Origin of the sequence: Methylorubrum populi (genome assembly GCA_036946625.1) — a bacterium.
Classification (GTDB): Bacteria; Pseudomonadota; Alphaproteobacteria; order Rhizobiales; family Beijerinckiaceae; genus Methylobacterium; species Methylobacterium populi_C.
Window position 1 is genome coordinate 678,715 of record JAQIIU010000003.1, and the last position, 57,051, is coordinate 735,765.

The 57,051-nt window shown below is 67.6% G+C and carries 53 protein-coding genes, 1 tRNA gene and 1 pseudogene (2 of these 55 cut by a window edge); 19 read left to right on the top strand and 36 right to left on the bottom strand.

Going from position 1 to position 57,051, the window contains the following annotated elements; all coding sequences use genetic code 11:
* The 16 genes from nuoN to PGN25_14620 all read right to left on the bottom strand — a co-directional run.
* A protein-coding gene (nuoN, locus tag PGN25_14545; GenBank protein MEH3118769.1) for an NADH-quinone oxidoreductase subunit NuoN crosses the window boundary here: on the bottom strand, window positions 1-1,186 show its 5' portion. Its footprint begins 254 nt before the window's first position; only the first 1,186 of its 1,440 coding nucleotides appear in the window; its start codon is at window positions 1,184-1,186; its stop codon lies beyond the left edge, outside the window.
* Entirely contained in the window at window positions 1,183-2,766 is a 1,584-nt protein-coding gene (locus PGN25_14550; GenBank protein ID MEH3118770.1) for an NADH-quinone oxidoreductase subunit M, read from the bottom strand. Before PGN25_14550 ends, nuoN begins: the two co-directional genes overlap by 4 nt.
* Window positions 2,766-4,862 (bottom strand): NADH-quinone oxidoreductase subunit L, encoded by a 2,097-nt coding sequence (gene nuoL / locus PGN25_14555; GenBank protein MEH3118771.1) that lies wholly within the window; start codon window positions 4,860-4,862, stop codon window positions 2,766-2,768. The genes PGN25_14550 and nuoL overlap by 1 nt, the downstream gene beginning before the upstream one ends.
* 60 nt (window positions 4,863-4,922) lie before the next feature.
* The gene (nuoK, locus tag PGN25_14560; protein ID MEH3118772.1) at window positions 4,923-5,228 is read right to left on the bottom strand and encodes an NADH-quinone oxidoreductase subunit NuoK; all 306 of its coding nucleotides are present in this window, start codon (window positions 5,226-5,228) and stop codon (window positions 4,923-4,925) included.
* 5 nt (window positions 5,229-5,233) lie between these two features.
* Window positions 5,234-5,854: an NADH-quinone oxidoreductase subunit J gene (locus PGN25_14565; protein MEH3118773.1), complete on the bottom strand. Its 621-nt coding sequence runs from the start codon at window positions 5,852-5,854 to the stop codon at window positions 5,234-5,236.
* Between the two features lie 215 nt (window positions 5,855-6,069).
* Window positions 6,070-6,558, bottom strand: coding sequence for an NADH-quinone oxidoreductase subunit NuoI (gene nuoI / locus PGN25_14570; protein MEH3118774.1), 489 nt, complete (start codon window positions 6,556-6,558; stop codon window positions 6,070-6,072).
* A gap of 125 nt (window positions 6,559-6,683) precedes the next feature.
* The gene (gene nuoH / locus PGN25_14575) at window positions 6,684-7,706 is read right to left on the bottom strand and encodes an NADH-quinone oxidoreductase subunit NuoH (GenBank protein MEH3118775.1); all 1,023 of its coding nucleotides are present in this window, start codon (window positions 7,704-7,706) and stop codon (window positions 6,684-6,686) included.
* Window positions 7,707-7,718: 12 nt separating this feature from the next.
* Window positions 7,719-9,785, bottom strand: coding sequence for an NADH-quinone oxidoreductase subunit NuoG (gene nuoG, locus PGN25_14580; GenBank protein ID MEH3118776.1), 2,067 nt, complete (start codon window positions 9,783-9,785; stop codon window positions 7,719-7,721).
* A gap of 9 nt (window positions 9,786-9,794) precedes the next feature.
* On the bottom strand, window positions 9,795-10,004 hold the full coding sequence (locus PGN25_14585) for a hypothetical protein (GenBank protein MEH3118777.1): 210 nt from the start codon (window positions 10,002-10,004) through the stop codon (window positions 9,795-9,797).
* 5 nt (window positions 10,005-10,009) lie between these two features.
* On the bottom strand, window positions 10,010-11,311 hold the full coding sequence (gene nuoF, locus PGN25_14590) for an NADH-quinone oxidoreductase subunit NuoF (GenBank protein MEH3118778.1): 1,302 nt from the start codon (window positions 11,309-11,311) through the stop codon (window positions 10,010-10,012).
* A gap of 10 nt (window positions 11,312-11,321) precedes the next feature.
* Window positions 11,322-12,560 carry an NADH-quinone oxidoreductase subunit NuoE gene (gene nuoE, locus PGN25_14595; protein MEH3118779.1) on the bottom strand — a complete coding sequence of 413 codons (1,239 nt, stop codon included), beginning with the start codon at window positions 12,558-12,560 and terminating at the stop codon, window positions 11,322-11,324.
* Between the two features lie 19 nt (window positions 12,561-12,579).
* Window positions 12,580-13,770, bottom strand: coding sequence for an NADH-quinone oxidoreductase subunit D (locus tag PGN25_14600; protein ID MEH3118780.1), 1,191 nt, complete (start codon window positions 13,768-13,770; stop codon window positions 12,580-12,582).
* Window positions 13,771-13,849: 79 nt separating this feature from the next.
* Complete coding sequence (locus PGN25_14605) at window positions 13,850-14,269, bottom strand: four helix bundle protein (protein ID MEH3118781.1); 420 nt, start codon at window positions 14,267-14,269, stop codon at window positions 13,850-13,852.
* Window positions 14,270-14,281: 12 nt separating this feature from the next.
* The gene (locus tag PGN25_14610) at window positions 14,282-14,950 is read right to left on the bottom strand and encodes an NADH-quinone oxidoreductase subunit C (GenBank protein MEH3118782.1); all 669 of its coding nucleotides are present in this window, start codon (window positions 14,948-14,950) and stop codon (window positions 14,282-14,284) included.
* An 11-nt stretch (window positions 14,951-14,961) separates the two neighbouring features.
* A complete protein-coding gene (locus PGN25_14615; protein MEH3118783.1) occupies window positions 14,962-15,549 on the bottom strand; it encodes an NADH-quinone oxidoreductase subunit B in 588 nt (195 codons plus the stop codon).
* A gap of 52 nt (window positions 15,550-15,601) precedes the next feature.
* A complete protein-coding gene (locus PGN25_14620; GenBank protein MEH3118784.1) occupies window positions 15,602-15,967 on the bottom strand; it encodes an NADH-quinone oxidoreductase subunit A in 366 nt (121 codons plus the stop codon).
* A 624-nt stretch (window positions 15,968-16,591) separates the two neighbouring features.
* On the opposite strand from PGN25_14620, the gene PGN25_14625 reads away from it, so the two are divergent.
* Both PGN25_14625 and PGN25_14630 read left to right on the top strand, forming a co-directional pair.
* Window positions 16,592-16,668, top strand: a tRNA-Asp gene (locus PGN25_14625).
* A 172-nt stretch (window positions 16,669-16,840) separates the two neighbouring features.
* The gene (locus PGN25_14630; protein MEH3118785.1) at window positions 16,841-17,329 is read left to right on the top strand and encodes a CAP domain-containing protein; all 489 of its coding nucleotides are present in this window, start codon (window positions 16,841-16,843) and stop codon (window positions 17,327-17,329) included.
* A 35-nt stretch (window positions 17,330-17,364) separates the two neighbouring features.
* On the opposite strand, the gene PGN25_14635 is transcribed toward PGN25_14630, so the two are convergent.
* On the bottom strand, window positions 17,365-17,796 hold the full coding sequence (locus tag PGN25_14635; GenBank protein ID MEH3118786.1) for a pseudoazurin: 432 nt from the start codon (window positions 17,794-17,796) through the stop codon (window positions 17,365-17,367).
* A 299-nt stretch (window positions 17,797-18,095) separates the two neighbouring features.
* Here PGN25_14635 and carB point away from each other — a divergent pair, with 299 nt between their 5' ends.
* The 10 genes from carB (at window position 18,096) to aat (ending at window position 29,833) form a co-directional block, all read left to right on the top strand.
* Complete coding sequence (gene carB / locus PGN25_14640) at window positions 18,096-21,584, top strand: carbamoyl-phosphate synthase large subunit (protein MEH3118787.1); 3,489 nt, start codon at window positions 18,096-18,098, stop codon at window positions 21,582-21,584.
* 135 nt (window positions 21,585-21,719) lie between these two features.
* Entirely contained in the window at window positions 21,720-22,196 is a 477-nt protein-coding gene (gene greA / locus PGN25_14645) for a transcription elongation factor GreA (GenBank protein ID MEH3118788.1), read from the top strand.
* Window positions 22,197-22,200: 4 nt separating this feature from the next.
* A complete protein-coding gene (locus PGN25_14650) occupies window positions 22,201-22,695 on the top strand; it encodes a hypothetical protein (GenBank protein ID MEH3118789.1) in 495 nt (164 codons plus the stop codon).
* 116 nt (window positions 22,696-22,811) lie between these two features.
* Entirely contained in the window at window positions 22,812-23,936 is a 1,125-nt protein-coding gene (locus PGN25_14655; protein MEH3118790.1) for a mitochondrial fission ELM1 family protein, read from the top strand.
* Window positions 23,937-24,091: 155 nt separating this feature from the next.
* Window positions 24,092-25,066 (top strand): thioredoxin-disulfide reductase, encoded by a 975-nt coding sequence (trxB, locus tag PGN25_14660; GenBank protein ID MEH3118791.1) that lies wholly within the window; start codon window positions 24,092-24,094, stop codon window positions 25,064-25,066.
* A gap of 619 nt (window positions 25,067-25,685) precedes the next feature.
* Window positions 25,686-26,576, top strand: coding sequence for a LysR family transcriptional regulator (locus PGN25_14665; protein ID MEH3118792.1), 891 nt, complete (start codon window positions 25,686-25,688; stop codon window positions 26,574-26,576).
* A 116-nt stretch (window positions 26,577-26,692) separates the two neighbouring features.
* Window positions 26,693-27,148, top strand: coding sequence for a type II 3-dehydroquinate dehydratase (aroQ, locus tag PGN25_14670; protein ID MEH3118793.1), 456 nt, complete (start codon window positions 26,693-26,695; stop codon window positions 27,146-27,148).
* A 19-nt stretch (window positions 27,149-27,167) separates the two neighbouring features.
* The gene (gene accB / locus PGN25_14675; GenBank protein MEH3118794.1) at window positions 27,168-27,644 is read left to right on the top strand and encodes an acetyl-CoA carboxylase biotin carboxyl carrier protein; all 477 of its coding nucleotides are present in this window, start codon (window positions 27,168-27,170) and stop codon (window positions 27,642-27,644) included.
* 10 nt (window positions 27,645-27,654) lie between these two features.
* Window positions 27,655-29,022 (top strand): acetyl-CoA carboxylase biotin carboxylase subunit, encoded by a 1,368-nt coding sequence (gene accC / locus PGN25_14680; protein MEH3118795.1) that lies wholly within the window; start codon window positions 27,655-27,657, stop codon window positions 29,020-29,022.
* A gap of 136 nt (window positions 29,023-29,158) precedes the next feature.
* Entirely contained in the window at window positions 29,159-29,833 is a 675-nt protein-coding gene (aat, locus tag PGN25_14685) for a leucyl/phenylalanyl-tRNA--protein transferase (GenBank protein MEH3118796.1), read from the top strand.
* 197 nt (window positions 29,834-30,030) lie between these two features.
* Here aat and PGN25_14690 read toward each other — a convergent pair whose 3' ends face one another.
* Together PGN25_14690 and PGN25_14695 are read right to left on the bottom strand one after the other, a co-directional pair.
* Window positions 30,031-30,687, bottom strand: coding sequence for a DUF2155 domain-containing protein (locus PGN25_14690; protein MEH3118797.1), 657 nt, complete (start codon window positions 30,685-30,687; stop codon window positions 30,031-30,033).
* 205 nt (window positions 30,688-30,892) lie between these two features.
* Entirely contained in the window at window positions 30,893-31,309 is a 417-nt protein-coding gene (locus tag PGN25_14695; protein MEH3118798.1) for an NADH:ubiquinone oxidoreductase subunit NDUFA12, read from the bottom strand.
* A gap of 522 nt (window positions 31,310-31,831) precedes the next feature.
* Between PGN25_14695 and PGN25_14700 the strand changes: the two genes are divergently transcribed.
* A complete protein-coding gene (locus PGN25_14700) occupies window positions 31,832-35,563 on the top strand; it encodes a vitamin B12-dependent ribonucleotide reductase (GenBank protein MEH3118799.1) in 3,732 nt (1,243 codons plus the stop codon).
* A gap of 347 nt (window positions 35,564-35,910) precedes the next feature.
* On the opposite strand, the gene PGN25_14705 is transcribed toward PGN25_14700, so the two are convergent.
* From PGN25_14705 to PGN25_14715, 3 genes are all read right to left on the bottom strand, one after another.
* A complete protein-coding gene (locus PGN25_14705; protein ID MEH3118800.1) occupies window positions 35,911-36,426 on the bottom strand; it encodes a hypothetical protein in 516 nt (171 codons plus the stop codon).
* Window positions 36,427-36,439: 13 nt separating this feature from the next.
* Complete coding sequence (locus tag PGN25_14710) at window positions 36,440-37,237, bottom strand: hypothetical protein (GenBank protein ID MEH3118801.1); 798 nt, start codon at window positions 37,235-37,237, stop codon at window positions 36,440-36,442.
* Between the two features lie 125 nt (window positions 37,238-37,362).
* Window positions 37,363-38,226 (bottom strand): flagellin, encoded by an 864-nt coding sequence (locus PGN25_14715; protein MEH3118802.1) that lies wholly within the window; start codon window positions 38,224-38,226, stop codon window positions 37,363-37,365.
* Between the two features lie 27 nt (window positions 38,227-38,253).
* On the opposite strand from PGN25_14715, the gene PGN25_14720 reads away from it, so the two are divergent.
* Together PGN25_14720 and PGN25_14725 are read left to right on the top strand one after the other, a co-directional pair.
* Window positions 38,254-39,300, top strand: coding sequence for an ADP-ribosylglycohydrolase family protein (locus PGN25_14720; protein ID MEH3118803.1), 1,047 nt, complete (start codon window positions 38,254-38,256; stop codon window positions 39,298-39,300).
* Window positions 39,301-39,354: 54 nt separating this feature from the next.
* The gene (locus PGN25_14725; GenBank protein ID MEH3118804.1) at window positions 39,355-40,062 is read left to right on the top strand and encodes a hypothetical protein; all 708 of its coding nucleotides are present in this window, start codon (window positions 39,355-39,357) and stop codon (window positions 40,060-40,062) included.
* On the opposite strand, the gene PGN25_14730 is transcribed toward PGN25_14725, so the two are convergent.
* Window positions 40,059-41,369 carry an IS4 family transposase gene (locus PGN25_14730; GenBank protein MEH3118805.1) on the bottom strand — a complete coding sequence of 437 codons (1,311 nt, stop codon included), beginning with the start codon at window positions 41,367-41,369 and terminating at the stop codon, window positions 40,059-40,061. The two genes, PGN25_14725 and PGN25_14730, sit on opposite strands and share 4 nt — an antisense overlap.
* Window positions 41,370-41,520: 151 nt before the next feature.
* Window positions 41,521-42,069: a transposase gene (locus tag PGN25_14735; protein MEH3118806.1), complete on the bottom strand. Its 549-nt coding sequence runs from the start codon at window positions 42,067-42,069 to the stop codon at window positions 41,521-41,523.
* A gap of 77 nt (window positions 42,070-42,146) precedes the next feature.
* Between PGN25_14735 and PGN25_14740 the strand changes: the two genes are divergently transcribed.
* Together PGN25_14740 and PGN25_14745 are read left to right on the top strand one after the other, a co-directional pair.
* Window positions 42,147-42,635 carry a type IV secretory system conjugative DNA transfer family protein gene (locus PGN25_14740; protein ID MEH3118807.1) on the top strand — a complete coding sequence of 163 codons (489 nt, stop codon included), beginning with the start codon at window positions 42,147-42,149 and terminating at the stop codon, window positions 42,633-42,635.
* An 82-nt stretch (window positions 42,636-42,717) separates the two neighbouring features.
* Window positions 42,718-42,879 (top strand): hypothetical protein, encoded by a 162-nt coding sequence (locus PGN25_14745; GenBank protein MEH3118808.1) that lies wholly within the window; start codon window positions 42,718-42,720, stop codon window positions 42,877-42,879.
* A gap of 110 nt (window positions 42,880-42,989) precedes the next feature.
* On the opposite strand, the gene PGN25_14750 is transcribed toward PGN25_14745, so the two are convergent.
* From PGN25_14750 to PGN25_14805, 12 genes and pseudogenes are all read right to left on the bottom strand, one after another.
* Window positions 42,990-44,027 carry a hypothetical protein gene (locus PGN25_14750; GenBank protein MEH3118809.1) on the bottom strand — a complete coding sequence of 346 codons (1,038 nt, stop codon included), beginning with the start codon at window positions 44,025-44,027 and terminating at the stop codon, window positions 42,990-42,992.
* A 9-nt stretch (window positions 44,028-44,036) separates the two neighbouring features.
* Window positions 44,037-44,818, bottom strand: a protein-coding gene (locus PGN25_14755; protein ID MEH3118810.1) for an IS5 family transposase whose coding sequence is annotated in 2 segments (ribosomal slippage) — window positions 44,037-44,521 and window positions 44,521-44,818 — 783 coding nt in all. Because the reading frame shifts where the segments join, the coding sequence is not laid out codon by codon here.
* Window positions 44,819-44,856: 38 nt separating this feature from the next.
* Window positions 44,857-46,076: pseudogene (locus tag PGN25_14760) on the bottom strand (IS256 family transposase).
* A gap of 114 nt (window positions 46,077-46,190) precedes the next feature.
* Complete coding sequence (locus PGN25_14765; protein MEH3118811.1) at window positions 46,191-46,703, bottom strand: hypothetical protein; 513 nt, start codon at window positions 46,701-46,703, stop codon at window positions 46,191-46,193.
* 25 nt (window positions 46,704-46,728) lie between these two features.
* On the bottom strand, window positions 46,729-46,971 hold the full coding sequence (locus PGN25_14770; protein ID MEH3118812.1) for an ABC transporter ATP-binding protein: 243 nt from the start codon (window positions 46,969-46,971) through the stop codon (window positions 46,729-46,731).
* 94 nt (window positions 46,972-47,065) lie between these two features.
* On the bottom strand, window positions 47,066-48,571 hold the full coding sequence (locus PGN25_14775; GenBank protein ID MEH3118813.1) for an IS66 family transposase: 1,506 nt from the start codon (window positions 48,569-48,571) through the stop codon (window positions 47,066-47,068).
* Window positions 48,572-48,673: 102 nt separating this feature from the next.
* Window positions 48,674-49,021: an IS66 family insertion sequence element accessory protein TnpB gene (tnpB, locus tag PGN25_14780; protein MEH3118814.1), complete on the bottom strand. Its 348-nt coding sequence runs from the start codon at window positions 49,019-49,021 to the stop codon at window positions 48,674-48,676.
* Window positions 49,018-49,407, bottom strand: a complete 390-nt coding sequence (locus tag PGN25_14785; protein ID MEH3118815.1) for a transposase — start codon at window positions 49,405-49,407, stop codon at window positions 49,018-49,020. Before PGN25_14785 ends, tnpB begins: the two co-directional genes overlap by 4 nt.
* A gap of 2 nt (window positions 49,408-49,409) precedes the next feature.
* On the bottom strand, window positions 49,410-49,994 hold the full coding sequence (locus PGN25_14790) for an ABC transporter ATP-binding protein (GenBank protein MEH3118816.1): 585 nt from the start codon (window positions 49,992-49,994) through the stop codon (window positions 49,410-49,412).
* Window positions 49,995-50,168: 174 nt separating this feature from the next.
* Entirely contained in the window at window positions 50,169-50,654 is a 486-nt protein-coding gene (locus PGN25_14795) for a peroxiredoxin (protein ID MEH3118817.1), read from the bottom strand.
* Between the two features lie 64 nt (window positions 50,655-50,718).
* Window positions 50,719-52,770 (bottom strand): TonB-dependent siderophore receptor, encoded by a 2,052-nt coding sequence (locus PGN25_14800; GenBank protein MEH3118818.1) that lies wholly within the window; start codon window positions 52,768-52,770, stop codon window positions 50,719-50,721.
* Window positions 52,771-53,046: 276 nt separating this feature from the next.
* The gene (locus PGN25_14805; GenBank protein MEH3118819.1) at window positions 53,047-53,952 is read right to left on the bottom strand and encodes a transporter; all 906 of its coding nucleotides are present in this window, start codon (window positions 53,950-53,952) and stop codon (window positions 53,047-53,049) included.
* A gap of 598 nt (window positions 53,953-54,550) precedes the next feature.
* On the opposite strand from PGN25_14805, the gene PGN25_14810 reads away from it, so the two are divergent.
* Entirely contained in the window at window positions 54,551-55,930 is a 1,380-nt protein-coding gene (locus PGN25_14810; GenBank protein ID MEH3118820.1) for an amidase, read from the top strand.
* Between the two features lie 275 nt (window positions 55,931-56,205).
* Window positions 56,206-57,051, top strand: partial view of an isovaleryl-CoA dehydrogenase gene (locus PGN25_14815; protein ID MEH3118821.1) — the 5' portion only. Its footprint extends 324 nt past the window's final position; the window shows 846 of its 1,170 coding nt (coding positions 1-846); the start codon lies at window positions 56,206-56,208; the stop codon falls past the right edge of the window.

Sequence of the window (57,051 nt, forward strand, 5' to 3'; positions counted from 1 at the left end):
CGTAGAACTTGGCGAAGAACCCGGCGAGCGGCGGGATGCCGGCGAGCGAGAACATCATCGCGGCGAGGCAGAAGGCCAGCCACGGATGGGTGCGCGACAGGCCCGAGAGATCGTCGATCGTCTCGAACATCTTGTCCTTGCGCCGAAGCGACAGCAGCACCGCGAAGGCGCCGAGCGTCATCGCGAGGTAGATGATCATGTAGATCACCACGCCGCGCACGCCCTCCTCCGAGCCCGCCGCGAGGCCGATCAGCGCGTAGCCGACATTGCCGATCGAGGAATAGGCCATCAGGCGCTTGATGTTGCGCTGGCCGATCGCGGCGAAGGAGCCGAGCGCCATCGAGGCGATCGAGACGAACACGATGATCTGCTGCCAGACCGCCGTGACGTCGGGGAAGGCGCCGATGAAGACGCGCACCGTCATCGCCATGGCGGCGACCTTGGGTGCGGAGCCGAAGAAGGCGGTCACCGGCGTCGGCGAGCCCTCGTAGACGTCCGGCGTCCACATGTGGAACGGCACGGCGGCGAGCTTGAAGGCGACGCCGGCGGCCACGAACACGATGCCCAGCACGATGCCGAAGCTCGCCGGACCGTCGAGCGCGGTGACGATGCCGGGGAAGGAGACCGTGCCGGTGAAGCCGTAGACCAGCGAGGCGCCGTAGAGCAGCATGCCGGACGAGAGCGCGCCCAGCACGAAGTACTTCAGGCCGGCTTCCGTGGACTTCACGTCGTCGCGATGGAAGGCGGCGATGACGTAGGCGGCGAGCGATTGCAGCTCCAGGCCGAGATAGAGCGCGATCAGGTCGTTGGCCGAGGCCATCACCATCATGCCGATGGTGCAGAGCACGATCAGGATCGGGTACTCGAACCGGTCGATGCGCTCGCGCTGGAAGTAGTCGCGCGAGAGCAGGATGGTCGCCGCCGAACCGATCAGGATCAGCGCCTTCATGATCCGCGCGAAGGGGTCGGCGATGAAGGCGCCGTTCAGCGTCGTCACCCGGCCCGTCTGAGAGACCACGAGGAAGAAGGTGAAGATCAGGAGGATCAGCGCGCCGACATTGACGCCCTCGGACGAGCGCTCGCCGCGCCACGCCCCGTAGAGGACGAGCAGCAGAGCACCGACGCTCAGGACGATCTCCGGCAGGACCGGGGTGATCGCCGGCAGGACGGACTGGATCGGGGTCATCGCGCGGCGGCCTCGACGGTTTTTTCGGACCTGGGTCCGACGGACTTCTCGACCGCGGCGGTTCCGGCGGCCCTGGCCGCCGCCTCCGCGGTCTGCGTGTTCGACAGCGCGGCCCGCATGTTCTGCATCAGCGCCTCGGTGGAGGGCGCGAAGGTGTCGAGGATCGGGGCCGGGTGGACGCCGTACCAGATCGTCAGCGCGACGAGCGGCGCGATGATGATCTTTTCGCGATGATCCAGATCCAGGATGCCCTGGAGGCTGGGCTTCTCCAGCTTCCCGTAGATCACCCGGGCGTAGAGCCAGAGCGCGTAGCCGGCCGAGAGGATGATGCCGAAGACCGAGAAGAAGGCGACCGTCGGGTTGGCCCGGAAGGCGCCCATCATCGCCAGGAACTCGCCGACGAAGCCCGACGTGCCGGGCAGGCCGACATTGGCCATGGTGAAGACCATCATCGCGGCGGCGTAGAGCGGCATCCGCTTCACGAGGCCGCCATAGGCCGCGATCTCGCGGGTGTGCATCCGGTCGTAGACGACGCCGACGCAGAGGAAGAGCGCGCCCGAGACGATGCCGTGAGAGATCATCAGGAACAGCGCGCCCTGGATGCCCTGCTCGTTCAGCGTGAACAGGCCCAGCGTCACGAAGCCCATATGCGCCACCGACGAGTAGGCGATCAGCTTCTTGATGTCGGTCTGCATCATCGCGGTGAGCGAGGTGAAGATGATCGCGATCACCGAGAGGGCGAAGACGAGCGGCGCGAAGGACTGGCTCGCATCCGGCAGCATGGGCAGCGAGATGCGGATGAAGCCGTAGCCGCCCATCTTCAGCAGGATGCCGGCCAGGATCACCGAGCCCGCGGTCGGCGCCTCGACGTGGGCGTCGGGGAGCCAGGTATGGACCGGCCACATCGGCATCTTCACCGCGAAGGAAGCGAAGAAGGCGAGCCAGAGCCACCATTGCAGGCCGACCGGGAAGCGATGCTGCAGCAGCGTCGGGATGTCGGTGGTGCCGGCCTCCCAGTACATCGCCATGATGGCGAGCAGCATCAGCACCGAGCCGAGCAGGGTGTAGAGGAAGAACTTGAAGCTCGCATAGATGCGCCGCTTGCCGCCCCAGATGCCGATGATGAGGAACATCGGGATCAGGCCGGCCTCGAAGAACAGGTAGAACAGCACGAGGTCGAGGGCGCAGAACACGCCGATCATCGTCGTTTCCAGCACGAGGAAGGCGACGAAGTACGCCTTCACCCTGGATTCGACCGAGAGCCACGACGCCCCGATGCAGAACGGCATCAGGAAGGTGGTCAGCAGGATCAGCGGCATCGAGAAGCCGTCGACGCCGAGCTTGAACCGGATCGTCTCGGCGAGCCACGCATGGCTCTCGACGAGCTGGAAGCTCGGGCTCGCCACGTCGTAGCGGGCCCAGGCTGCCAGCGAGAGCAGGAAGGTGACGACCGTGGTGATCAGCGCCGCCCAGCGGGCGTTGCGCTTCACCGCCGCCGTCTCCTCGCCCAGCGTCAGGATGAAGGCGGCGCCCGCGAGCGGGACGATCAGGAGCCCGGAGAGAATGCCGAGGCCGAGCATCAGTGGGTCCCCCCAGGCACGCCGGAGACGAGGTACCACGTGATCAGGCCGGCGACCCCGACGAGCATCACGAAGGCGTAGTGGTAGACGTAGCCGGTCTGGAGGCGGACCACGCCGCGGGTGATGTCCACGACCCGGGCCGAGATGCCGTCGGGGCCGAAGCCGTCGATGACGCGCCCGTCGCCCTCCTTCCAGAGGAACAGGCCGAAGTTCTTGGCCGGACGCACGAAGATCCGGTCGTAGATCTCGTCGAAGTACCACTTGTTGAGCAGGAAGCGGTACAGGATCGGCTGCGACTCCGCGAGGCGGTGCGGCATGTCGGGCCGGCGGACGTACATCCAGAAGGCCAGCAGGAAGCCGAGCACCAGCATCACGAAGGGCGAGAGCGACACCCAGCGCGGCGCCTCGTGGATCGCGTGCATGATGTGGTTCTCGGGCCCGTGCGCCAGCGCGTGTCCCCAGAACTTCTCCATGTCGTGCCCGATGAAGCGCTCCTTGAAGACGATGCCGGCGAGCAGCGCCCCGACCGCGAGGATGCCGAGCGGGATCGTCATCACGAGCGGGCTCTCGTGCGGCTTGTGGGCGTGATGATCGTGGTGCTCGATCGCGCTGTGCGACGGCTTCTCGGCATCGTGGCCCTTGTCGTCGTGGGCGACGCCCTCGTGGTGCCCCGGCGCGCCGTCGGCCTCGTGCGCCGTCGCCGAACGGGCGTGCGCATCATGTCCATGAGCGTCATGGCCGTGGGCACCCCAGCGCTGCGGGCCCTCGAAGGTGAGGAAGAACAGGCGCCAGGAATAGAACGAGGTCATCAGCGCGGCGATCACGGTGGCGAGGAACGCCAGCACGTGGCCCGGGCGGTCGGACATGTAGGCCGCCTCGATGATCGCGTCCTTGGAGTAGTAGCCCGCGGTGAAGGGGAAGCCGATCAGCGCGAGGGTGCCGACCGTCATCATCGCGGTGGTGAACGGGATGTAGCGGCGCAGGCCCCCCATGTTCCGCATGTCCTGCTCGTGGTGCATCGCGTGGATGACCGAGCCGGCCCCGAGGAACAGCAGCGCCTTGAAGAAGGCGTGGGTGAAGAGGTGGAACACGCCCGTCGCGTAGGCGCCGACGCCGAGGCCGACGAACATGTAGCCGAGCTGCGAGCAGGTCGAGTAGGCGATCACCCGCTTGATGTCGTTCTGCACGAGGCCGACGGTCGCCGCGAAGAAGGCGGTGATGCCGCCGATGATCGTGACGACGGTGAGCGCGGTCGGCGCCAGCTCGAAGAGCGGCGACAGGCGCGCGACCATGAACACGCCGGCGGTCACCATGGTGGCGGCGTGGATCAGCGCCGAGACCGGGGTCGGCCCCTCCATCGCGTCGGGGAGCCAGGTGTGCAGCAGGAACTGCGCCGACTTGCCCATGGCGCCCATGAACAGGAGCAGGCAGGCGAGCGTCAGGGCGTGCCAGTCGTGGCCGAGGAAGTGGAAGCTCGCGTCCTTCAGTTCAGGCGCCTTGGCGAAAATCGCGTCGAACCCGACGGAGCCCGTGAGGACGAACACCAGAAAAATGCCGAGCGAGAAGCCGAAATCGCCGACGCGGTTGACGATGAAGGCCTTCATCGCCGCGGCGTTGGCCGAGGGCTTCTCGTACCAGAAGCCGATCAGCAGGTAGGAGGCGAGGCCGACGCCCTCCCAGCCGAAGAACATCTGCACGAGGTTGTCGGCCGTCACCAGCATCAGCATGGCGAAGGTGAACAGCGACAGGTAGGCGAAGAAGCGCGGCCGGTGGGGATCCTCGTGCATGTAGCCGATGGAGTAGAGGTGCACGAGGGTCGAGACCGAGGTCACGACGACGAGCATGATCGCGGTCAGCGTGTCGACCTTGAAGGCCCAGTCGACGGTCAGGCCGCCGGCGCCGAACCATTGCGCGACCGGCACCGTCTCGGCCCGGCCGTCGCCGGTGACGAGGAGGAAGGCGCCCCAGGACAGCAGGCAGGCGAAGGCGAGGCAGCCCGTGGTCACGATTTCGCTCGTCCGCGCGCCGATGACACGGCCGAACAGGCCGGCGATCAGGGCGCCGATGAGCGGGAAGAAGACGATCGCGTGATACATGGGTCGTTCGTGCCTCGCAGCAGGCGGACGAAGGGTCGGGGCTCTCTGGGGTAAGGAGCGTCAGCCCTTCATCATGCTCACGTCCTCGACGGCGATGGAGCCGCGGTTGCGGAAGAACACCACCAGGATCGCCAGCCCGATCGCGGCCTCGGCCGCGGCGACCGTCAGCACGAACAGGGCGAAGACCTGTCCGGTGATGTCGTTGAGGTGGGTCGAGAACGCCACGAGGTTGATGTTCACCGCGAGCAGGATCAGCTCGACCGACATCAGGATGACGATGACGTTCTTGCGGTTGACGAAGATGCCGAGCACGCCGAGCGTGAACAGGATCGCGGCGACCGTCAGGTAGTGGCTCAGTCCGATCATGGTCCTCAGACCTCCACGCCCCGCCGCGAGGGCACCTTGATGGTATCGACTGCCATCGCCTGGGTCCGGGCGTTCTGGACGGCGATGTTCTGGCGCTTGACGCCGGCACGGTCGCGCAGGGTCAGCACGATGGCGCCGATCATCGCCACCAGCAGGATCAGGCCGGCGATCTGGAAGAAGTAGACGTAGTCCGTGTAGAGCACCCGGCCGAGCGCCTGGGTGTTGGTGAGGCTCTCGCCGTGGGCGGTGCGACCGAGCGGCGCCTGCACGAGGCCCGGATCGACGGTCCAGGTGCCGACCACGAGCAGAAGCTCGATCAGGAAGATCGCGCCGATCAGGCCGCCGATCGGCAGGTAGCGCTGGAAGCCCTGGCGCAGCGCGGCGAAGTCGACGTCGAGCATCATCACGACGAAGAGGAACAGGACCGCGACGGCGCCGACATAGACGACGACGAGGATCATCGCCAGGAACTCGGCGCCCATCAGGACGAACAGCCCGGCGGCGTTCACGAAGGCGAGGATCAGGAACAGCACCGAGGTGACGGGGTTCCTGGCGGCGATCACCATGAAGCCCGAGGCCACGGCGAGCCCGGCGAAGAGATAGAAGAAGGCGGCGGCTGCGGTCATGCGATTTTCAGCATCGGCCGCCCGGTCGAGCGGCTCCCTTCTGCCTCGGTGGACCCTCGGCCGCAGGCGGCGGCCCGTCTATAGAACTCGGCCTTGCGGCGCACAACACTTCGCCGCTTCGCGGCGGCGAATGGCAGGCCTTGCGGTCGAGGCGCTGGCCGTGCTCACCGCTCGACCGCTCCATTCGCCATTCGCCCATCGCCATTCGCCTCTTTTCAGCGGTACGGCGCGTCCATCGCGATGTTGCGGGCGATCTCGCGCTCCCAGCGGTCGCCGTTCGCGAGCAGCTTCTCCTTGTCGTAGAGCAGCTCCTCGCGGGTCTCGACCGAGAACTCGAGGTTCGGCCCCTCGACGATGGCATCCACCGGGCAGGCTTCCTGGCACAGGCCGCAATAGATGCACTTCACCATGTCGATGTCGTAGCGTGTGGTGCGCCGCGTGCCGTCGTTGCGGCGCGGGCCCGCCTCGATGGTGATGGCCTGCGCCGGGCAGATCGCCTCGCACAGCTTGCAGGCGATGCAGCGCTCCTCCCCGTTGGGATAGCGGCGCAGGGCGTGCTCCCCGCGGAAGCGCGGGCCCCGGTGCCCCATCTCGAAGGGGTAGTTGATCGTGGCCTTCGGTTTCAGGAAGTACTTCATGGCGAGGAAGAACCCCGACACGAACTCCTTCAGCAGGAGACTTCTGGCGATCTGATCGAGCTTCACGGCGCGATCTCCGATTCCTTTGGGGCATTTCCGAGCGAGGTGGATACCGGCTCGCGTGAAGGAAATGCGACAGAGCGTGGACTCAGGGCACGATCCCCCGATCGGGGGATCGTGCCCTGACGGGTTCAAGCGCCCGGTGCGAGGCCGGTCAGCTTCAGGACGAAGGCGACGACCACCACCGAGATGAGCGACAGGGGAAGAAAAACCTTCCAGCCGAGCCGCATGAGCTGGTCGTAGCGATAGCGCGGCACCATGGCCTTCACCATGGCGATCATGAAGAACAGGAAGCTGGCTTTCAGCGCGAACCAGATCACGCCCGGCACCCAGGTGAAGGGCGGCAGCGGGATCGGCGAGAGCCAGCCGCCCAGGAACAGGACGGTGCCGAGCGCGCACATGGTCATGATCGCCACGTACTCGCCGAGCATGAACAGCAGGTACGGCGTCGAGGAATACTCGACCATGTAGCCCGCCACGAGCTCGGATTCGGCCTCCGGCAGGTCGAAGGGCGGGCGGTTGGTCTCCGCCAGCGCCGAGACGAAGAACACGGCGAACATCGGGAACAGCCAGAGCCAGTACCAGCCCAACATCCCGAGCGCCGTGTCCTGCGCCATGACGATGCGCGAGAGGTTGAGCGAGCCGGCGCAGAGCAGCACGCAGATGATGACGAAGCCGAGCGAGACCTCGTAGGAGATCATCTGTGCCGCCGAGCGGAGCGCCCCGAGGAAGGCGTATTTCGAGTTCGAGGCCCAGCCGCCCATGATGACGCCGTAGACGCCGAGCGACGAGATCGCGAAGATGTAGGTGATGCCGACGTTGATGTCGGCGATCGCCCAGCCGTCGGCGAGCGGGATCACCGCCCAGGACGCCAGCGCCAGCATGGCGAAGACCAGCGGCGCCAGCAGGTAGATCGCCTTGTTGGCGCCCGCCGGGATCACCGGCTCCTTCAGCACGAACTTGAGAAGATCGGCGAAGGATTGCAGCAGCCCGTAGGGCCCGACCACGTTCGGGCCGCGGCGCAACTGCACCGCCGCCCAGATCTTGCGGTCGGCCAGCAGTGCATAGGCGATGAAGACGAGGAGGGCTGCGAGCAGCACGAAGCTCTTCAGCGCGATCAGCAGGACGGTGCCGAGCACCTCTAGGAAGGTCATCGGAGACGTCCCCTATTCCGCCGCTTCGAGGGCACGGCCACGGGCGAGGCCGGAGCACTCGGCGAGCACCCGCGAGGCGCGGGCGATCGGGTTGGTGAGGTAGAAGTCGGCGACCGGCGAGGAGAAGGCGCCCTTCGCCGCTCCCCCCGGAAGCGCCGCGAGCTTGTCCAGAGTCGCCGCCGCGTCGGACGGCTCGACCCGCCCGACCGCCGCGAGATGCGGATGCTCGGCATACATCGCCCTGCGCAGGCCGCTCAGCGAATCGTAGGGCAGGCGCTTGCCCAGCACGTCGGAGAGCGCGCGCAGGATCGCCCAGTCCTCGCGGGCATCGCCCGGCGGGAAGCCGGCGCGGTTGGCCATCTGCACCCGGCCCTCGAGGTTGACGTAGGTCGCGCTCTTCTCGGTGTAGGCCGCGCCCGGCAGGATCACGTCGGCGCGGCTGGCGCCGGCATCGCCGTGGGTGCCCTGATAGATCACGAAGGCGCCCGGCCCGATCGCCCGCTCGTCGGCGCCGAGGTTGAACACCACGTCGAGGGCGCCCGGCTCCAGCATCGCCGAGAAGCTCAAGCCTCCCCCCCCCGGCACGAAGCCGAGATCGAGGGCGCCGACGCGGGCGGCCGCCGTGTTGAGCAGGCCGAAGCCGTGCCAGCCCTCCGCGACCGCGCCGACATCCTTGGCCAGGGCCGCGACGGCGGCAAGCGAGTCGAGCGCCCCTTCGCCCACGATCACGAGCGGGCGCTCCGCCTTTTTCAGGACGTCGAGGAAGCTGTGCTCGCCCCTGGCGATGGAAGCGAGCGTGTCGGTGCCGGCGCCGAGATAGGTGTAGGGGTAGGTCAGGTCCGGCGGCTCGTCGAGGATCAGGCCGATCGAGATCGGGGCCATGCGCCAGCGCTTGCGGATGCGCACGTTGAGCAGCGAGGCCTCGGTGCGCGGGTTGGCGCCGACGATCAGGATCGCGTCGGCCTGCTCGATGCCGGCGATGGTCGCGCCGAGGGTGTAGGCGGCCCGGCCCCAGGCCGGATCGATCGCCTCGCCGGTCTGGCGCGCGTCGAGATTCGTCACGCCGAGCGAGCCCATCAGGGCTTTCAGCGCAAAAATCTCCTCCGCTCCCGCGAGATCGCCGACGAGCGCGCCGACGCGCTTGGGATCGGCGCCCTTCAGCTTCGCCGCGATGGCCGAGAACGCCTCGCCCCAGGAGGCGGGGCGCAGGCGCCCGTTCTCACGCAGGAACGGACGGTCGAGGCGCTGGAGCCGCAGGCCGTCGACCACGTGGCGGGTCTTGTCGGAGATCCACTCCTCGTTGATCTCCTCGCTGATGCGCGGCTCGATCTGCATCACCTCGCGGCCGCGGGCATCGATGCGGACCGCCGAGCCGACCGCATCCATCACGTCGACGGACTCCGTCTTGTGCAGCTCCCACGGGCGCACGTTGTAGCTCTGTGGCTTGTGGACCAGCGCGCCGACGGGGCAGAGGTCGGCGACGTTGCCCTGAAGCTCCGAGCCCATCGCCTGTTCGAGGTAGCTCGTGATCTCCATGTCCTCGCCGCGGCCGATGGCGCCGAGATCCGGCACGCCGGCCACCTCCGCCAGGAAGCGGACGCAGCGGGTGCAGTGGATGCAGCGGTTCATCGCCGTGCGCACCAGCGGGCCGATAGACTTCTCCTCGACCGCCCGCTTGTTCTCCTTGTAGCGGGTCGAGTCGACGCCGTAGGCCATCGCCTGATCCTGCAGGTCGCAATGGCCGCCCTGGTCGCAGATCGGGCAATCGAGCGGGTGGTTGATGAGGAGGAACTCCATCACCCCCTCGCGCGCCTTCTTGGTGGTGCCGGAGCGCGTCAGCACCTCCGGCGGCTCGCCGTTGGGGCCGGGGCGGCAATCCTTCACCGCGTAGGCGCAGGAGGCCACGGGCTTCGGCGCGCCCTTCAGCTCCACCAGGCACATGCGGCAATTGCCGGCGATCGACAGCCGCTCGTGGAAGCAGAAGCGCGGGATCTCCGCGCCCGCGACCTCGCAGGCCTGGAGCAGGGTGTAGTCGGCCGGGACATCGACCTCGGTGCCGTCGATGAGGATTTTGGTCATCGGTTCAGCTCAATGTGTCGCGTCGGCGAGATCGAGTCGGCGCTCGATGCGCTCGACGCGAAGCTCAAGGCGATCGATGCGGCGGTGGACGCCGGCCAAGTTTTCCTCGACCGCCGAGACCCGCGCCTTCAGGTCGTTCACGTCGTCGATGAGACGGTCGACCTTCTCGTCGATCCGCCGCAAGTAGACGAGAACCGGATTGTCGGGTTCGCCGGTCATGGCGCTCACTCCGCCGCCATCGGCACCGCATCCCTATGCGGGTTGGCGCTGTACTGATCGATGCGTTTCTCGATCTCGGGGCGGAAATGCCGGATCAGGCCCTGGATCGGCCACGCCGCGGCGTCGCCGAGCGCGCAGATGGTGTGGCCCTCGACCTGCTTGGTGACTTCCAAGAGCATGTCGATCTCGCGCTTCTGCGCCCGGCCGGCGGCCATGCGGGTGAGCACGCGCCACATCCAGCCGGTGCCCTCGCGGCAGGGCGTGCACTGGCCGCAGGACTCGTGCTTGTAGAAGTACGAGATGCGGGCGATCGCGCCGACGATGTCGGTCGACTTGTCGAGCACGATCACCGCCGCGGTGCCGAGGCCGGAGCCGAGGTTGCGCAGGGTGTCGAAGTCCATCCTGGCGTCGATGATCTGCTCGGCCGGAACGAGCGGCACCGACGAACCACCGGGAATGGAACACAAGAGATTGTCCCAGCCGCCGCGCATGCCGCCGCAATGGCGGTCGATCAGTTCGCGGAAGGTGATGCCGAGCTCTTCCTCGACGTTGCAGGGCTTGTTGACGTGGCCCGACACGCAGAACAGCTTGGTGCCGGTGTTGTTCTTGCCGCCCAGCCCCGCGAACCACGCGCCGCCGCGGCGCAGGATCGTGCCGGCCACCGCGATCGACTCGACGTTGTTGACGGTCGTCGGGCAGCCGTAGAGGCCCATATTGGCCGGGAACGGGGGTTTGAGCCGCGGCATCCCCTTCTTGCCTTCCAGACTCTCGATGAGCGCCGTCTCCTCGCCGCAGATGTAGGCGCCCGCGCCGTGGTGGACGTAGATGTCGAAGGGGTAGTCGTGGACGTTGGACTTTCCGACGAGGCGCGCCTCGTAGGCCTCGTCCACCGCGCGCTGGAGCGCGAATTTTTCCGCCACGTACTCGCCGCGGATGTAGATGTAGCAGGCATGCGCACCCATGGCGAAGCAGGCCAGCATGCAGCCCTCGATCAGGAGATGCGGGTCGTGCCGCATGATCTCCCGGTCCTTGCAGGTGCCCGGCTCCGACTCGTCGGCATTGACGACGAGGTAGTGCGGACGCCCGTCGGACTTCTTGGGCATGAACGACCATTTGAGGCCGGTGGGGAAGCCCGCACCGCCGCGGCCGCGCAGGCCTGAGCCCTTCATCTCGTCGATGATCCAATCCCGACCCATGTCGAGCAGGAACTTGGTGTCGTCCCATGCGCCGCGTTTCTTCGCGGCGTCCAGCCCCGGCGAGTGCTGGCCGTAGAGATTGGTGAAGATGCGATCCTGATCGGAGAGCATGATCCGCTCCTCAATCCTTGCTGCCAGCGAGATCGGCCGACTGTCCGACCCAGTTCTCCCGGTCGATGCGGCCGGGGAAGGCGAGGTAGGCGCTCACCCAGGCGACCTCCTTCGGCGACCAAGAGGCAATCTGGTCGTAGTGCCAGATACCCAGGTCGTTGAGGCGGCGCTGGTTGATCGGGCCGATGCCCTTGATCTTCGTCAGGTCGTCGGGACGGTCGTCCCGGGGGGCGTCGAGCCCCTTCGGCCGGGTGCCCGCGGCATCGGCCCGAGCCTCCGGGTTCTCCCCCTCGGGAACGTCGTCTCCGGCGCCGACGGTCGCCGGATGCTGCGGCGGCTCTGTGCGCAGAACCTTGTCTTCCTCGACTGCCGAATCCTGAGCCGACGGCGCCTTGGCGTCGCGCGCTTCCGCCCGATCCTCCGGCTTGACCGGCGTCTCGCCGGCACTCGCCCGCTCGGCGGGCGCATCGGCGGCCCGCGATTCGTTCGCGCGCCCCGCCGACGGATGGGCCGGCTTGGTCTCGTCCTTGACACGAGCTTCGGTCGAGGCGGCCTCTTCTTTCTTGACGCCTTCCTCGCTCGGACCTTCGCCCTCGGTCTGCTCGAAGCGCTTGCGCCACGCGCCGATGCGGGAGCCGTCGAACAGGCTCGGATCGGTCAAGGTGTTGACGGCGTCCTTCGGCTCCGAGGAGATCCGGCCGATCTGCGAGCCGACCTTCACGGGGCGGCCGGCGGCGAGGTCGTCCATGAGCTTGTTGAGGCTCTCGGGCGTCAGATCCTCGTAATAGTCCTGATTGATCTGCACCATCGGCGCGTTGCAGCAGGCCCCCAGGCACTCGACTTCGAGCCAGGAGAAGTTGCCGTCGGCCGAGACATGGCCCGAGGGGCCGAGGCGGTCGTGCAGCGCGGCCTTCAGTTCCTTCGCCCCGCAGCAATCGCAGGGCACGGTGCCGCAGACCTGAATCCAGAACCGGCCGACCGGCTCCAGGGCGAACATGGTGTAGAAGGTCGCGACCTCCAGCACGCGGATATGCGGCATGCTGAGCTCATCGGCGACCGCCTCGATCGCCTTCTGCGGCAGCCAGCCGCCGTTCTGCTCCTGCGCCTTCCACAGGAGCGGGATCACGGCCGAGGCCTGCCGGCCCTCCGGGTATTTCTGGATTTGGCCGCGGGCCCAGTCGGCGTTCTCGGGCGTGAACGCGAAGCTCTGGGGCTGCTCGGCGGCGGGGGCTAGCCTGCGGTTCGCCATGACGTTTCGACCCGTCTCCTCAGCGGTCCACTTCGCCGAACACGATGTCGAGCGTGCCGAGCACGCAGGACACGTCGGCGAGCAGGTGGCCGCGGCACATCCAGTCCATCGCCTGAAGGTGGGCGAAGCCCGGCGCGCGGATCTTGCAGCGGTAGGGTTTGTTGGTGCCGTCTGACACGAGATAGACGCCGAACTCGCCCTTGGGCGCTTCGACCGCTGCATACACTTCACCCTCGGGCACGTGAAAACCCTCGGTGTAGAGCTTGAAGTGGTGGATGAGCGCCTCCATCGAGCGCTTCATCTCCCGGCGCGGCGGCGGCGCGACCTTGCCGTCGAGCGAGGCGATCGGCCCCTGGCCGGCGGGCTCGCGCAGCTTGGCGCAGCACTGCTTCATGATGCGCGTGGACTCGCGCATCTCCTCCATGCGGATGACCTGGCGATCGTAGGTGTCGCCGTTCTTCCCCACGGGAATGTCGAACTCCATCTCCTCGTAGGCCTCGTAGGGCTGCGACTTGCGCAGGTCCCAAGGCACCCCGGAGCCGCGCACCATCACCCCGGAGAAGCCCCAGGCCATGGCTTCGTCCACCGAGACGATGCCGATGTCGACGTTGCGCTGCTTGAAGATGCGGTTGGCCATGACGAGGTTGTCGAGGTCGTCGACCACCTTCAGGAAGGGGTCGCAGAACGCGTCGATGTCGTCGATCAGCGCGGGCGGCAGATCCTGGTGGACGCCGCCGGGGCGGAAGTAGTTGGCGTGGAGGCGTGCGCCCGAGGCGCGCTCGTAGAAGATCATCAGCTTCTCGCGCTCCTCGAAGCCCCACAGGGGCGGCGTCAGCGCGCCGACGTCCATCGCCTGCGTGGTGACGTTGAGGAGATGGGAGAGCAGCCGCCCGATCTCGCAGAACAGGGTGCGGATCAGCTTGGCGCGGCGCGGCACCTCGATGCCCGCGAGCCGCTCGATCGCCAGGCAGAACGCGTGCTCCTGGTTCATCGGCGCGACGTAGTCGAGCCGGTCGAAATAGGGTGTCGCCTGGAGGTAGGTCTTGTGCTCGATCAGCTTCTCGGTGCCCCGGTGCAGCAGGCCGATATGCGGATCGACCCGCTCGACCACCTCGCCGTCGAGCTCCAGCACGAGGCGCAGCACGCCGTGCGCCGCCGGGTGCTGCGGCCCGAAATTGATCGAGAAGTTGCGGATGTTGTGTTCGGTCATCGAAAGCCTCCCGCGACTTCGGCGAACGAAGCGCCCGAGAGCGAATGGCGAATGGCGAATGGCGACTGGAGGCGCGGCATCAACGAGCCTCCTCGTCGTGATCGGCACGGCGCTGCAGGGATCGGATCAACCCGCGGGTCTGACGTCCGAGGGATTCGCAGCGCGCGACGAGATCCGAGGCAGACTGTTTATCCGCCAATCCGACGCGGGACGCCAGGATGATGTGAGTCTCCAATTCCTTGAGCGAGCCTTGGGCGATGCGCAGGAAATGGATGAACGACAGGGTTCGCTCGCGGCCGTGGCCCTCCGCGATGTTCGCAGCGACCGATGCGCCCGCACGCCGGATTTGCGCCGTCAGGCCGAACATCTCCTCCCGGGGAAATGGCCGGGTGAACTCGTAGCACGACACCGCGAGCGTCATGGCAGCCTGCCAGACGTCGAGGTCGCGATACGATCTGATCGGCTTGCCGCCTTCCATTCGCCATTCGCCATTCGCCATTCGCCATTCGCCCTATGGCTTGGCCTTCTCGGCCTTCTCGTCGCCCGGCAGCACGTAATCCGTGCCCTCCCACGGCGACAGGAAGTCGAAGTTGCGGAACTCCTGGGTGAGCTTGACCGGCTCGTAGACGACCCGCGCCTCGTCCTGGTCGTAGCGGACCTCGACGAAGCCGGTCAGCGGGAAGTCCTTGCGGAGCGGGTGCCCCTCGAAGCCATAGTCGGTCAGCAGCCGGCGCAGGTCGGGATGGCCCGAGAACAGGATGCCGTAGAGGTCGTAGGTCTCGCGCTCGTACCAGTTGGCGGCCGGGAAGACGGGAATCGCCGAGGGCACCGGCGTGGCGGCGTCGGTCTGAACCTTCACCCGCACCCGCATGTTATGGCGCAGCGAGAGCAGGTGGTAGACCACGTCGAAGCGGCGCGCCCGCTGCGGGTAGTCGGCGCCGCAGATGTCGACGAAGCAGCGGAAGGCGCAATTCGGATCGTCGCGCAGGTAGGTCAGCGCGTAGACGATATCGCTGCCCTGGACGACGACCGTCAGTTCGCCGCAGGCGACCGTCCAGTCCGTGACCGCCGGGCCGAGCGCTCCGGCGACGCGCTCGCCCACGGCCCGGAGGGCGTCCTCGCCCTGGGCTGCCGCGATGGTGCGGCGGAGCGTGATGCCGTTGGTGGTGATGGCCTCCATCGCCCGCTCCCTCACCGCTCGATCGTGCCGATGCGGCGGATCTTCCGCTGCAGCAGCAGGACGCCGTAGAGCAGCGCCTCGGCGCTCGGCGGGCAGCCCGGCACGTAGATGTCGACCGGCACCACCCGGTCGCAGCCGCGCACCACCGAGTAGGAATAGTGATAATAGCCGCCGCCGTTGGCGCAGGAGCCCATCGAGATGACGTAGCGCGGCTCCGGCATCTGGTCGTAGACCTTGCGCAGGGCCGGGGCCATCTTGTTGGTCAGCGTGCCGGCGACGATCATCACGTCGGACTGCCGCGGCGAGCCGCGCGGGGCGAAGCCGAAGCGCTCGCAATCGTAGCGCGGCATCGACATCTGCATCATCTCGACCGCGCAGCAGGCGAGCCCGAAGGTCATCCACATCAGCGAGCCGGTGCGGGCCCAGTTGATGAGCTCGTCGGCGGATGTGACGAGGAAGCCGCGGTCGGCCAGTTCGCTGTCGATCGACAGGAAGGTCGGGTCGTTCGCGCCGATCGGGCGTCCGGTCGCGGGATCGATGATGCCCTTCGGGGCCGGCGCGATCTCGGGCGCGCGGGAGAGGGTCGGAGTCAGGGCCATGTCTGCCTCTGAGCGAGAGCGGAAGGGAAGCGACGCGGAAGCGGCCCGCGCCTCAGTCCCATTCGAGGGCGCCCTTGCGCCACTCGTAGACGAAGCCGACGGTGAGGACGCCGAGGAAGGCCATCATCGACCAGAAGCCGAACCAGCCGAGCTCCCCGAAGGTGATCGCCCAGGGGAACAGGAAGGCGACTTCGAGATCGAAGATGATGAACAGGATCGCCACGAGGTAGAAGCGCACGTCGAACTTCATGCGCGCATCGTCGAAGGCGTTGAAGCCGCATTCGTAGGCCGAGAGCTTTTCCGGATCGGGGCTCGAATAGGCCACGACGAAGGGTGCGATCAGCAGCGCCGCCGCGATGAACAGCGACACCCCGATGAACACGATGAGCGGCAGGTAGTCTGCCAGCAGGCCGGTCATACCGCACCTCTCGTATGGTTGCGCGTGAGGATCATGGAAGACGGCCCTCGCGACGGTTTCCGGCACGCGGAATCCCTCGGGTGGAATTCCTCCAATGCCAGACTGAGCGCGGGCGAGGCTTAGACGAGCCCCCCCGGCGAAACAAGGGTATTGCGCGTCGCACAATCACCGCATCGGCTGACAGGCGGACACTTTCTTGCACTTGGCCTTGCCCTCGGCGTTGCCCTTGGGCCTTGCCCTTGGCACGGGACGGAGTGGCGCAGCCCTGACGGCATGCGGCGGGCAGGATCTTCATCCATGTCTCCCGGTTGCGGCTGGGACGCAAAGCACGCATCCGCTCAGGGACGCAGGCCAAAAATGTCCGATGTGCGCGGTGTCGCCGGGAGCGCTTCACGGCGCTTGCGTGGGCTCAGGGCGGCGTCGCTTCGAGAGACGCCGGGCTGCCGGCTCGGGTTTTTCGCGCGGGCCCTGGTCCCCGGAGCCGCGAGGCCGCTCCCTGTCAGGCCTCCGTTCTCCGTCGCCGAACCGTCGCATTTCGCGCTTCCGCTGCTTGACAGCCCAGGGCGCCACACCTAAACCCCGCCTCGTCGCCGACACGGGCCCAGCCGGCCGGTGACGCAGAGTGCGGGCGTAGCTCAGTCGGTTAGAGTGCCGGCCTGTCACGCCGGAGGTCGCGGGTTCGAGCCCCGTCGCCCGCGCCATGTTTCCAAGCACTTAGCATCGACTCTGCTCACCTTGCCGGACTCGTCTGGCCGGCATCGTCGGAGTTTTCGGTGCACGTCTGTTCGCCCGCGGCGCCCGGCGGCCGTCGCCCCGATTTCGCCGCATCGGCCAGGGAAGCGAAGGCTCCTCTCGTCTCCCCTGACCCGTCCGATGCCGAACCTGCGCCTTCCCGCCGCCGCGACCCTCCTCGCGTTGACGCTCGCCGGATGTGGCGGATCTCCCGTCCTCGACACGGACCTGCCGACCCTGCCGGCGATCCTCGACGAGCAGGCGGCCGCCACGGCGATCTCGCGTTACCGCGCACAGCACGGCCTCGGCCCCGTCGCGATCGATTCGCGCCTGATCACGGCCGCCTCGTTCCAGGCGCAGGCCAATGCCAGGGCCGGGCGTCTCAGCCACGAGATCGCGGGCAGCTTCGACGGCCGCATGGCGGGCGCCGGTTTCGGCAGGCGCTACGCCTCCGAGAACCTGAGCGCCGGCTCCGAGACCTTCGATCAGGTGTTCGCCCGCTGGAAGGCATCCCCTGAGCATAACCGCAACATGCTGATGCCCCAGCTCCGGCGCGTCGGCATCGCCCGGGTCGATGCCCCGGCGACACGCTACAAGCGGTTCTGGGCGCTGGTGATGGCCGGCGATTGAGGACGGCCCGAGCCCCGAGGGCCGGGCCGCCCCCGTCACGGGATCTGAGCGAAGAGCGGATCGAGACGCTTCTGCGTCAGCTTGTTGTGCTGGACGCTTTTCGCGGCCTCAAGGTTGTCGCGCCTGTCGCCCACCACCACCAGGGCGACCATGCCCATCATGTAATGCGGCGCGCATTTGAAGCCGTAGACGCCCTCACGCTCGAACTTGACCACGGCCTCCTGACCGACCGTGGTCTTCACGTATTCCGCGCCCTCGGGCGCCATGCCCTTGATCGTCTCGACGTTGTGCCCCTTGTCGGCGGGCAGGAACCTGATGCTGTCGCCGGGCTTCAGCCGCACGAGGGCCGGATCGAACACCATCACCCCGCCCGGACCGCTGTTGAGCAGCTTGACCGGGATCTCGTCGGCCGCAGCCGGCAGAGCGGCGGCGAGAGCGGCGGCAGCGATCAGCGCCCTGAAGACCATCGTTCGTTTCCTCGGAATGATTCTTAGGATCATCGACACATATCGTCGATATTCGCGAGATATCGACTCTTCATCGAATCATCAAATCATCATTTACCTGCAAAATTGAATAATTATACTTCGAATCGCCCTTGCGGAAAGGCATTCCGGCGGTTGGAGGAGGCGGCCCTTTCAAACCTGCGCGGCTGCGTGTAAACGCGGGGCTTGACGATCATCCCAGATGCCTGCGCCCCTTGGCGTCGCCTTCCCACCGGCGGTGCGCGAGGGCGAGCGCGCGCGATCAAGGTCCAAGGCGCTCAATGCCGAAACGCACCGACATCTCCTCCATCCTCATCATCGGTGCGGGGCCCATCATCATCGGGCAGGCCTGCGAGTTCGACTATTCCGGCACACAGGCCTGCAAGGCCCTGCGGGAAGAGGGCTACCGGATCGTCCTGGTGAACTCGAACCCGGCGACGATCATGACCGACCCGGACATGGCCGACGCCACCTATGTCGAGCCGATCACCCCGGAGATCGTCGCCAGGATCATCGAGAAGGAGCGGCATGTTCTCGAAGGAGGATTCGCCCTCCTGCCGACCATGGGCGGCCAGACCGCGCTGAACTGCGCGCTCTCCCTGAAGCGGATGGGCGTGCTGGAAAAATTCGGCGTGCAGATGATCGGCGCGACCGCGGAGGCCATCGACAAGGCGGAGGACCGCAACCTCTTCCGCGATGCGATGACCAGGATCGGCCTGGAGACGCCGAAATCCGCGCTCGCCAACGCCTCGGCGGCCAAGAAGGCCGACCGCGACCGCTACCTCGCCGAGAAGGCGCGGATCGAGGGTACGCAATCGGACCCGGCCGCCCGCGAGGCGGCGCTCGCCGAGTTCGAGCGGCAATGGAGCGGGGCTGAGGGCGACCGGCGGCGGCGCTACATCGAGCACGCGCTGGGCCAGGCGCTGATCGCGCTGGCCGAGGTCGGACTGCCGGCGATCATCCGCCCCTCCTTCACCATGGGTGGCACCGGCGGCGGCATCGCCTACAACCGGGAGGAATTCCTGGAGATCGTCGAGCGGGGCATCGACGCCTCGCCGACCAACGAGGTGCTGATCGAGGAGAGCGTGCTCGGCTGGAAGGAGTACGAGATGGAGGTCGTCCGCGATCGCGCGGACAACTGCATCATCGTCTGCTCCATCGAGAACGTCGATCCGATGGGGGTGCATACCGGCGATTCGATCACCGTCGCCCCGGCGCTCACGCTCACCGACAAGGAATATCAGGTGATGCGCGACGCCTCGCTCGCCGTGCTGCGCGAGATCGGCGTCGAGACCGGCGGCTCGAACGTGCAGTTCGCGATCAACCCCGAGAACGGGCGGATGATCGTGATCGAGATGAACCCGCGCGTCTCGCGCTCCTCCGCGCTCGCCTCGAAGGCCACCGGATTCCCGATCGCCAAGGTCGCGGCCAAGCTCGCCGTCGGCTACACCCTGGACGAGATCGCCAACGACATCACGGGCGGCGCGACGCCGGCCTCGTTCGAGCCGACGATCGACTACGTCGTCACCAAGATCCCTCGGTTCGCGTTCGAAAAATTCCCGGGCGCCGAGCCGACGCTGACCACCGCGATGAAGTCGGTGGGCGAGGCGATGGCGATCGGCCGCTGCTTCTCCGAGTCGCTCCAGAAGGCTCTGCGGAGCCTCGAAACCGGCCTCACCGGCCTCGACGAGATCGAGATCGAGGGCTTGGGCAAGGGCGACGACCACAACGCCATCAAGGCCGCGCTCGGCACGCCGACGCCCGACCGGCTGCTCAAGGTCGCCCAGGCGATGCGCCTCGGGATCAGCCACGAGGAGATCCACGCCTCCTGCAAGATCGACCCGTGGTTCCTGGAGCAGCTCCAGGCCGTCGTCGATCTGGAGGACCGGGTGAAGGCGCACGGCCTGCCGAAGACCGCGGGCGCCTTCCGCCAGCTCAAGGCCGCCGGCTTCTCCGATGCCCGCCTCGCCGTCCTGGCGGACACCGACGAGGACGCGGTGCGCGCCGCCCGCCGGAGCTTGGGCGTGCGCCCGGTCTTCAAGCGGATCGACACCTGCGCCGCCGAGTTCAAGGCGCCGACCGCCTACATGTACTCGACCTACGTCGCGCCGTTCGCCGGCCGGACCGCCGACGAGGCGTACCCGTCGGACAAGAAGAAGGTCATCATCCTCGGCGGCGGGCCGAACCGGATCGGCCAGGGCATCGAGTTCGACTATTGCTGCTGCCACGCCTGCTTCGCGCTGACGGAGGCCGGCTACGAGACCATCATGGTCAACTGCAACCCGGAGACGGTCTCGACCGACTACGACACCTCCGACCGGCTCTATTTCGAGCCGCTGACCGCCGAGGACGTGCTGGAGATCGTCGAGACCGAGCGGCAGGCGGGCCGGCTCCACGGCGTGATCGTGCAGTTCGGCGGCCAGACCCCGCTCAAGCTCGCCCGCGCGCTGGAGGGAGCCGGCGTGCCGATCCTCGGCACCTCGCCGGACGCGATCGACCTCGCCGAGGACCGCGACCAGTTCAAGCGGCTCTTGGACAAGCTCGGCCTCAAGCAGCCGAAGAACGGCATCGCCTACTCGGTGGAGCAGAGCCGGCTGGTGGCGGCCGAACTCGGCCTGCCCTTCGTCGTGCGCCCGAGCTACGTGCTGGGAGGGCGCGCCATGGCGATCATCCGCGACGAGGCGCAGTTCGCCGAGTACCTCCTCGGCACCCTGCCGAGCCTGATCCCCTCCGACATCAAGGCGCGCTACCCCAACGACAAGACGGGGCAGATCAACACGGTGCTGGGCAAGAACCCGCTCCTGTTCGACCGCTACCTGTCGGACGCCACCGAGGTCGACGTCGATGCGGTCTGCGACGGGCAGAGCGTGTTCATCGCCGGCATCATGGAGCACATCGAGGAGGCGGGCATCCACTCAGGGGACAGCGCCTGCTCGCTGCCGCCGCGCACCCTGTCGCCGGAGCTGATCGCCGAGCTGGAGCGCCAGACCAGGGCGATGGCTTTGGCCCTCAAGGTCGGCGGCCTGATGAACGTGCAGTACGCGATCAAGGACGGCACGATCCACGTGCTGGAGGTGAACCCGCGCGCCTCGCGCACGGTGCCCTTCGTCGCCAAGGTGATCGGCGAGCCGATCGCCAAGATCGCCGCGCGGATCATGGCCGGCGAGCGCCTCGATGCCTTCGGCCTCAAGCCCAAGCGGCTCGACCACATCGCGGTCAAGGAGGCGGTGTTCCCCTTCGCCCGCTTCCCCGGCGTCGACGTGCTGCTCGGGCCGGAGATGCGCTCGACCGGCGAGGTGATCGGCCTGGACGCCGGCTTCGGCGTGGCCTTCGCCAAGAGCCAGCTCGGCTCGGGCACGGCGGTGCCGCGCACCGGCACGGTGTTCGTCTCCGTGCGCGACGACGACAAGCCCCGGGTGCTGCCGACCATCCGGCTGCTCTCCGACCTCGGCTTCACCATCCTGGCGACCGGCGGCACGCAGCGCTACCTGGCGGACGAGGGCATCCCGACCCAGCGCATCAACAAGGTGCTGGAGGGGCGTCCCCACATCGTCGATTCGATCAAGAACGGCGAGATCGCGCTCGTCATCAACACGACGGAAGGGGCCGGCGCGCTCTCCGACTCCCGCTCCCTCCGGCGGGCGGCCCTCTTGCATAAAGTGCCGTACTACACCACTCTGGCCGGTGCGATGGCGGCGGCCGAGGGGATCAAAGCCTATCTCGAAGGCGATCTCCGGGTGCGCGCCTTGCAGGAATACTTCGCGGCCTGAACAGACTCCGCGTGCCGAGCCGTCCGCCCGATCCGGAGCGGGCGGCCTCGGTCCACGCGATCGAGAGCCGTTTCCCGGCCCGGAAGGAGTTTTCGCTCCGGCCGGGCCTCTTCATTGTGGCGCGAGACCATGAGCATCGACAAGCTTCCCATCACGGCACGCGGCTACGCAGCCCTCGAGGAGGAGCTGAAGCAGCGCCAGCAGGTGGAACGTCCCCGGATCATCCAGGCGATCTCGGAGGCTCGGGCGCTCGGCGACCTCTCCGAGAACGCCGAGTACCACGCCGCCAAGGAGGCCCAGTCCCACAACGAGGGCCGGGTGCTGGAACTGGAGAGCATGATCGCGCGGGCCGAGATCATCGACACCTCGAAGCTGTCCGGCGCCAAGATCAAGTTCGGCGCCCGGGTGAAGCTCGTGGACGAGGACACCGAGGAGGAGAAGACCTACCAGCTCGTCGGCGAGCCGGAGGCGGACGTGCGCGAGGGCCGCGTCTCGATCTCCTCGCCCATCGCCCGCGCCCTGATCGGCAAGGGCGTCGGCGACACGGTGGAGGTGACGACGCCGGGCGGCGGCAAGTCCTACGAGGTCGTCGCCATCGAGTGGGGAGCCTGACCCGTTGCGCGCCCTCGGCCTCGCGGCCCTGATCGGCCTCCTCGCCGGGGCCGCTCCTGCCCCGGCGCAGGATTTCGACCGGGTCGGCGGCGTGGCCGTCGACGTGCGCCCGCTTCGGGCCTATGCCCGCGGCCCGCAGGCGGAAGCCCTGCGGGCGGACCTGACCGAGGCCCTGCGGCGCAGCTTCGCCGACCGCATCGTTCGCGGCGGCCCGACGCTCGTCGTGCGGGTGAGCGGTCTCACGCTCAATCCCTATGCCGGCGGCGAGGGCGTCGGCCGCGGCGGCAGCCTCGGAGGCGGCGGCGCGACCGACTACCTCGACGGCGAGGCTCTGCTGGTGGGGCGTGGGGGCGAGATCCTCGCGCGCCATCCCCAGCTCTCGGCCCTGCCCGCGAGTTCCGGCGGCGCGTGGTTCGATCCGGCCTCCGAGCGGCGCCGGCTCGCGGCGCTCGCCGAGCACTACGCGCAGTGGCTGCGGCGGATGCTCCCGGCACGTTAGAGCATCGTCCCGAAAGCCGGTTGCCGGCTTTCGGGAAAAGACGATGCGAAATCGGGAATCGAGAGCACCGTTCTGGATCCGATATCCAGCACAGGTGCTCTCGACCCGATTTCGCGATGGCGGGAGGTTTGCGTCGCGTGAACGAGACAGGGCCTGTGACGGCGGACGCCAGCGTGCCGCCGGATCTCGCGCATGCCCGTGCCTGGATCGTCACGGACGGCAAGGCGGGCGACGAGAACCAGTGCATCGGCATCGCCGAGGCCTTGGGCGTCGCCTGCGAGACGCGCAGGATTCCCGCAGGGCGGCCCCTGACCTGGATGGCGCCCTGGGGTCCGATCGACCCCCGCGACGCACCGGGCCGGGCCGGCGGCCTGCTGGCGGGCCCGCTGCCCGATCTCCTGATCGCCTCCGGGCGGCGGGCCGTGCCCTATCTGCGCGCCGTGCGCCGCGCCTCGGGCCAGCGCACCTTCACCGCCTTCCTCAAGGACCCGCGCACCGGCCACGACACCGCGGATTTCATCTGGGTTCCCGACTACGACGACCTGCGCGGGCCCAACGTCTTCACCACCCTGACCGCCCCCCACCCGGTCTCCCGCGCCCGGCTCGACGCCGCCCGCACGACGCCCGACCCGCGGCTCGCCAGCCTGCCCTGGCCGCGCATCGCCGTGCTGATCGGCGGGGACAGCCGGCACCTGCGCTACCGCAAGGCCGACATGCGCCGGCTCGTGCGCGACCTGACCAAGCTCGCCGACGGCGGCTGCTCGCTGATGCTGACGGTTTCCCGGCGCACCCCGCCGGCCCTGCGCACGGCGCTGGAGAACCTCGCGAGGGAGAAGGGCGGCTTCTTCTGGGACGGCAGCGGGGACAACCCCTACGTCGGCATGCTGGCGATCGCCGACCACATCGTCGTCACGTCCGATTCGGCCAACATGGTGGGCGAGGCGGCGAGCACCGGCGTGCCCCTCCTGCTGTTCGACCTGCCGCGCACCTATATCCGGCACAGGCGGATGTTCGCGGGCCTTGCCATGGCCGGCGCGCTGAAGCCCTTCATCGGCCGCCTGGAGGCCCTGCGCTACGCCCCGATCGACGCGACGCCGACGATCGCCGCGGCCCTGGCCGAGGCCTACGGACGGCACCGGAAGCGCGCCGCGACGGGGACGCGGACGGAGGCGGTCCAAGCCGCACCCGGCGAGCCGCCTTCCGCGCCGGCCTCGGCACAGCCCCCGCGCGGGCCATTCTGAGGCGGCGGCCGACGAAGACGGGGTGTTTTCACGCGCTCCGGTCTTCGGAAGGAAATGTTTGCCCGCGCCGTGCAGGATCGGGCACGACGGGACACAGGACGAGAGAACGGCCGGCTCCGGGAGACCGTGGCCGCCGCGGACAGGAGACGGCACAGATGGCGCACACCCATGCGAGGCTCGTGATCATCGGCTCGGGGCCGGCCGGGTACACCGCCGCGATCTACGCCGCCCGCGCCATGGTCGAGCCCCTGCTGATCTCGGGCTTCCAGCCCGGCGGCCAGCTCATGATCACCACCGACGTCGAGAACTATCCGGGCTTCGCGCAAGCCATCCAGGGCCCCTGGCTGATGGAGCAGATGCGGCTCCAGGCCGAGCATGTCGGCACGAAGATCGTCTCGGAGTACATCACGAAGGTCGACCTCAAGGTGCGCCCGTTCCGGCTGGAGGCCGATTCCGGCGAGACCTACACCTGCGACGCGCTGATCGTCGCCACCGGCGCCCAGGCGAAGTGGCTCGGGCTGCCCTCGGAGGCGAAGTTCCAGGGCTTCGGCGTCTCGGCCTGCGCCACCTGTGACGGATTCTTCTTCCGCGGCAAGGACGTGACGGTGGTGGGCGGCGGCAACACCGCGGTCGAGGAGGCGCTGTATCTGGCCAACCTCGCCAAGTCCGTCACCGTGATTCACCGCCGGGGCGAGTTCCGGGCCGAGCGCATCCTGCAGGAGCGGCTGTTCAAGCACGCGAACGTCTCGGTGAAATGGCACCACGCGATCGAGGAGATCCGCGGCTCCGACACACCGCCCTCGGTCACGCATCTGCGCCTGAAGGATCTGCGCTCCGGCGAGATCGTCGAGCAGCCCACCGACGGCCTGTTCGTGGCGATCGGACACCAGCCCGCCACCGCGATCTTCGAGGGCCAGTTGCCCATGCGCCACGGCGGCTACATCGCGGTGGCGCCGGGCACCACCGCGACGGATATCCCGGGTGTGTTCGCGGCGGGCGACGTCACCGACGACGTCTACCGCCAGGCGATCACCGCGGCGGGCATGGGCTGCATGGCCGCGCTGGAGGCGGAGAAGTTCCTGGCCAACCTCGATGTCGGCGAGAGCCCGGCCAAGGCGGCGGCCGAGTAGGCCGCCTCTCGCCACACCCCGCCGCGCTGTCGGAGCGCGGATGCCGGCCCGGCGATCGGGCGTTATGCGAAGCGTTGCAAATACTGTTTCGGAAGCAAGTACTGTTTCAGAGCCTGTTTGGCTGCAGTGATCCCATCTCGCCCCTCATCCTGAGGTGCCGCGTGAGCGGCCTCGAAGGATCCTCCAGATCCCGCGCGATTCCTGGAGCCCCCTTCGAGGCCTCCGCTGCGCTCCGGCACCTCAGGATGAGGGTTCAGGATGGGAGTAGGACCTTCCTCTCGCCTTGCCGTTGCCTGACGAAGACACGGCGGCCGGTCAAACAGGCTCTCAGAAGAATGTCCGTCCCGCCATCGTGTCGGAGGCTCGGACCGATGCGGGACGGGCCTTCTCGGCGCGCTTCGAAACGTCGTTCGACGCGCATTTCCCTGTTGACGATCGGTATGACGCAACCAAATCGCAAGCTTGTCGTCCTAGCCTGAACGTTGCGGGAGCCGGCTGGTTTCGCGAGAAGGCCTTTCGCCGGGCACGGCGGGAGCGCACAGGCTTTTCGTCGTGCAACGCCCAGGGGTCGCGGGTCCTTTCCGTGACGGGCCGACCTCGGCGGGCGGGAGTGACGGCCTTGGATTGGGACAAGATCCGGATTTTCCTCAACGTCGCGGAGGCCGGCAGCTTCACGCGGGCGGGCGACGACATCGGCCTGAGCCAGTCGGCGGTGAGCCGGCAGATCAGCGCCCTGGAGCGGGAACTGAAGGCGCCGCTGTTCCACCGCCACGCCCGCGGCCTGATCCTCACCGAGCAGGGCGACCTGCTGTTCCGTGCCGCGCGCGACATGAAGCTCCGGCTGGAGAACACCCGCGCCCGCCTCGTCGAGACGAGCGAGCGCCCCTCCGGCGACCTGCGGGTGACGACGACGGTGGGCCTGGGCACCTCCTGGCTGTCGCAGCGCGTCTCCGAATTCCTCGACCTCTATCCGGACGTGCGGATCGAGCTGGTGCTCACCAACGAGGAGCTGGACCTCGCCATGCGCGAGGCCGACATCGCCATCCGCATGCGCCGCCCCGCCCAGCCGGACCTGATCCAGCGGCGGCTGTTCACGGTGCACTATCACGCTTTCGCGAGCTCCGATTACGTCAAGCGCTTCGGCGAGCCCAAGACCATCGCCGATCTCGACGAGCACCGGCTCGTCTCGTTCGGCGGCAACGAGCCGTCCTATCTGCTCGCCACCCACTATCTCGCCAGCATCGGCCGCGAGGGCGACGACCGCCGCCCGGTCCACTTCACGGTCAACAACATCGCCGCCCTCCACAAGGCGATGGAAGCGGGCATCGGCGTCGGCATCCTGCCGGACTACGCCGTCGACGGGAACGAGAGCCTCGTCCAGGTGCTGCGCGAGAGCGAGATGCCGACCATGGAGAGCTATCTCGTCTACGCCGAGGAGATGCGCTCGGTCGCCCGCGTCCAGGCCTTCCGCGACTTCCTCGTCAACAAGGCCCAGCGCTGGACCTACTGAAGCTTGGCCGGATGAGCGGCCGACACCCGCCCTTGTCGCGCCCCGAGTCCCTCGTCTAAGACCGGCCGACCCCGCCGGGTGCCTCGCAACGCTTCCGGCCGACGAAGCCGGACGGCATGATCGCGATCCACTGCCTCAACGGGCCGAACCTCAACCTCCTGGGCCAGCGCGAGCCGGGCATCTACGGCTCGGCCACGCTCGCCGATATCGAGCAAACTCTGCGCGGGCATGCCGCCCGCCTCGATATCGCCCTGACCTTCCGTCAGACGAATCACGAGGGCGAGCTCGTGACGTTCGTGCAGGAGGCGGGTGCGGCCGGGGCCGGCGTGCTCATCAACGCCGCCGCCTACACGCATACATCGATCGCGCTCCGCGACGCCATCGCGGGGGCGGGCGTGACGGCGGTGGAGATCCACCTCTCGAACGTCCATGCCCGCGAGGACTTCCGCCACGTCTCGCGGATCGCCCCGGTCTGTGCCGGTGTGATTTCGGGCTTCGGCGCCCACAGCTACGTTGTCGGGCTCGACGCCCTCGCCCATCTCCTGCGCGGACGCGCCTCGTCCGCCTCCTGACTGCTAGAACCAAGAGCCGATGGCCAAGAACGAACCTTTCGATCCCGAGCTGGTGCGCGAACTCGCCCGGATGGTCGCCGAGACCGACCTGAGCGAGATCGAGGTCGAGAAGGGCGACCTGCGCATCCGCGTCGTCCGCAAGATCGAGCCGGTCACGGTTCAGGTCGCCCCACCGGCTCCCGCCGCGATGGCCGCGCCGGCGCCCGCCGCGGCACCGCCCGCCGCCCTGGCGCCGGCGCCCGCCAGGAGCGGCGCGGGTCATCCCGGCGCCGTGCCCTCCCCGATGGTCGGCACCGCCTACCTGCGCCCCTCGCCGGACGCCAAGCCGTTCATCGAGGTCGGCACGAAGGTGCAATCGGGCGACAAGCTGCTGCTGGTCGAGGCGATGAAGACCTTCAACGAGATCGTCGCGCCCCGCGCCGGCACCGTGACCGCGATCTTCGTCGAGGACGGGATGCCGGTCGAGTACGGCGAAGCCCTCCTCGTCATCGAGTAGCCTCCCTGCGATGTTCGACAAGATCCTGATCGCCAACCGTGGCGAGATCGCGCTCCGCATCCTGCGGGCGGCCAAGGAGCTCGGTATCGCCACCGTCGCGGTCCATTCCACGGCGGATGCCGACGCGATGCACGTGCGGCTCGCCGACGAGAGCGTCTGCATCGGGCCGCCGGCCGCCCGCGACAGCTACCTCAACATCCCCTCGATCATCGCGGCCTGCGAGATCACCGGGGCGGACGCGGTCCATCCGGGCTACGGCTTCCTGTCGGAGAACGCCCGCTTCGCCGAGGTGCTGGCGCATCACAACATCGGCTTCATCGGCCCCAAGGCCGAGCACATCCGGGTGATGGGCGACAAGATCGAGGCCAAGCGCACCGCCAAGCGCCTTGGCATCCCCTGCGTGCCGGGCTCGGAGGGCGGCGTCACCGATCCGGACGAGGCCAGGCGCGTGGCGGCCGAGATCGGCTATCCCGTGCTGGTGAAGGCCGCCTCCGGCGGCGGCGGGCGCGGCATGAAGGTCGCCCGCTCCGAAGCCGAGTTGGAACAGGCCCTCGACATGGCCCGCACCGAGGCCAAGGCCGCCTTCGGCGACGACGCGGTCTACCTCGAAAAGTACCTGACCAAGCCGCGCCACATCGAGGTGCAGATCCTGGGCGACGGGCGCGGGCAGGCGGTGCATCTGGCCGAGCGCGACTGCTCGCTCCAGCGCCGGCACCAGAAGGTCTGGGAGGAAGGCGGTTCGCCCGCGCTCAACGCCGAGATGCGGGCCGAGATCGGCGGCATCTGCGCCAACGCCATGCGTGAACTCGGCTATCTCGGCGCCGGCACCATCGAGTTCCTCTACGAGGACGGGCGGTTCTACTTCATCGAGATGAACACCCGGATTCAGGTCGAGCATCCCGTCACCGAGATGATCACCGGGATCGACCTCGTGAACGAGCAGATCCGGGTCGCGGCCGGCGGCGGCCTGTCGGTGGCTCAGGAAGACATCCGGGTCGAGGGCCACGCCATCGAGTGCCGGATCAACGCCGAGCACCCCGCGACCTTCCGGCCTTCGCCGGGGCTGATCACCTACTTCCACCCGCCGGGAGGTCTCGGCGTGCGGGTCGATTCGGCGGCCTTCCAGGGCTACCGCATCCCACCGAACTACGATTCGCTGATCGGCAAGCTGATCGTGCACGGGCGCACCCGCAACGAGTGCCTGATGCGCCTGCGCCGGGCGCTCGACGAGTTCGTGGTCGACGGCATCGACACCACGCTGCCGCTGTTCCGAACGCTGGTGCGCAACGCCGACGTGCAGAACGGCCTCTACGACATCCACTGGCTCGAGGGCTTCCTGGAGCGCGAGGGCCTGCCGGAGACCGACCAAAGGCGCTGAACGGCGGCGCTCTCCTCAGAACCAAGGCCGGTTCCATCGCGGGGCCGGCTTTTTCGTATCCTCGTCTGTCGCTCCGAATCCGGACCGCGACGTGATGGGGCTGGCGTTCCCGCGTCGCCGGAGCGACAACGCTCCGATGCACGACAGGCCGCCCGTGGACATCACCCCCGACATCCTGCTCAAGGCCTACGCTGCGGGGATCTTCCCGATGGCCGAGGATGCGGACGATCCGACGATCTACTGGGTCGAGCCCCGTGCCCGCGGCGTGCTGCCTCTCGACCGCTTCCACGTGCCGAAGCGGCTCGCCCGCACCGTGCGCTCCGACGGGTTCGAGGTCGTCACCGACCGGGATTTCGACGCGGTGATCGACGGCTGCGCCGCCCCGCGCCGGGACACGGCCCGCACCTGGATCAACGCCCGCATCCGCGACCTCTACGGCGCCCTGTTCGATCTCGGTCACTGCCACACGATCGAGGTCTACCACGAGGGGCGCCTCGCGGGCGGGCTCTACGGCGTCTCGCTCGGGGCGGCCTTCTTCGGCGAGAGCATGTTCCACGAAGTACGCGACGCCTCGAAGGTCGCCCTGGTCCACCTCGTCGCGCGGCTGCGCCGGGGCGGCTACCGCCTCGCCGACACGCAGTTCCTCACCGAGCACCTGAGCCAGTTCGGTGTCGAGGAGGTGCCGCGCCACATCTACAAGCGCCAGCTCTCCGCCGCGATCATCGAACGGGCCGAATGGGGCCCGCCGGACCGGATCTTTCGCGGCGTCGAGGCCCTGGCCGCCCTCGGCATCGGCAGCGCCAAGGCATAATCGGGTTTCGAAAGGGCAAGCCCTTTCGCGGGTCCAGGGCGGAGCCCTGGAGACAGGCCGGGGTTCCACCCCGGCGCCCCGCCAAAGGGATGATCCCTTTGGAATCCCGTTTCTTTTGGCCGGGGATCGGTTCGAGCCGCAGCAGGCGATCGGCGAGGGCCGCCGCCCGCGGGTCGGTGCGCACGCCCTCACGATGACTACCGGAAGATCGCGTCGAAGATCGATTGCGGCTCGCGCGGCGGCGGGGCCGGCGCCGGGCCTTCGTTGTTCGGGAAGAACTTTCGGGACGGTTTCTGCCTGGGCTGAACCGGCACGCCGCGCGGCCCCTCGACGTCGACCTGGCCGTTCTGGTTGACTTGGCTCGCGGTCTTCGTCGGGTCCGCGCCCTTCTTCTTCGGCTTCTCCTGGCGCGAGGCGAGGGCGGGCACGTCCTCCTGCTCGCGCGCCTCGGCGATCACGTCGGTCCCGCCCTTACAATCGGTCAGCCATACGTCGTAGATCGGGTGCTCGATGGCGTGGAGGCCGGGGCTCGACGCGAACATCCAGCCGGTGAAGATGCGCCGGTACTTGCTGTCCAGCGTCACCTCGTCGACTTCGAGGAAGGCCGTGGTCTTCGGCGTCTCGGTGGGCGGGCGCGAATAGCAGACCCGCGGCGTGAGCTGGAGCGCGCCGAACTGCACGGTCTCGTCGATGGCGACCTCGAAGGTCACGATCCGGCCGGTGATCTTGTCGAGGCCGGAGAACACCGCGGTCGGGTTCTTGATCTTGTCGGCGAAGGCCGGCGGCACGGACAGCACCAGGGCGAGCGTGCCGAGCGCGGTCCGGCGCAGGATGTATGCGGGGATGCGGCTCAAGGCGCCCTCTTGAGTCTGGCTCCGGCCGTCGCGGCCGGAAAACGATCCGGCCGTTCCAACACCGGAAGGGTGGTGGAAAAAGGGCGGCCGGACCGTGACCCCTTCAGTTCCGCACCGGCTTGGCGTTGATCGCCATGCGGAAGATCGTGGTCGGAAAGGCGATCTTCGACGTGCCGCCGTTCATCGCCTTGCCGCGATTCATCGTCTACTCGCCCGGCGTCCACGGCACGTAGTCGCCGGTGGCGGCGGGGCGCTGGCCCCAGGAAAGCTGCGAGCCCTTCGGCCGGTAGGCGGCCGCCGTGCCGGTGAGGTTCTCCTCGTGCGGCTTCTGCCACGCGCGGGGCCGGTAATCCTCCTCGCTCGGGGCGACGTCGCCGTTGTGGCACAGCCATGCGCGCCAGCCCGGCGGCACGCGGGAGGCGTCGGCGTAGCCGTTATAGACCACCCAGCGCCGCTCCGGGCCGACAGAGCGGTCGATCAGCGGGCCTTGCGCCTTGTAGTACTTGTTGCCGAGCTCGTCCGAGCCGACGAACTGGCCGCTGCGCGCGGTGTAGAGCGCGAGCGACATCGTCTGCCCGTTCCACCACGTGAAGATGCGCAGCAGCGTGTCCTTGAGGGCCATGGTTCCTCCGGCGGGCGACGGGTCCGCGGGCGCCGTCGACAGGCGCCGTTATGGTCAGTGCACGCGCGCGAGTCCAGCGCGACGCGGGGCTGTCGCATTTTCGGCACGCTGCCCCGGCCTCGAACAGCCGTTAACCCTGTCATGCCCGGCCCGAGGACGCTTCGAAGTCCGGCGCGGCCTGTGAATCGAAAAAATTTCCCGAGGGATTCGATCAGGCCGGAAGGCCACTTAGCGCGACGGTCCGGATATCCACAGATTTCTGGCGCGGAACACAACATCTAGCGCGGAACACGGGTAGCCGGCACTAGTTGTTGACGCAGATGCCCCCCGGACGTAAGGTCCTGGCATCGCTTCGGACGGCTCGGCGGGGTTTGGGAAAGATCCCGTTTCCGCGTGACGGACAGGCCCCCGCCTGATGGGAAACGGGGGCGCGGACCGGCCGGGGCAAGTTCCGGCTTTTCATCCACGAATCGCGGCCCGCGCCGCAGCACGGGGCCGCTCGGCTCCGAGGAAGAGGGATTCATGCGGTTCGAGCGGCGCTACACCACGGCAGGCCAGTCTCCCTACGCAGCCATCGCCTTCCGCAAGGCGGTGAGCGAGATCCGCAACCCGGACGGCTCGGTCGTCTTCCGGCTCGACGGCATCTCTGTCCCCGAGAGCTGGAGCCAGGTCGCGGCCGACGTGCTCGCGCAGAAGTATTTCCGCAAGGCCGGCGTCCCGGCCCGCCTCAAGAAGGTCGAGGAGAACAGCGTCCCCTCCTTCCTGTGGCGCTCGGTGCCGGACGAAGCCGCGCTCGCCGATCTGCCCGAGGAGGAGCGCTTCGTCTCCGAGATTTCCTCCACCCAGGTGTTCGACCGGCTGGCCGGCTGCTGGACCTACTGGGGCTGGAAGGGCGGCTACTTCTCGTCGGAAGAGGACGCCTCGGCCTTCATGGACGAGTTGCGCTTCATGCTCGCCCGCCAGATGGTGGCACCGAACTCGCCGCAATGGTTCAACACCGGCCTGCACTGGGCCTACGGCATCGACGGGCCGAGCCAGGGCCACTTCTACTGCGACCCGAAGACCGGCGTGCTGACGAAATCGGCCACCGCCTACGAGCACCCGCAGCCGCATGCCTGCTTCATCCAGTCGGTGCAGGACGACCTCGTCAACGAGGGCGGCATCATGGACCTGTGGGTGCGCGAAGCCCGTCTGTTCAAGTACGGCTCCGGCACCGGCTCGAATTTCTCGATGCTGCGCGCGGAGAACGAAAAACTCGGCGGCGGCGGCAAGTCGTCGGGCCTGATGTCCTTCCTCAAGATCGGTGACCGGGCGGCGGGCGCGATCAAGTCCGGCGGCACGACGCGGCGCGCCGCCAAGATGGTCATCATCGACATCGACCACCCCGACATCGAGGCCTTCATCGACTGGAAGGTGAAGGAGGAGCAGAAGGTCGCCGCCCTGGTGACCGGCTCCAAGGTCGTCTCGAAGCACCTCACCCTGGTGATGAGGGCCTGCACCCAGTGCGAGGCGGAGGGCGACGCCTGCTTCGACCCCGAGAGGAACCCGGCCCTCAAGCGCGAAATCAAGGCCGCCCGCAAGGCAATGGTGCCCGACGCCTACATCAAGCGCGTCGTGCAATTCGCGCGCCAGGGCTTCACCAGGATCGAGTTTCCCGTCTACGACACCGACTGGGATTCGGAGGCCTACCTCACGGTCGCCGGCCAGAACTCCAACAACTCGGTCTCGCTGACCGACCAGTTTTTGCGCGCCGTCGAGGCGGACGAGGACTGGAGCCTCACCGCCCGCACCACCGGCAAGGTCTCCAAGACGCTCAAGGCCCGCGATCTCTGGGAGAAGATCGGCGAGGCGGCCTGGGCCTCGGCCGATCCGGGCCTGCACTTCAACACCACGATGAACGACTGGCACACCTGCCCGACCGGCGGCCGGATCCGGGCCTCGAACCCGTGCTCCGAGTACATGTTCCTCGACGACACGGCCTGCAACCTCGCCAGTGCCAACCTGCTGACGATGTACGACCGTCAGACCAAGCACTTCGACGTCGAGGCCTTCGAGCACCTCAACCGGCTCTGGACGGTGGTGCTCGAGATCTCGGTGATGATGGCGCAGTTTCCCTCAAGAGAGATCGCCGAACTCTCCTACCGGTACCGCACGCTCGGCCTCGGCTACGCCAATATCGGCGGCCTGCTGATGACCATGGGCCTGCCCTACGACTCGGATCAGGGCCGGGCGCTCGCCGGCGCGCTCACCGCGATCATGACGGGCGTGGCCTACGCCACCTCCGCCGAGATGGCGGCCGAACTCGGTGCCTTCGAGGCCTACCCCGAGAACGCCGATCACATGCTGCGGGTGATCCGCAACCATCGCCGCGCCGCCCACGGCGAGGCCGCCGGCTACGAGGGCCTGAACGTCGCCCCCGTTCCGCTCGATCACGCCAACATCCCGCAGGGCGACATCGGCGCTCACGCCCGCGCCGCCTGGGACCGGGCCCTGAGCCTGGGCGAGCGGCACGGCTACCGCAACGCGCAGGCCACGGTGATCGCGCCGACCGGCACGATCGGCCTCGTGATGGATTGCGACACCACCGGCATCGAGCCCGACTTCGCGCTGGTGAAGTTCAAGAAGCTCGCCGGCGGCGGCTACTTCAAGATCATCAACCGCGCCGTGCCGGACGCCCTGCGGGCGCTGGGCTACCGCGAGTCCGAGATCGCCGAGATCGAGGCCTACGCCGTCGGCCACGGCTCGATGGGCCAGGCACCCGCGATCAATCCCGGCTCCCTGCGGGCCAAGGGTTTTTCGGACGACAAGATCGCCGCCGTGGAAGCCGGCCTGAAGTCGGCCTTCGACATCAAGTTCGTGTTCAACCGCTGGACGCTCGGCGACGACTTTTTGCGGGATACCCTCAAGGTGCCCGCCGAGAAGCGGGCGGATGCCACCTTCGAGCTTCTCCCCTTCCTCGGCTTCACCAAGAAAGACATCGAGGCCGCCAACACCCATGTCTGCGGGGCGATGACGCTGGAGGGCGCGCCGCACCTCAAGCGTGAGCACTACGCGGTGTTCGATTGCGCCAACCCGTGCGGTCGCACCGGCAAACGCTACCTCTCGGTCGAGAGCCACATCCGGATGATGGCTGCGGCGCAGCCCTTCATCTCGGGGGCGATCTCCAAGACCATCAACATGCCCAACGACGCCACCGTCGAGGATTGCAAGGCGGCCTACCTGCTGTCCTGGCGCCTCGCGCTCAAGGCGAACGCCCTCTACCGCGACGGCTCCAAGCTGTCGCAGCCGCTCAACGCCGCCCTGATCGCGGACGACGAGGACGAGGCGGAGGATGCGATCGAGGCGATCATCCAGGCACCGGCCGCGGCCAAGGCGGCGGCGGCGGCGGAGAAGATCGTCGAGCGCGTCATCGAACGGGTGGAACGCATCCGCTCGCGCGAAAAGATGCCGGACCGCCGCAAGGGCTACACCCAGAAGGCGGTCGTCGGCGGGCACAAGGTCTACCTGCGCACCGGCGAGTACGAGGACGGGCGGCTCGGCGAGATCTTCATCGACATGCACAAGGAGGGCGCGACCTTCCGCTCGCTGATGAACAACTTCGCCATCGCGATCTCGCTCGGCCTTCAGTACGGCGTGCCGCTGGAGGAATACGTCGAGGCCTTCACCTTCACCCGCTTCGAGCCGGCGGGCTTCGTGCAGGGCAACGACGCGATCAAGAACGCGACCTCGCTGCTCGACTACGTGTTCCGCGAACTCGCCGTTTCGTATCTCGGCCGCACCGATCTCGCCCACGTCAACCCGTCCGAGATCGGCGGCACGGTACTCGGCGGCGGCGAGGGTGACACCACCCGCGAGTCCGGCAAGCCGGCCCCTGCGGCTTCGGCCGTCGTCTCCCGCGGCCTGCTGCGCGGCTCGGCCGACCGGCTCACCCTGATCCAGGGCGGCCCGGCGGGCGCCACGATGGGGATCGGCGCGGCAGCGACCGGCCAGACCACCCCGGCCGGCGGCACCGTCCACGCGGTGCGAGGTGCGACCGCACTGAAGGCGGAGCCGCAGAGCGTCGGAAACGTCGAGACGCTGCCCTTCGCCAAGCCCGAGCCTAAACCTGAGCGCAGCGTCGCGGACCGGCGGGCCGAGGCGAAGATGAAGGGCTATGTCGGCGAAGCCTGCCCCGAATGCGCGAACTTCACCCTGGTCCGCAACGGCACCTGCCTGAAGTGCGACACCTGCGGTGGCACAACGGGGTGCTCATAGTTATGCCGCGTTTGATGTAACGGAGAGGGGAGATTGGGCCCAAACAGAGGGATGTTTGGGCCCTCGCGATAGGGAAGTTTGGTCGCAAGCCCGGTTTTGAGGGAGTGAAATGCCTTGATGGACTGGACGGTCGATCCCGAGCCGCCCAGTCCGCGAAGGGAACAATAAGGGGCAGCCAGGGTCGCAGCGTGCTGCGGGGGCTGGAACAGCAGGGTCGTTCAAACAACTAAAAGCTCGACGGATCGAAGATCCAACCGAGGAAGGCTCTCATCGAACTTTGGACGGGACACCCAGACCGACGACCCGGTTCTCTTGTCTTTCTTCGATCAACCGGCAATCTGGCACGATCAGGCAGCTTGGAGCTGTTCGTTAGAGACGCTCGTAGGCTTCTGCCCGAGCCCCCCTACCTCATAGCCAAGCTCGAAGGTCTCGCGGGAATGGCAGGGTGCGAACCTTCCAGAGGCCCAGAAGTAGCCCATGGACATCCAGAGAACGAGCAGTCCTAGCCCAAACAAGGGCAGCGTCAGGATGCCGATGACCAGCGTTTTGATCGCCTGACCGCGGAGGTGGCTGCTGCAGGCGTCTGTGTACCATGCTTCAGTCGCCGTCCTGATGTCGTAAGGGTAGGCGCGCTCAACTTTGCCGCTCAGCCAGAGTTCGACCTGTTCTCCGCGCTGCATGGCCGCGTCGAGAATGAGCGAGGCTTCCGCCTCGACCAGCATGCTCGGGAAGAAGCGGGCCTTGCCGTCAACCGTCCGAACGCGGACGCCCGTCCAGATTTGCCGCCCCGAGGGATCGGCCTGGACATCGAAGACCGTCGTCGATGCGTAGCCCAGCAGGGTGCAGGTGATGACTTCGTCCACTTGAGGCTTCCTTTCAATCGTCGAGGAGGTAGGTGAAGCGCAGAGCGGCATGCGGGCTGGAGGTGGAGTAGCCTACAACCTCGCAGCCGCGCCGGACCGGACCGGCGCCGCGCAGGGTCAAGGCGTTGGCGCCGTTCGCGTAGGTGCCGCGCACGGAGTACGCGGCGGGGGCGCAGCCGGCCTTGAAGGCGTAGGCCGTGCCCGAGACCGGCCCGTCCGGGTGGATCTGGCCCCGGAACAGAACGGTGCCTTCCTCAACCACCGGTTTCAGGGATGCCTTCGGCTCCAGGTAGGTGACGATGCCGACCGCCGGATCGATCATCACCAAGCTGCCGTTGTGGTCCCAAGGGCGCCCAGACGTTTCCGCTTTCGGCGCGACCATGGGCGGAGGGCTCTCCAAGAGCTTTCGGACCATCGGGATGCCGCTGGCGCATCGGGCATCCCCGACCTCCAGCCGGCCCTTCCCGCGGGCCGTGTCGTTGTCGGGCTCCAGCACGAAGACGTCGCCGACCGGATCGGCGGTGCCGGCGAAGGCCCCCTGTGCGAGCATGGCCTTGCCGCTCGCCGTCACGGTCGTGGTCCAGGCCGCTCCGGGCTCGCGCGCCTCGCAACGGACCGCGACCCGCCAGAGGGCACGTCCGTTCGAGACTTCTCCGGCATAGGAGAAGGTGACGATGGTCCGAAGCTCGCGGCCGGCCCGCGTCTCCGCGGCTTCCGCCGACCAGCGGTCGGTGACGGGACCGGCCCGGGCGGTGCCGAGAAGGGCGGCGCTCGCGAGAAGGACAAAGCACGGGATTCTGAGGGGCTGCATGGACTGCGGGTTCGCGCCTTGAGGATGGGAAGCCGGTTCTTCGGCCATCGGGTTGCCCGACCTGCGGAGGTCCGTCAGGTGGCGGACCCGGTCGGCGATGGCCGCCGGCCGGGTCGGACGCCGGCTCAGCGCAGGAACTGGAGGATGCCCTGGTTGGCTTGGTTGGCCAGCGAGAGCGCCGACACCCCGAGCGACTGGCGGGTCGACAACGCCTGCGAGTTCGCCGCCTCCTCGTTCATGTCGGCGTTGACGAGGTTGGCCGCGCCGGTGTCGAGGATGTTGCCGACCTGCTTCGTGAAGTCCTGCCGCACCTGCACGTTCGAGAGGTTCGAACCGAAGCCCGATTGCAGGCTCTTCAAGCTGGCGAGCGCCGTCTTCAGGGTGTCCTGCATCGACGCCAAGCCCTTGTCGGTCTGAATGTTGAACTCGCCGGTGCCCGCCGTGCCGTTCACCGCCTTCGAGACGCCGAGGCTCTCCGCGGTGAGCTTGCGCCCGGCGATGGTCAACTTCGACTGGTCGGACCCAGTCTTCTCGTTGAAGATCACGCTCAAGGTGTCGCCGCCGAGCAGGTTGGTGCCGTTGAAACCGGAATCCTTCGCGATCTGATCGATCTGGGTGCGCAGGTCGTTGAACTGCGAGGCCAGCGCCGTACGGGCGGCGGAGGTCTTGTCGCTCGACAGGCCGGTCGTGTAGGCGGCCGCCGTCAGGCCGAGTTCGTCGTTGCCGTTGCCGCTCTGGGCGTCCGTCAGGGCGGCAGCCGCGGTCGCACCGCCGCCCACGCCGACCTTCAGGCTGTCGGAGTTGCCGGTGACCGTGAGCTTGCCGGCGTCGTCGACCGCCGCCGTGGCAAGGCCCGAGGCGTTGATCGCGTTGACGAGGTCGCCGTCCGCGACGTCAACGTGCCCGACGCCGCCTTCGAGACGGCCTGGCCCGCTCGTTCGGCTCGGCTGCGCGCCCTCGTCGCCGCCGGCAACCGCGTGCTCGTCCACTGCCGCGGTGGTCTCGGTCGCGCCGGGATGGTCGCCGCCAGGCTGCTCGTCGAGATGGGCACAGAGCCCGAGGCCGCCATCGCCATGGTCCGCCGGGTGCGCGATCCACGGGCCGTCGAGACGCACGCCCAGGAGGCATGGGTCCGGCAGGGCCGCCCGCAGGCCATCGCTCGTCCCGACGAGGCCGGTGCCAGGAACCGTGCCGTCGGTGCCCTGCTCGGGCTGGCGGTCGGCGACGCGGTCGGCACCACCATCGAGTTCTCTGCCAAGCCTTCCCAGGCGGTCCTGTCCGACATGGTCGGCGGCGGCCCGTTCGACCTCAAGGCCGGGCAGTGGACCGATGACACCGCGATGGCTCTCCCGCTCGGCGACAGCCTCCTTGCAGCCCAGAACCTGGACCCTGGCGACCTGATGCGCCGGTTCACCTCTTGGAGCAGGCACGGTGCCTATTCCTGCACCGGCGCCTGTTTCGACATCGGCAACGCCACGGCGGCGGCCCTTCGCAGGTTCCAGCAGTCCGGCGACCCCTTCGCCGGCTCCAACGACCCGAACACAGCCGGCAACGGTTCGATCATGCGCCTTGCCCCGGTCGCCGTCCGGCACTGGCACGACCGCGAGACCATGCTGCGGGTCGCCCGGGACCAGTCCCTTACCACCCATGCCGCGCGCGAGGCCATCGCCGGCTGTGAGATCCTCGCCGACCTGCTCGCAACGGGCATTCGCGGCACCACCCTGCCGGGCCTCCTCTCGTCGGAGGCCGTCGCCCGGGTGAGCGGGTTCCGGCTTGGCCAGCCGCGCAACGAGGTCCGAGGAACCGGCTACGTGGTCGCCTCGCTCCACGCGGGGCTCTGGGCGGTCTCTCGCACGTCAACTTTCCGGGACGCCGTGCTGCTTGCGGCCAACCTCGGTGAGGACGCCGATACCACCGCCGCGGTCACCGGTCAGATCGCCGGAGCCCTTCACGGCGCGAGCGCCATCCCCAAGGATTGGCTTGACCGCTTAGCTTGGCGCGAGCGGATTGAGCAGATGGCCGGCGACCTCTTCGACAGCGGTCTTGGACGTTTGGCCGCCTGACCAGACCCCACCAGATCCTGAACCCCGCCTGACCGATTCTATCCAGAGACGACCATGACGACATTCGACCACGCACTCACTCACGACTTCATCGAGGCCTTGCGTCGGGAAGCCGACCACGACGGCTGGTGGCGCGACGTCCTCGCCGACCCGGCCCTCGTGGTCGCCCCCCGGGGTCGTTCGCTGAATGTGTACTGGAAGGGTCAGTCCCTGTTTCGGGCAAAGCTCTCCGGCGGCACCTTGGCCGTCACCACCCATGAGAAGTTCCTGCTCGACCCTGCCCTGGCCGAACAGGTGCCGCTCCGGGCGGACGGCACCTTCGACGTCGCCGCTCTCCTGCAGAAAGGCTTCATCGGTCGATACGAGGGCAAGGAAACGCTGCAGAAGATGAAGGCCGCAGCCGGGGTCTTCGCCGATGGAGAGAAGTCCGGCTGCCACGAGGTTGCGGTTCGCAATGCGAACGTCATCGACGTAGAGGTAGCGTTTCCGGGCAGGTACATGTTCGAGGGCAAGGAGACGACCGCGCCGCGCGTCGACCTCGCGGCAGTCGAGGCGGACGGCCCCGATGCCCGCCTCGTGTTCTGGGAGGCGAAAACCTACGACAACGGCGAGTTGCGCGCCCTGGCCGAGGAGACACCGGCGCCGGTCTGCGGCCAGGTCGCGGTGTACCGGCAGATCCTCACCCAGCATCGAGAGGTGGTCGAGGCAAGCTACACCCGGGTCGCCGCCAACCTCGTCGCCTTTAAGAGCCATGCCTTTTAAGGTGTTTTCTTAGCCATTAGCTTGGCCTTTTCGAGGACCCTGGCGGTGGCGACGTGTTTTCGGGCCGTAGCCGCCGCTACATAGGGCTTGTCGACCTTGCGCTTGGGACCACGCGGGCTGGTTGCAATCCGCCCTGGGTCGACCCGCTCCGCCAAGGCGAGCAAGCGGGCCGCGACGCTCGCCGCATCCTCCTGGCCCGTCAACACAGAGCCGTGTCCGAGCGCCACCATCAGCCCCTCGTAGCCGGCACCGATCTGACGGCTCAGGTGGAACACCGAGACCCGCGGCTCGGGCCCGTGCACCTGCTCGATGCACGCGCTCAGCAGGCTCAGCACGTTGTGGGCCAGAACGGCAGCGGCAAACCCCAGCAGGGCCGCCCGCGGACGACCCAGGCGACCGGCCTCGCTGTGCAGCACCCGTTCCATCTGCAGGAACAGACCCTCGATCCGCCAGCGTCGCCGATACACCTGCGCGATCTGCGCCGCACTGACGCTCGCCGGCAGGTTGCTCCACAGCCAGATCGTCCGGTCTCCCTCCGTCGTTGGCGCCGTCAAGCTCAGCGCGATGCGCCGCCACGCATCGCCGCTCCCCTCCAGCGTAATGCTCTGCTCACACAGTGTGCCGGTCTCGCAGGAGCCGCACGCCTGCCAATCCCCCTGCGCGCCCAGGCGGGGATGGTTGCCGTGCCGACGCACCACGAAGTGGCTGCCTGCCTCAACCAGACCCTGCAGCCAGGTCCGGACACAGAAGTGCCGATCGGCAACCCAGACCTGACCGGGCGCGGCAGCGTCCAGGAGGGCCCGGGCCAGCGCCCGTTCGTCGGCATAAGCATCTTCGGCCGCCACCAGATCGACGGCCAGGCCGGTATCGGGATCGTAGACGACCAGGGTCTGCCCCGGCAGGGCGGCGCCGCGATGCGCGCGCAGAGGCTTCAGGCGCTTGTCGCTGCCGGGCAGATGGTTGCCGTCCAGCACGCGCAGTGCGTAGCCCGGCAGGCTCGGATGGCCGGTGCCCGCCGCGGTCATCACCGGGGCCAGTCGGGTCGCGCTGCCGCGCACGAGGGCGCGCAGCAGGTCGGGCTCGGTGCGGTTGACCTTGTCGTAGAGGGCGGGCAGCGAGACGGTCAGGTCTTCGGCTTCGCGCGCAGCGGCGTGCAACGACGAGCGCAGGCCGAGAGCGACGAGCATCGTCAGCCTGACGACAGTGGAGAACAGCAACTCCCGCGTGTATTGCCGCTGGCGATGCTGCTCGAACACCTCGTCGATCCAGCCGGCCGGCAGCGCGTGTTCCAAGGCCGTGCGGGCCATCAGGCTCGTCGGCGCATAGTTCTCGAACCGTTCAATGACGGCAGACCAGACTGGATCGGATCCTTGCAATGCTTCGCTCATTGCAAGGATATAGTTAATATAAACGAACCTTAAAAGGCATACCTTTAAGAGCCTGTTTGAGAACTCTGTTTCATGCGGGATTGTTGAGTGCGTTGGCAGCCACGAGGCAGGCGACGCAGGCCAGGCGACCGGTGGCGACATCGAGGCGACCGGCGCGCTCGCGCAGCAAGCCGCCCCAATGGCTGAGCCAGCCGAAGGTCCGCTCCACGACCCAGCGTCGCTCCAGCACGACGAAGCCCCTCTGATCCGGGTCCTTCTCGACGACGTGGTGGCGCATGCCGTGGAGGTTGCACCACTCCCGGCAGCGCTCGGCCGTGAAGGCGCCATCGATGATGGCCAGCCGTGGTTCTGGTCGACGCCCACAGCGCCGCCGCTGTCGGCGCGCCAGAGCGCGCATCAGGCTCTCGAACAGCCCCTTCTCGATCCAGCGCCGGAACCAGCCGTAGACCGTGCGCCAGGGCGGAAAGCCAGCCGGCAGCGCCCGCCACCCTCCGCCCGTCCGCAGGTGCCAGGCGATCCCCGCCAGCGCCCGGCGCACGGGCGTCGCATCCTGACGGCTGGGCGGATCGGCTCGTTCCAAGAAGCGAGCCACCTCGTCCAAGCCTGCTTGCAGCACCATGTCCTTCAGACGCGCCTCATGACGCGTCCGATGTCGGTCCGTCCACATCTGCTCTCCACTCCGCCCCGCCAGGCGGAATGCGTGTTGACACACGAGACAGATGGGGACAGCCGGCGGAGGAGCTCAAACAGGCTCTCAGCGACCTGCGCGAGCGGCCCACCACCGTCTACCTGGTGCTGACGGCGGCCAACGAGATCAAGGCGCACTTCCGCTGGCTGCGCATCCTGTTCGAGCAGGCCACCAGCCGCCTGATCCGCATGGGCGAATACCCTCGCGACCGCGCGTCGATCATCTTCCTGATGGAGGAATTCCCGGTCCTGGGCTACCTGGAGACCATGGAGCACGCGGCGGCGTTCATGCCGAGCTACGGCATCAAGCTGCACCTGGTGGCGCAGAGCATCATCCAGCTGCAGACCAACTATCCCCGCACCTGGCAGAGTTTCTTCAACGGCGCCGGCGTGGCGCAGTTCTTCGCCAATGCCGGACGATGTGATGCTGGAATACGTCTCGAAGCGGCTGGGCAAGCTGACCTTCGAGCGGCGCAGGTCGTAATTCTCGGACAATAACGAGGACAACCGGGTCACGCTCTCGCTGCTGGAGCCCTACGAGGTCGAGAAGTACTTCGCCCAGCAGTACAACGACCAGATCGTGTTCATCCCCGGGGAGAACCCCTACGCCATGCTGCGCCTAACGCAGGACGAGGTGGAGTTGCTGCGGCGCAACGTGGCCCTCGGCGGCGGCATGGCGATCGACCAGTTCCTCGCCCCCCTCTCGCCGGCACGGTGCCGCCGGCCGACCCGGCGGCGCTGAACGAGGGCGTGAGGCGGCGGCGGGCGCGCAAGCCCCCGGAGGAGCCGGAGCCCGTGCTGGCGTGATCAGCGCGGGATATGCGTCGGCAGCGCCAGCTGCGAACGCGCGGTTCAATAATCCATGTTGGCGTGCCGCTCCCATTCATGCCCCCAACGGTCGATGAATTCCTCCAATCCAGCTTCGCCGCCGACGGTAGCCTCCGCGTATTCCTTGAGGGACTTTTCATCAAATACCGGATCGATCCCTGCCTCCAGCAGGCGGTGGGGGCCACTCAGATCACCCGTCGAGAGCAGCGCATCAAGCTGATCGAAGGTCGCGCAGCACTCGGCATGGTCATCAACCCCGATGGGAATGATTGTGAAACGGACGCTCTTGCCGAACCGCGAGAAATTGGCCGGTATTGCTCCGACGTGGGGAAGCCGGAAGAACAACGAGCCGTTGTCATTCTCGACGCCACCGTGTGCGAAGGGGTTGCGGATGCGCTCCTTGATCCGTCTCATGCTACCCAGCAGCTGGTCTGCGGTGCGCATGCTCGCCGCCGGCAGCACCTCCTTGAGTTTGTCGTCCCATTTTAAGGCGAGGAGCTGCCTGAGCTCCCCATGCATCAAGGGCTTGCCCATGAATGCGCGCAATAATACCAGGCGATGTTCCAAGGCGCTGAAGTAAGCGTCGATCATCGCCGTGGAGTGGAAGAAGCCTTCGCTGTCCGCACGACGCGAGAAGTTAAGCTCTGCCGAGATACTGGCGATAACACCCCTTAGTTGGGCAGGGACCGGACCTGTGGTCGATGCGCGACTGCGCCTTCCCCGCGGCCCCTGGGCGGATTTGGCATAGGCCTTGGCCGCTAGCTGACGGAAGAACTGGTGGCGGTTGTCGAACTCACTGGACCGATTGACGATGAGAACCTCGCCCTGATCGACCTGGCTTCGTGCGTATGGCTCCAGGAATGTCTCGACTTCCTTCGACGCCGTCTGCAGCTGCCCGATGATCCGGCTCGCCGGCACCTTGGCGCCCTCGATGCGCAGGATCGTGAAGCCGAACTTCCTCAGCTCGAAGCCGACCGGCTCGCCGGCCACGCTGCCATAAACGGACCAGCGCACCTTCTCGCCGACACCCTGCCACTGCCAGCGCATGATATTGCGTAGCATGAATAGAACTTAGATCGCCTCACAGAACCGTCTGATCTGGTTGAGCGTGATGAGGCTGGCAGCAAGGCTGGTGAAGGCTTCGTAGATGTCGGCTCGGCGCTCGTATCGGATGGGCAGGCGGCGGAAGCGGTTGAACCAAGCGTGGGTGCGCTCCACGACCCAGCGGTGGCGGCCGAGCCTTTCACTGCTCTCGATGCCCTTGCGGGCGATGCGGGGCACGATCCCGCGCGCCCGGCATTCCTGCCGACGCGCCTTGGCGTCGCAGGCCTTGTCGGCATGCAGCTTGTTGGGGCGTCGGCGCGGTCGGCCGCGCCGGCCCGTGCTCAGCGGCGGGATGGCATCGAGGGTCGGCGCCATCTGCGGGCTGTCGTGCCGGTTGGCACCCGTCAGCCTCAGGCCGACCGGCGTGCCGCGGGCGTCGGTGACGAGGTGGCGCTTCGTGCCCGGCTTGCCCCGATCCGTCGGGTTCGGGCCGGTGGCAGTCCCCCCTTTTTAGCCGGGACAGAGGCACTGTCCAGGCTCGCCCGCCGCCAGTCGATCTCGCCGGCCGCGTGCAAGCGCTCCAGCAGCACCTGATGCAATTGCGCCCACACGCCGGCCTCCTGCCAATCGCGCAGGCGGCGCCAGCACCTCATGCCGCAGCCGCAGCCCATCTCGGCCGGCAGCATCTCCCACGGCAGGCCCGACCGCAGCACGAACAGGAGGCCGCTGAGCGCGGCACGGTTCTCGATCGGAGGCCGGCCCCCTTTCGGGCGCGGACGGGGCGGCGGCAGTCGGTCGCGTCCGTCAATGAGGTGGACTTTCGGGGTGGAATTGGCGCGGCCATCGGTCAGGCGGCCTGCGGTGGAAGGGTGATGGTGTCGTCGCTCGGCGTCGGGGCGAGGCCGGCCATGCCCTCGACCTGCATGTAGCGATGCTGGAGCTGCCACTCGTCGTTGGCCTCCAACAGCACCGCACCGATCAAACGCTGGATCGAGTCCGTATTCGGGAAGATACCGACCACGTCGGCGCGGCGCTTGATCTCCTTGTTGAGGCGCTCCAGCGGATTGGTCGAATGTAGCTTCGTCCGATGCTGGATCGGGAAGCTGAGGTAAGCCAGAACATCGTCGCTCGTGCCTTCGATGAAGCCCTTCAGCTTCGGCCAGCGATTATGGAGTTGCTCGGCCAGATGCTGGAGAGCGGCGCGCGCCGCGTCCTGATCGGGCTGCTGGAAGGCGTTGCGCAGGCCGGCCGCCACCATGGTCTGCTGCGCCCGCGGCACGTAGGCCAGCGCGTTCCGGGTCCAATGAACGCGGCACCTTTGCCACGTCGCCTTCAGCACGCGGCGGATGGCGGCCTTCAGGCCCTCGTGGGCGTCGGAGACGACGAGCTGCACGCCCGAGAGCCCACGCTTGACCAGGCTGCGCAGGAAGTCGGTCCAGAACACCTCCGCCTCGGACGGGCCGATATGCAGACCGACGATCTCCCGCCGGCCCTCCGTGTCGACCGCCACGGCCACTATGGCGGCCACCGAGACGATCCGCCCGCCCTCGCGCACCTTCAGGTAGGTGGCGTCGAGCCACAGATACGGCCACGCGCCCGACAGCGGGCGCGTCAGGAAGGCGTTCACGCGCTCGTCGATGTCCTTGCAGAGCTTCGATACCGACGACTTCGAGATCCCCGACAGGCCCATGGCCTGGACGAGATCGTCGACCCGCCGGGTCGAGACGCCGGCGATCCACGCCTCCTGGATCACCGCCACCAGCGCCTTCTCGACCGTCTTCCTCGGCTCCAGGAAGCCGGGGAAGTAGCTGCCGGTCCGCAGCTTCGGGATCTTCAGGTTGAGCGAGCCCAGCCGGGTGTCGAGGCTGCGCTCGCGATGGCCATTGCGGTAGGTGCTGCGTTCGCCCGACCGCTCGTAGCGCCCGGCCCCGATCAGCCCGTCCACGTCAGCCCGTCCACGTCGGCCTCCATCAGGATCTGCAGGACCGTCTCGGCGATCGAGCGCAGGAAGTTGCCGTCATCCGCCTTCTGCAGCGCCTCGATCAGTGCCACTCTGTCGTCGGTCATCGGGGTTACCTCGGCTCGGGTTGGCGTCCGCAAACTCCACCTTAGCCGCCGGCCCCGATGGTCACCCCAATTCCAACCCGAACGGGCCCCGAAATTACACCTCGTCCGCGGACGCTACTCCGTCTCCTTTCCGAAGATCCTGCCGAGCGCCAGTTCGTCCGTATAGAGAAGGTCCATGGACGCACGCGGCCGCGCCTTGTCGACCTGCGCGCAGCTCTCGGTCAGCACGTAGGTTGCTATCCCCCAGGGTGCGAGCGTATCCGGGGTCACATCACCACCGGGTCTCATGCCATAATACCAGCCGCCGAAGAAGAAGTCGGCGTCGGCGGCGACGAGTGTTTCCAGCGTCGGATACTTCGGTGCAAGCTCGGGCAATCCCCCCTTGGCGGCAGTGAAGGCTGCCGTCGTCTTGTACCAGCCCGTGATGCCGGTCACGCCGGCCATCGCCGGCTGGAGGCCGAGCGCGAAGGCCATCTCGCTGATGTTGAGGTCATGGAAGACGGCGCGCTTCGGGCTCGTCTCGAACGTGAGCGTGCGCCCGCAGTTCACCACCGTCACGGGAAAGGCCAGCGCCGACACGGGGCCACACAGCATGACGACGAGGAGAAGCAGGCGGAACGAGTCCATCGATCAGGTCACCCAACGACGGCGTTCAGGCCGCAGGAGCGTCGAAAGCGAGCAACGAGCGTCCCGTCCGCGGATTGGCGAACGAGAAGCAATCCATCGCGAAGACGTCGCGCACGATCCGCGGCGACAGAGCCTCGTGTGGGTCGGCATGGACGGCGATACGCCCGTTGCAGAGCACGGCGACTCGGTCAGCGAAGAGGCTGACGAGCGTGAGGTCGTGCAACACCGCCACGACGGTGATGCCGAGATCGCGCGCGAGCGTCAGCATGTCGGCACGCGCTCTCGGGTCCAGATGATTGGTGGGCTCGTCGAGAACGAGGTACGCTTCCGGTGAAGGCCGCGTTGTCCTCTGAGGTGGTGTGTCAGGCGGCGACCTGCTTGGGTTGAGGCGGGGTCCAGTTCCAGGGCAGCAGATCGTCGATGTGCCGGGTCGGATGGCCGGGCAGACGGCTGAGGATGTCGGCAAGCCAGGCTTGTGGGTCGGCACCATTGAGCTTGGCGGTCTCGATCAGCGTGTAGAGTGCCGCAGCGCGATGGCCGCCCGCGTCTGAGCCGGCGAAGGTCCAGTTGCGGCGGCCTACCGCGATCGGCCGGATCGCCCGTTCGGCGGCGTTGTTTGAGAGGCAGGCGCGCCCGTCGTCGAGGAAGAGGATGAAGGCGCTCCAGCGCTTGAGCATGTAGTCGATCGCTTGCGCCACCGGAGCCTTGGCCGAGAGCTTGGCACGGTTGGCCAGCAGCCACGCCTTCAACTCGGCGACGAGGGCGGCCGAGCGGGCGCTTCGATGCGCACGGCGGTCGTCCGGTCCGAGGCCAATGATGGTGCGCTCGAGCGCGAAGATCGCGTCGATCCGCGCCACCGCTTCGATGGCGATCGGAGCCTTCCTCAGGTCAGCCAGCTCGAAGAACTTGCGCCGGGCATGCGCCCAGCAAGCCGCCTCGCGGAGCGGGCCTGGTTTGCGACCGGGCTCGTACAGCCGACCGAACCCGGAGAAGGCATCCGCCTGCACGATGCCGTGGAAATCGCCCAGCCAGGTCTCGGCATGCGCGCCAGAGCGGTCGGGGGAGTAGAAGTAGGCCACAGCCGGCGGCTCGGGACCGCCGAAGGGTCGGTCGTCACGCACCACCGTCCAGAGCCGCCCCGTGCGGGTCTTGCCCTTGGCCAGGACCGGTACGGGCGTGTCGTCGAGATGCAGGCGCTCAGCCCCTCGAACATGGGCCTCGATCCGGGTGACCAGGGGCGACAGGGCGGTCGTCACCGCTCCGACCCAGCCGGCCAGCGTCGAGACGTCGATCGGTACGCCCTCGTGGGCGAAGCGCTGGCTCTGGCGATGCAGCGGCAGGTGCAGGCCGAACTTGGCCATCATCACCTCGGCGAGGAGGTTCGGGCCCGCTCGTCCGCGCGGGATCGGATGGAACGGGGCCGGAGCCTGCGCGATCGTCTCGCAGTCGCTGCACGAGAAGCGCTCGCGTACGTGCTGGATCACGACCCAGCGCGCCGGGATCCGCTCCAGGGTCTCGGTGACGTCCTCGCCGAGGTGACGAAGGCGCGTTCCGCCGCAACACGCGCAGGTCGTCGGGCCGGGATGGACGACGCGCTCGCGCGGCAGGTGCTCGGGCAGAGGCCGGCGGGCGGGCTTGCGCCGCGAGGAAGCCGCACCGGAGAGTGCTTCGGGCTCGGCGGCCGCCTGCGCTTGGGTCTCGGCCAGCGTCTCCTCCAGATCCTCCAGGACGAGTTCGAGCTGGTCGATCCGGGCGCTGCGCTCCGAGGAGGTCCCGAACCGTTCTCGCCGCAGCCGGGCGACCTCCAGCTTCAGCCGTTCGACCGCGATCTCCGAGGCAAGCCGGGCCGCCCGCTCGGCCAGGATCATGGCGTGGGCGGCGGCAAGATCCGTGGGAAGCGGCGGGGGCTCGGGCGCGTTCGGCACGCTTGAGAGAAGAGCATATTCTTCAAGCGCTGTAACGCGTTATCCTCAGCCGAGAGCGCTCGGACGCCAGCTCTCCTGCGGCATCCGCCAGTCGATACCCGAGAGCAGGTAGCCGAGTTGCGCCGTCGAGATCGTCACGGCTCCATCCGCCACCGAGGGCCACAGGAAACGGCCGCGGTCGAGCCGCTTTGTGTAGAGACACGCGCCCTGGCCATCGTGCCAGATCACCTTGATCAGGTCGCCGCGCCGTCCGCGGAACACGAACAGATGCCCGCCATGGGGATCGCGCTTGAGCGTCTCCTGGACGATCAGGCCCAAACTGGAAAAGCCTTTGCGCATGTCGGTGTGGCCAGTGGCCAGCCAAACCCGCACGTTGGCCGGCAGCGGGATCATCGGCCCTCCAGGGCGTCGAGCACCCGCCGAAGCGCCGCGGCATCGACGTCGGAGCCGACCCGAACGCGCCGGCCTCTGCCGAGATCGATCTCGATCACCCCGCCGGAGCGACGGCCGCGGTTGGGCTCTCGACCAGGCTCGACCGTCATCGCGGCGGGCGTGGGAGCGATCACGACGGGGACTAGCGCTGGCGTGGGAGCACCGACACGCTCGCACAGCAACTTGCGCCAGCGGAACAGCTGACTGACGTGGAGACCGGCCCGGCGGGCGACATCCGAGGTCGACACACCCGGTTCAAACGAAGCGGCAACCAACCGCTCCTTCTCCGCCCGCGTCCAGCGTCGACGCCGCTCGGCTCTCACCAGTTCGATACCCGCCTGGGTCATGCTCAAGGTCCTAGGATTACTCCTATGACCTCAGCCTCAACGGGCCAGCTCACAAGGTGGCCTTCGCCGGATGCGTACAGAACGAGCACCACGGGCTCCTGCGTGATCGCGCGGGCAATCGCGGCGCGCTGGCGCTCGCCGCCCGACAGGCTCGACAGCCGCCTGGGAGCGAGACCCGACAGTCCGACCTTCTCGCAGGCGTCCATCACGACGCGTGCGTGGCGTTCCGGCGCGCAGCGGCGATGATGGGGGATGCGCCCGAGGCCGACATACTCGACGAGGGTCAGGCGCCCGTCGGGAATTTCACCCTGGGCCACCACGGCGAACAGGCGACCTCGTTCGGCATGCGGAATACCGGCGAGATCCCGACCGTCGATCGAGACCATGCCCCGGCTCGGCCTCAGGCGGCCGAACAGGATCTGCAACAACGAGGTCTTTCCCGCACCGTTCGGACCGGCTATCGCCACGCGCTCGCCGGCGTCGATGCTCAAATCGACGTCAGCGAGGCGGGTGCATCCGTCTCTCGCTCGCAGGGCGATATCGGTAAGATCGATCCTGCCGCGACGACTTCCCGATGATTCGGCCACCGATGATTCGGCCTCCTACCTTGTGGAACTTCCAGTTCCAGATCCTCCCCGACCTCACGTTGAACGTTCAGATCCGTTCGACGAGGTGTAACCGCTACGGTCGACGCACGGAAGGAGGGGTGTCAGCGGCACCCCCTGATCGTTCCAGCCCGCGCTCGAAGATGCTCTTCGGTCCTATCCGAGCGCGGCCAGGAGAGCCGGTGCACCCGAGACGTCCGACATCTCCGGCGACTCCTCGATGGCGAGGTAGGTGACGGTCATGTCCTCGACGATCATGGCATAGCGTTTCGATCGCAGGCCGAGCCCGATGTCGGAGAGTTCGAGTTCCAGGCCGATCGCCCTCGCGAAGTCCGCGGTCCCGTCCGCGAGGAATGTCAGCGTATCCATCGCACCGGTCGCTTCGGCCCAAGCCTTCATGACGAAGGGATCGTTGACCGAGGTCACGGCGACGACATCCACCCCCTTGCTTCTCATCGCGTCGAAGCTCGCGACGAATCCCGGCAGGTGATTCATCGTGCAGGTCGGCGTGTAGGCGCCGGGCACCGCAAAGAGCACCGCCTTCCGGCCACCGAAGAAGGTCTCCGTCGTGATTTTCTCGATTCCGTCGCCGTCGATTCGGCGAAAGACGCTGTCCGGCAGACGGTCACCGACTTTGATCATCGCAGCACGATCCCTTGAGAGTTCAGCAAACACTTGCGGATGCGGTCGCTCGACGAGGCAGCGGTCACCACCGGACGGTGTATGCGACCTCCGCGGAGAGCGGGCGTCCGAGCAGCCAGTTGGTTCCGACCCCGTTCACGGCGTTCCCGCTGATCGCGTAGACCTTGTCGAACAGGTTGTAGACCCGCAGGCTCAGGCGCGAATCCGGCGTGACCTGATGGTCGAGAGCGAGGTTGACCAGGTTGTAGGCCGGGCGGCGCGCGGTGTTGCCGAAGTCGCTGTAGACCTGCCCGACGTTCTGGAGGCCGACCCGCACCGTCCAGTCGCGCACGATGTTACACGTCAGCCACAGGTTGGCCACGCGCTCGGGCACGTCGATCGGCTGCTTGCCCGCGTAGGAGACGGTCGCGCCGTTCACCGTCTGGTCGAACCGGTCGTACTGCGCGTGCAGCAGGGCGAGATTGCCGTCGAGCCGCCAGCCCGGGGCGAACCGCCAGCCGAGCGCCAGCTCGAAACCCTGCGACGACTGCTGGCCCACCTGCGTGGCCAGCGTCGGCTGGCCGGGGATCTGCGAGATCAGGTCGTTCTTCACGATGCGGTAGCCGGCGATCGTCCAGTCCAGCACCCCGTCCAGCGCGATCCCCTTGGCGCCGACCTCGACCTGCTCGCCGGTGGCGAGCTTGAAGCCGGCCAGCGACTGCGACAGCGTGATGAGGCTGTTCACCGGATCGGTGGCGACGCTGTACTGCGCGTAGAGCGCGGTGTCCGGCGTCGGGTTGAAAACGGCGCCGAAGCGGTAGCCGAGCGACGTGTAGGTCCGCTCGAACTGCGTGCCGGCGCGCAGATCCTCCCGTTGCAGCGTCGGCACGTCGAAGCGCACGCCCGCCAGCAGCGAGAGCCGGTCGGTGACCGCCAGCCGATCCTCCGCGAAGACCGAGGCCTGGCTCGTGTGCGTGGCGTAGGCCGGCGTCGCACGCCCGTCCTGCGGGAACAGCCCGAGGTCGCCGCCCGCCAGCGGCACGCTGTCGGACTTGTCGAAGGTGAAGTTGTTGGTGTGGCGGAAATCGACGTGGTTCACGTCGAAGCCCGCCAGGAACTGGTTGGACAGGCCGAGGAGGTCGCCCCGGAACGCCGCATCGAACCGGTTACCGACCTGTTCCTGGCTGTGGTAGATCTCGAGGTAGTCCGAGCGGTCGACGAGGCCGGTGGCGCGGTTGAAGGCGTACTGCTCCACGTCCTCCCAGTGGCGGCGGGAGGTGAGCCGGTAGGCGGTGTTGCGGATCGTCACCTCGGCCGAGGGCGTCCACTCGGTCTTGAGCTGCGTCCAGTTGTCGGCCCAGGTGATCTTGGGATCGAGGACGTTGTAGTTCCGGAACCGGACCAGATCGGGAATGCGGCCCTCGACCAGCGGCGTGCCCCAGTAGCGCGCGGGCTCCTGGTAGCCGAGGTCGTGGCTCAGGGTGAAGGCGAGGTCCGGGCTCGGCTGGAACAGGAGGGCGGCCGAGACCGCGAGGTTGTGGAAGTCGCCGACCGGGTGGACCCAGCCGTCGGCGCGGTTGCCGCTGACGTTGAGGCGGTAGGCGAAGGTGTTGCCGTAGGTCTCCTGGGCGATCGCCCCGCCCGAGTCGAGGGCGAGGCGGGCCACGCCGTCGGTACCGACCGCGACCCGCGCCTCGTTGACCGGGACGAACACCGGCTTCTTCGGGACCACGTTGATGACGCCGCCGATGGCGCCGTCGCCGTAGAGGACCGAGGCCGGGCCGCGCAGCACCTCAATGCGGTCGACGTTCCAGGTGTCGAACGGGAAGGTGACGGTGTTGGCGCCGACGTAGAAGCGCGTGCCGTCGTAGAGCTGCTGGATGGAGTTGGGTCCGGCGAAGCCGCGGCTGGTGAAGGCGCCGTTGCCGTTGCCCGGGGCGGCGATGGTGGTGATGCCGGTGGCGTTCTGCGTGACGGCCTCGGCCACCGTCTCCTGGCCGCGCCCGCGGATGGTCTGGCCGGGGATGATCTCGATGCTGGCCGGGGTCTGGAGCGGCGTGAGGCCGAGCCGGCTCCCCGTACGCCCCGGTGTCGCGAGGTTCAGACCCGTGGGCGCCGCCGGGGTCGGGCTGGCCACGCCCCGGCCCTCGACGCTGAGTTGATCGAGGATGACACTATCCCCCGCATCGTATCTCGTAGACTCGGATCGACGTGGGTCGTTCGCGACCGCGTATGTGCTGATCGGCATGAGTCCGAGGATCACGCCGACAAGCGAACTCAGCGCGCCTTTTGAACACTGTAGCTGAGTTGGCCGGAGCACAATCGCGAACATGCGAGCGCGTCCTTTGAAGCATCCAGCTACGATATCGATTGCACGCGCGCGCATAGCTTTAGCTATATGAGATGTAAAGTACTACCACAGCTTCACAAGGCGCACCAAGCCGACGAAATCCTGCTTGTAACCCCCAGTCACGCTGAGATCGTGGGAAACCTCTCCGAGCAGTTGAAGATCCGGCGCGAGGAACTTGCTGACCTCAAATCGGATCTGTTGGGATTTCGTGGCGGCGCCGTTCCGGACGCCGTTCAGCATCTGCACGCCACCCCACATCTGGGAGTACCCTACGGCGAAGCGCCACGTCTGATCGACTAGGGGCGAATAGGAGAGCCACCCCTGAAACTGATACGAATCTTTCTGCGTGAGATGCCCGTATCCTACGGCGGTCGCATCGTTGTTGCTGCCATAGAATATCGCGTCACCGGTCAACTGCAAAAGAAAGGTCTTATCCAGCGTTTCCTGCACGAAGCCGATCTGCGGATTGAACTTCCACCTGTTCTCGGACAGATTCAGCGTCTCGCCCGCCCGATAATTTCCGATGGGCAGGAACACGTACGGCGTCACGGCCAGGAAGGTGCGCGTGTCCGTATTGTTGACGAGCCACACGGGGGTAGCGAGGATCGGCTGGCCGAAACCGGCGGCGTGATCCAGAGGAGCGCCGCCCAACTTGCCATTATACAACCCGCCGAACGGGATCAGGACTTGCGGGGCGACGGTAAATCCCGCGATATCGATGTACCGGATGAAGCGCAGTATCTCCACGCTCGAATCAAGCGCGCTATCTCTCAGGGATGTGCCGCCAGGCGAAACACGGAACTCGTTTCGCGTCGTGAAATTCGTATACGAGACGAACACGTTCGTTCCCGGCGGCAACGGGAAGTAGTCCGTCGAATTCACGTCCACCGCCGCCGCGGGCGTGGCCATGACGGCCAGCACGGCCGCCGCCGATTTCACCGCTCGCAGGAATTTGCCAGTCACACTCATGGTTTCGACATCACCCTGTCAAAGAATCCGCACATACAGCTTAGTTCGATAGATTGATGATGCGATCTCCATATCGCTAAAATACAGCACGCAAGGCGGCACATTTTACAGCAGATATACAATATAAATTCAGATCAGCGAGATGAGATACTCGCAGGCGGCCGGGGCTTCACTTGACGAAGCCTCTCTCGCAGTCCGGATACAAAAGCCGTTCACGCCGCGCTGTGTCAATGCGCTATCGACCGGTGAAATGGAAAATGTAGAAAAATCTGATATTTTTGACGCAATGTAAGGCCGGTCGGCCGCCCGACGCCGCTCTACGCAAGCTGGGATCGGCAGACGGGTCTGTTGCCACTGACGATGGCGCCCCTCGGGGCGGACGTCGCGGACAGATAGATCATTGCAATTTCTACTAGCTCCGATACGATGACGCGGCGGCCGTCACCCGGCCGGGCCTTCAGATCGCCTCGGATAAGGGAACTCGTCGTCGCAGAGCTGGCAGGGGATGCCGAGGCGATGCGGATTGGGGTGGCGCGGAGGCCGAGCCGCCTGCCCGACGAGTCGACTTGCCGGTGCCCCTTTCGAGAGACAGCGTCCCATGCACTTCGAGTCGGTCGTCAATCTGGCGGAGAAGATCAAAGCTCGCTCGATCTCACCCGTCGAGGTGGTCGATCACATGCTGCATCGGATAGGAGAGAGGGACGGGACGGCGAAGAGCTACGTCACCGTCACGGCGGACCGGGCGCGGGAGCGGGCCAAGGCGTCGGAGGCCGAGATCGCGAAGGGCTTGTGGCGCGGGCCGCTGCACGGCGTGCCGATCGGCCTCAAGGACATCATCTACACGGATTTCGTGCGCACGACGGGCGGCACGGCGATCAACAAGGACTTCCAGCCGAGCTTCAGCGCGACGGTGACGGCGCGCCTGGAAGCGGCGGGTGCGATCGTGCTCGGCAAGGTCAAGACCACAGAGCAGGCCTTCGCCGACCACCATCCGAGCGTCGAGGCTCCGATCAATCCGTGGAATGCGGAGCGCTGGTCCGGCGTCTCCTCGTCGGGATCGGGCGTCGCCACGGCCGCCGGCCTCGCGTTCGGAACCCTGGGCTCCGACACGGGCGGCTCGATCCGCCTGCCGTCCGCCGCCAACGGCGTCACCGGCCTCAAGCCGACCTGGGGGCGCGTCAGTCGGTACGGCGTCTTCGCGCTCGCCGACACGCTCGATCACGTCGGCCCGATCACCCGCTCGGCCGCGGACGCGGCCATCATGCTCCACGCCATCGCCGGGCGCGACGAGAACGACCCCACCGCGCTCCACGCTCCCGTCCCGGACTACCTGACGGCCTGCGCCCAAGGCATCAGCGGGTTGCGGATCGGTCTGTCCCACGCCTTCGCGACCGACGGGATCGATCCGGCAGTGGTGGCGGTGTGGGAGACGACGGCGAAGGCCCTGGCCTCGCTCGGTGTGGAGACGAAGCCCGTCGTCTTCCCAGAATGGCGGGTGGCCGCCGAGGAGTGGAACCTGCTCTGCGCGGCCGAGACCGCCTGGGCCCATCGCGAGACCTTTCCCGCGCGCAAGTCGGAATACGGCTCCGTCCTGTCCAACTTCATCGAGTTCGGACAGTCGGCGAGCGCCAAGGATCTCGCCGGGGCCAACATCGGCCGCATCACCTTCGCCGCGAAGGTCGGCGCGCTGTTCGAGGACGTGGACCTGTTCCTCGTGCCGGCCCTCCCGACCCGGGTGCCGACGCGCCAGCAATGGCTCGGCATGGCGGCTGAGGATTTCAGCCCCTACCTCCGGTTCACGATCCCCGCGGACCTGACGGGCGGGCCGACGATCACGTTCCCCGCCGGATTCGACACGGACGGGCTGCCGATCGCGATGCAGCTCTACGGTCCGCATCTGTCGGAGGCGACCCTGTGCCGGGCGGCCGCCGCCCTCCAGCGGATCACCGACTGGCACTTGCGCCACCCCGCCGAGTAGGCCGGGGCCGCCGCCGCCGGCACGTCGGGGCATCACCCATCCGCGTATCGATCGGCCTTGGACGGATCCGATACCAGACGGGTGCGAGACGCCATGACGCCTGATATGATGCTTCGCAGCTTCTGCGGAGCGTCGATGCACGATCGGAAGCTCAGGATGTCGTCCCGGATCCGATATTCGGGATGTTTCCATGGCGCCGGTCCATCAGAAATAAGATCGTTCGTCGATCGAAGACTATATCGTCCGGAATCGGACGGGTGGGAGGAGGTTGGAGGGTGTCGAACGATCTGCGCGAGCTGGATTTCGGCCTCGGTGAGACGGTCGAGGCCCTGCGCGACGGGGTAGCGCGCTTCGCAGCCGTCGAGATCGCGCCGCGGGCGGCCGGGATCGATGCGAGCAACGAATTTCCCGCCGATCTCTGGCGCAAGTTCGGAGACCTCGGGCTCCTCGGCATCACCGTCGACGAGGCCCATGGCGGGGCCGGTATGGGTTACTTGGAACACGTCGTCGCGATGGAGGAGATCAGCCGGGCCTCAGCCTCGGTCGGCCTGTCTTACGGCGCCCACTCCAATCTCTGCGTCAACCAGATCCGCCGCAACGGCGATGACGCACAGAAGCATCGCTACCTGCCGCGCCTGATCTCCGGCGCACATGTCGGGGCGCTGGCGATGTCGGAAGCCGGCGCCGGCTCGGATGTCGTCTCTATGCGGCTGCGCGCCGACCGGCAGGGCGAGCGCTTCGTCCTGAACGGCAACAAGATGTGGATCACCAACGGCCCGGATGCCGACGTGCTCGTGGTCTATGCGAAGACGGATCCGGCCGCGGGGCCGCGCGGCATCACGGCCTTCATCGTCGAGAAGGGCATGGCGGGGTTCTCCACCGCGCAGAAGCTCGACAAGCTCGGCATGCGCGGCTCGAACACCTGCGAGCTGGTCTTCCAGGATTGTGCGGTGCCTGCCGAGAACGTGCTCGGCGAGGTGGGACGCGGCGTGAACGTCCTGATGTCGGGGCTCGATTACGAGCGGGCCGTCCTCGCGGGCGGTCCGCTCGGCATCATGCGCGCCTGCCTCGATGTCGTCGTGCCTTACATCCACGAGCGGCGGCAGTTCGGGCGGGCGATC

Excerpts from the sequence above, each read along its gene's own strand:
- PGN25_14550 (MEH3118770.1), bottom strand. The coding sequence starts at position 2,766 with ATGCTCGGCCTCGGCATTCTCTCCGGGCTCCTGATCGTCCCGCTCGCG.
- nuoL (MEH3118771.1), bottom strand. The coding sequence starts at position 4,862 with ATGTATCACGCGATCGTCTTCTTCCCGCTCATCGGCGCCCTGATCGCC.
- nuoK (MEH3118772.1), bottom strand. The coding sequence starts at position 5,228 with ATGATCGGACTGAGCCACTACCTGACGGTCGCCGCGATCCTGTTCACG.
- PGN25_14565 (MEH3118773.1), bottom strand. The coding sequence starts at position 5,854 with ATGACCGCAGCCGCCGCCTTCTTCTATCTCTTCGCCGGGCTCGCCGTG.
- nuoH (MEH3118775.1), bottom strand. The coding sequence starts at position 7,706 with ATGACCTTCCTAGAGGTGCTCGGCACCGTCCTGCTGATCGCGCTGAAG.
- nuoG (MEH3118776.1), bottom strand. The coding sequence starts at position 9,785 with ATGACCAAAATCCTCATCGACGGCACCGAGGTCGATGTCCCGGCCGAC.
- PGN25_14585 (MEH3118777.1), bottom strand. The coding sequence starts at position 10,004 with ATGACCGGCGAACCCGACAATCCGGTTCTCGTCTACTTGCGGCGGATC.
- nuoF (MEH3118778.1), bottom strand. The coding sequence starts at position 11,311 with ATGCTCTCCGATCAGGATCGCATCTTCACCAATCTCTACGGCCAGCAC.
- nuoE (MEH3118779.1), bottom strand. The coding sequence starts at position 12,560 with ATGGCGAACCGCAGGCTAGCCCCCGCCGCCGAGCAGCCCCAGAGCTTC.
- PGN25_14600 (MEH3118780.1), bottom strand. The coding sequence starts at position 13,770 with ATGACCGAACACAACATCCGCAACTTCTCGATCAATTTCGGGCCGCAG.
- PGN25_14605 (MEH3118781.1), bottom strand. The coding sequence starts at position 14,269 with ATGGCGAATGGCGAATGGCGAATGGAAGGCGGCAAGCCGATCAGATCG.
- PGN25_14610 (MEH3118782.1), bottom strand. The coding sequence starts at position 14,950 with ATGGAGGCCATCACCACCAACGGCATCACGCTCCGCCGCACCATCGCG.
- PGN25_14615 (MEH3118783.1), bottom strand. The coding sequence starts at position 15,549 with ATGGCCCTGACTCCGACCCTCTCCCGCGCGCCCGAGATCGCGCCGGCC.
- PGN25_14620 (MEH3118784.1), bottom strand. The coding sequence starts at position 15,967 with ATGACCGGCCTGCTGGCAGACTACCTGCCGCTCATCGTGTTCATCGGG.
- PGN25_14630 (MEH3118785.1), top strand. The coding sequence starts at position 16,841 with ATGCCGAACCTGCGCCTTCCCGCCGCCGCGACCCTCCTCGCGTTGACG.
- PGN25_14635 (MEH3118786.1), bottom strand. The coding sequence starts at position 17,796 with ATGGTCTTCAGGGCGCTGATCGCTGCCGCCGCTCTCGCCGCCGCTCTG.
- carB (MEH3118787.1), top strand. The coding sequence starts at position 18,096 with ATGCCGAAACGCACCGACATCTCCTCCATCCTCATCATCGGTGCGGGG.
- PGN25_14655 (MEH3118790.1), top strand. The coding sequence starts at position 22,812 with ATGGCGGGAGGTTTGCGTCGCGTGAACGAGACAGGGCCTGTGACGGCG.
- trxB (MEH3118791.1), top strand. The coding sequence starts at position 24,092 with ATGGCGCACACCCATGCGAGGCTCGTGATCATCGGCTCGGGGCCGGCC.
- aroQ (MEH3118793.1), top strand. The coding sequence starts at position 26,693 with ATGATCGCGATCCACTGCCTCAACGGGCCGAACCTCAACCTCCTGGGC.
- accB (MEH3118794.1), top strand. The coding sequence starts at position 27,168 with ATGGCCAAGAACGAACCTTTCGATCCCGAGCTGGTGCGCGAACTCGCC.
- accC (MEH3118795.1), top strand. The coding sequence starts at position 27,655 with ATGTTCGACAAGATCCTGATCGCCAACCGTGGCGAGATCGCGCTCCGC.
- aat (MEH3118796.1), top strand. The coding sequence starts at position 29,159 with ATGCACGACAGGCCGCCCGTGGACATCACCCCCGACATCCTGCTCAAG.
- PGN25_14695 (MEH3118798.1), bottom strand. The coding sequence starts at position 31,309 with ATGGCCCTCAAGGACACGCTGCTGCGCATCTTCACGTGGTGGAACGGG.
- PGN25_14700 (MEH3118799.1), top strand. The coding sequence starts at position 31,832 with ATGCGGTTCGAGCGGCGCTACACCACGGCAGGCCAGTCTCCCTACGCA.
- PGN25_14710 (MEH3118801.1), bottom strand. The coding sequence starts at position 37,237 with ATGCAGCCCCTCAGAATCCCGTGCTTTGTCCTTCTCGCGAGCGCCGCC.
- PGN25_14720 (MEH3118803.1), top strand. The coding sequence starts at position 38,254 with ATGGTCGCCGCCAGGCTGCTCGTCGAGATGGGCACAGAGCCCGAGGCC.
- PGN25_14725 (MEH3118804.1), top strand. The coding sequence starts at position 39,355 with ATGACGACATTCGACCACGCACTCACTCACGACTTCATCGAGGCCTTG.
- PGN25_14730 (MEH3118805.1), bottom strand. The coding sequence starts at position 41,369 with ATGGCCCGCACGGCCTTGGAACACGCGCTGCCGGCCGGCTGGATCGAC.
- PGN25_14735 (MEH3118806.1), bottom strand. The coding sequence starts at position 42,069 with ATGGTGCTGCAAGCAGGCTTGGACGAGGTGGCTCGCTTCTTGGAACGA.
- PGN25_14740 (MEH3118807.1), top strand. The coding sequence starts at position 42,147 with ATGCGTGTTGACACACGAGACAGATGGGGACAGCCGGCGGAGGAGCTC.
- PGN25_14750 (MEH3118809.1), bottom strand. The coding sequence starts at position 44,027 with ATGCTACGCAATATCATGCGCTGGCAGTGGCAGGGTGTCGGCGAGAAG.
- PGN25_14765 (MEH3118811.1), bottom strand. The coding sequence starts at position 46,703 with ATGGACTCGTTCCGCCTGCTTCTCCTCGTCGTCATGCTGTGTGGCCCC.
- PGN25_14770 (MEH3118812.1), bottom strand. The coding sequence starts at position 46,971 with ATGCTGACGCTCGCGCGCGATCTCGGCATCACCGTCGTGGCGGTGTTG.
- PGN25_14775 (MEH3118813.1), bottom strand. The coding sequence starts at position 48,571 with ATGATCCTGGCCGAGCGGGCGGCCCGGCTTGCCTCGGAGATCGCGGTC.
- tnpB (MEH3118814.1), bottom strand. The coding sequence starts at position 49,021 with ATGATCCCGCTGCCGGCCAACGTGCGGGTTTGGCTGGCCACTGGCCAC.
- PGN25_14785 (MEH3118815.1), bottom strand. The coding sequence starts at position 49,407 with ATGACCCAGGCGGGTATCGAACTGGTGAGAGCCGAGCGGCGTCGACGC.
- PGN25_14795 (MEH3118817.1), bottom strand. The coding sequence starts at position 50,654 with ATGATCAAAGTCGGTGACCGTCTGCCGGACAGCGTCTTTCGCCGAATC.
- PGN25_14805 (MEH3118819.1), bottom strand. The coding sequence starts at position 53,952 with ATGAGTGTGACTGGCAAATTCCTGCGAGCGGTGAAATCGGCGGCGGCC.
- PGN25_14810 (MEH3118820.1), top strand. The coding sequence starts at position 54,551 with ATGCACTTCGAGTCGGTCGTCAATCTGGCGGAGAAGATCAAAGCTCGC.